This is a genomic window from Vibrio sp. YT-19(2023) (genome assembly GCF_033337395.1).
The window spans coordinates 1-43,613 of the sequence record NZ_JAWOQN010000038.1; the positions used below are offsets into that span (position 1 = coordinate 1).

At 45.1% G+C, this 43,613-nt stretch carries 40 protein-coding genes; 11 read left to right on the top strand and 29 right to left on the bottom strand.

All coding sequences use genetic code 11. The features are described 5' to 3' along the window. Positions 1-543 precede the first annotated feature (543 nt). From R7E78_RS20730 to dusA, 7 genes are all read right to left on the bottom strand, one after another. Positions 544-1,323 carry a phosphoadenylyl-sulfate reductase gene (locus R7E78_RS20730; protein ID WP_005382748.1) on the bottom strand — a complete coding sequence of 260 codons (780 nt, stop codon included), beginning with the start codon at positions 1,321-1,323 and terminating at the stop codon, positions 544-546. After that, complete coding sequence (gene cysI, locus R7E78_RS20735; RefSeq protein WP_017821724.1) at positions 1,316-3,052, bottom strand: assimilatory sulfite reductase (NADPH) hemoprotein subunit; 1,737 nt, start codon at positions 3,050-3,052, stop codon at positions 1,316-1,318. The genes R7E78_RS20730 and cysI overlap by 8 nt, the downstream gene beginning before the upstream one ends. Beyond that, on the bottom strand, positions 3,052-4,923 hold the full coding sequence (locus R7E78_RS20740) for an assimilatory sulfite reductase (NADPH) flavoprotein subunit (RefSeq protein ID WP_005381262.1): 1,872 nt from the start codon (positions 4,921-4,923) through the stop codon (positions 3,052-3,054). The genes cysI and R7E78_RS20740 overlap by 1 nt, the downstream gene beginning before the upstream one ends. Positions 4,924-5,040: 117 nt before the next feature. Next, positions 5,041-5,271: a hypothetical protein gene (locus R7E78_RS20745; RefSeq protein ID WP_005381264.1), complete on the bottom strand. Its 231-nt coding sequence runs from the start codon at positions 5,269-5,271 to the stop codon at positions 5,041-5,043. A gap of 157 nt (positions 5,272-5,428) precedes the next feature. Then, positions 5,429-6,088, bottom strand: coding sequence for a TIGR04219 family outer membrane beta-barrel protein (locus R7E78_RS20750; protein WP_005381265.1), 660 nt, complete (start codon positions 6,086-6,088; stop codon positions 5,429-5,431). 98 nt (positions 6,089-6,186) lie between these two features. Further along, a complete protein-coding gene (gene pspG, locus R7E78_RS20755) occupies positions 6,187-6,402 on the bottom strand; it encodes an envelope stress response protein PspG (protein ID WP_005381266.1) in 216 nt (71 codons plus the stop codon). A 164-nt stretch (positions 6,403-6,566) separates the two neighbouring features. Next, on the bottom strand, positions 6,567-7,547 hold the full coding sequence (dusA, locus tag R7E78_RS20760) for a tRNA dihydrouridine(20/20a) synthase DusA (RefSeq protein ID WP_262607116.1): 981 nt from the start codon (positions 7,545-7,547) through the stop codon (positions 6,567-6,569). Between the two features lie 321 nt (positions 7,548-7,868). Between dusA and zur the strand changes: the two genes are divergently transcribed. After that, positions 7,869-8,333 carry a zinc uptake transcriptional repressor Zur gene (gene zur, locus R7E78_RS20765; protein ID WP_005381268.1) on the top strand — a complete coding sequence of 155 codons (465 nt, stop codon included), beginning with the start codon at positions 7,869-7,871 and terminating at the stop codon, positions 8,331-8,333. A gap of 9 nt (positions 8,334-8,342) precedes the next feature. Further along, the gene (locus R7E78_RS20770; protein ID WP_005381269.1) at positions 8,343-8,804 is read left to right on the top strand and encodes a chemotaxis protein CheX; all 462 of its coding nucleotides are present in this window, start codon (positions 8,343-8,345) and stop codon (positions 8,802-8,804) included. A gap of 99 nt (positions 8,805-8,903) precedes the next feature. On the opposite strand, the gene pgi is transcribed toward R7E78_RS20770, so the two are convergent. Beyond that, positions 8,904-10,556, bottom strand: coding sequence for a glucose-6-phosphate isomerase (gene pgi / locus R7E78_RS20775; RefSeq protein WP_005381270.1), 1,653 nt, complete (start codon positions 10,554-10,556; stop codon positions 8,904-8,906). 306 nt (positions 10,557-10,862) lie between these two features. Here pgi and R7E78_RS20780 point away from each other — a divergent pair, with 306 nt between their 5' ends. Further along, positions 10,863-11,282, top strand: coding sequence for a secondary thiamine-phosphate synthase enzyme YjbQ (locus R7E78_RS20780; protein WP_005381271.1), 420 nt, complete (start codon positions 10,863-10,865; stop codon positions 11,280-11,282). A gap of 38 nt (positions 11,283-11,320) precedes the next feature. Here R7E78_RS20780 and alr read toward each other — a convergent pair whose 3' ends face one another. Both alr and R7E78_RS20790 read right to left on the bottom strand, forming a co-directional pair. Continuing rightward, positions 11,321-12,397, bottom strand: coding sequence for an alanine racemase (gene alr, locus R7E78_RS20785; protein WP_005381272.1), 1,077 nt, complete (start codon positions 12,395-12,397; stop codon positions 11,321-11,323). Positions 12,398-12,410: 13 nt separating this feature from the next. Beyond that, a complete protein-coding gene (locus R7E78_RS20790) occupies positions 12,411-13,811 on the bottom strand; it encodes a replicative DNA helicase (protein WP_005382759.1) in 1,401 nt (466 codons plus the stop codon). 221 nt (positions 13,812-14,032) lie between these two features. Between R7E78_RS20790 and R7E78_RS20795 the strand changes: the two genes are divergently transcribed. Next, positions 14,033-14,797, top strand: coding sequence for a DUF481 domain-containing protein (locus R7E78_RS20795; protein WP_005381276.1), 765 nt, complete (start codon positions 14,033-14,035; stop codon positions 14,795-14,797). Between the two features lie 77 nt (positions 14,798-14,874). Here the strand turns inward: R7E78_RS20795 and rplI are convergent, their stop codons facing one another. The 14 genes from rplI to pilM all read right to left on the bottom strand — a co-directional run bounded on the left by rplI (position 14,875) and on the right by pilM (position 26,053). Next, positions 14,875-15,327: a 50S ribosomal protein L9 gene (rplI, locus tag R7E78_RS20800; protein WP_005382760.1), complete on the bottom strand. Its 453-nt coding sequence runs from the start codon at positions 15,325-15,327 to the stop codon at positions 14,875-14,877. Positions 15,328-15,360: 33 nt separating this feature from the next. Continuing rightward, positions 15,361-15,588: a 30S ribosomal protein S18 gene (rpsR, locus tag R7E78_RS20805; RefSeq protein ID WP_000090472.1), complete on the bottom strand. Its 228-nt coding sequence runs from the start codon at positions 15,586-15,588 to the stop codon at positions 15,361-15,363. Between the two features lie 16 nt (positions 15,589-15,604). After that, entirely contained in the window at positions 15,605-15,907 is a 303-nt protein-coding gene (gene priB, locus R7E78_RS20810; RefSeq protein ID WP_005381298.1) for a primosomal replication protein N, read from the bottom strand. 8 nt (positions 15,908-15,915) lie between these two features. Next, the gene (rpsF, locus tag R7E78_RS20815) at positions 15,916-16,305 is read right to left on the bottom strand and encodes a 30S ribosomal protein S6 (protein ID WP_005381299.1); all 390 of its coding nucleotides are present in this window, start codon (positions 16,303-16,305) and stop codon (positions 15,916-15,918) included. Positions 16,306-16,549: 244 nt separating this feature from the next. Continuing rightward, complete coding sequence (rpe, locus tag R7E78_RS20820) at positions 16,550-17,221, bottom strand: ribulose-phosphate 3-epimerase (RefSeq protein WP_005381300.1); 672 nt, start codon at positions 17,219-17,221, stop codon at positions 16,550-16,552. A gap of 92 nt (positions 17,222-17,313) precedes the next feature. Next, entirely contained in the window at positions 17,314-18,153 is an 840-nt protein-coding gene (locus R7E78_RS20825) for a Dam family site-specific DNA-(adenine-N6)-methyltransferase (RefSeq protein WP_005382762.1), read from the bottom strand. 69 nt (positions 18,154-18,222) lie between these two features. Continuing rightward, on the bottom strand, positions 18,223-19,734 hold the full coding sequence (locus R7E78_RS20830; protein WP_206954853.1) for an SPOR domain-containing protein: 1,512 nt from the start codon (positions 19,732-19,734) through the stop codon (positions 18,223-18,225). A gap of 52 nt (positions 19,735-19,786) precedes the next feature. Beyond that, positions 19,787-20,887: a 3-dehydroquinate synthase gene (gene aroB, locus R7E78_RS20835; protein ID WP_005381318.1), complete on the bottom strand. Its 1,101-nt coding sequence runs from the start codon at positions 20,885-20,887 to the stop codon at positions 19,787-19,789. 31 nt (positions 20,888-20,918) lie between these two features. After that, entirely contained in the window at positions 20,919-21,437 is a 519-nt protein-coding gene (gene aroK / locus R7E78_RS20840; protein WP_005381319.1) for a shikimate kinase AroK, read from the bottom strand. Positions 21,438-21,624: 187 nt separating this feature from the next. Next, the gene (locus tag R7E78_RS20845; protein ID WP_318058202.1) at positions 21,625-23,361 is read right to left on the bottom strand and encodes a type IV pilus secretin PilQ family protein; all 1,737 of its coding nucleotides are present in this window, start codon (positions 23,359-23,361) and stop codon (positions 21,625-21,627) included. Between the two features lie 25 nt (positions 23,362-23,386). Beyond that, complete coding sequence (locus R7E78_RS20850) at positions 23,387-23,902, bottom strand: pilus assembly protein PilP (protein ID WP_206954854.1); 516 nt, start codon at positions 23,900-23,902, stop codon at positions 23,387-23,389. After that, entirely contained in the window at positions 23,892-24,485 is a 594-nt protein-coding gene (locus tag R7E78_RS20855; protein ID WP_033907305.1) for a type 4a pilus biogenesis protein PilO, read from the bottom strand. Before R7E78_RS20855 ends, R7E78_RS20850 begins: the two co-directional genes overlap by 11 nt. Then, positions 24,478-25,053 (bottom strand): PilN domain-containing protein, encoded by a 576-nt coding sequence (locus R7E78_RS20860; protein WP_262640710.1) that lies wholly within the window; start codon positions 25,051-25,053, stop codon positions 24,478-24,480. The genes R7E78_RS20855 and R7E78_RS20860 overlap by 8 nt, the downstream gene beginning before the upstream one ends. Then, positions 25,037-26,053, bottom strand: coding sequence for a type IV pilus biogenesis protein PilM (pilM, locus tag R7E78_RS20865; RefSeq protein ID WP_017633531.1), 1,017 nt, complete (start codon positions 26,051-26,053; stop codon positions 25,037-25,039). The genes R7E78_RS20860 and pilM overlap by 17 nt, the downstream gene beginning before the upstream one ends. Positions 26,054-26,197: 144 nt before the next feature. Between pilM and R7E78_RS20870 the strand changes: the two genes are divergently transcribed. Further along, positions 26,198-28,759 carry a penicillin-binding protein 1A gene (locus R7E78_RS20870; protein ID WP_025768081.1) on the top strand — a complete coding sequence of 854 codons (2,562 nt, stop codon included), beginning with the start codon at positions 26,198-26,200 and terminating at the stop codon, positions 28,757-28,759. 52 nt (positions 28,760-28,811) lie between these two features. Here R7E78_RS20870 and oxyR read toward each other — a convergent pair whose 3' ends face one another. Then, positions 28,812-29,723 (bottom strand): DNA-binding transcriptional regulator OxyR, encoded by a 912-nt coding sequence (gene oxyR / locus R7E78_RS20875; protein ID WP_005381326.1) that lies wholly within the window; start codon positions 29,721-29,723, stop codon positions 28,812-28,814. Between the two features lie 169 nt (positions 29,724-29,892). Between oxyR and R7E78_RS20880 the strand changes: the two genes are divergently transcribed. From R7E78_RS20880 to R7E78_RS20890, 3 genes are all read left to right on the top strand, one after another. Further along, complete coding sequence (locus R7E78_RS20880) at positions 29,893-30,621, top strand: redoxin family protein (RefSeq protein ID WP_005382781.1); 729 nt, start codon at positions 29,893-29,895, stop codon at positions 30,619-30,621. Between the two features lie 190 nt (positions 30,622-30,811). Continuing rightward, positions 30,812-32,284 carry a dihydrolipoyl dehydrogenase gene (locus R7E78_RS20885; RefSeq protein ID WP_262630462.1) on the top strand — a complete coding sequence of 491 codons (1,473 nt, stop codon included), beginning with the start codon at positions 30,812-30,814 and terminating at the stop codon, positions 32,282-32,284. A gap of 373 nt (positions 32,285-32,657) precedes the next feature. After that, positions 32,658-32,990, top strand: a complete 333-nt coding sequence (locus R7E78_RS20890; RefSeq protein ID WP_250154372.1) for a DUF3624 domain-containing protein — start codon at positions 32,658-32,660, stop codon at positions 32,988-32,990. Between the two features lie 142 nt (positions 32,991-33,132). Here the strand turns inward: R7E78_RS20890 and argH are convergent, their stop codons facing one another. The 4 genes from argH to argC form a co-directional block, all read right to left on the bottom strand. Continuing rightward, positions 33,133-35,007, bottom strand: coding sequence for an argininosuccinate lyase (argH, locus tag R7E78_RS20895; protein ID WP_005381331.1), 1,875 nt, complete (start codon positions 35,005-35,007; stop codon positions 33,133-33,135). A gap of 242 nt (positions 35,008-35,249) precedes the next feature. Further along, entirely contained in the window at positions 35,250-36,464 is a 1,215-nt protein-coding gene (locus tag R7E78_RS20900) for an argininosuccinate synthase (protein ID WP_005381332.1), read from the bottom strand. Between the two features lie 84 nt (positions 36,465-36,548). After that, positions 36,549-37,340 carry an acetylglutamate kinase gene (gene argB, locus R7E78_RS20905; RefSeq protein WP_005381333.1) on the bottom strand — a complete coding sequence of 264 codons (792 nt, stop codon included), beginning with the start codon at positions 37,338-37,340 and terminating at the stop codon, positions 36,549-36,551. 21 nt (positions 37,341-37,361) lie between these two features. Beyond that, complete coding sequence (gene argC, locus R7E78_RS20910) at positions 37,362-38,366, bottom strand: N-acetyl-gamma-glutamyl-phosphate reductase (protein WP_262640711.1); 1,005 nt, start codon at positions 38,364-38,366, stop codon at positions 37,362-37,364. 144 nt (positions 38,367-38,510) lie between these two features. Between argC and argE the strand changes: the two genes are divergently transcribed. The 3 genes from argE (at position 38,511) to R7E78_RS20925 (ending at position 43,518) form a co-directional block, all read left to right on the top strand. Further along, a complete protein-coding gene (gene argE, locus R7E78_RS20915; RefSeq protein ID WP_005381335.1) occupies positions 38,511-39,647 on the top strand; it encodes an acetylornithine deacetylase in 1,137 nt (378 codons plus the stop codon). Positions 39,648-39,919: 272 nt separating this feature from the next. Continuing rightward, positions 39,920-42,553: a phosphoenolpyruvate carboxylase gene (ppc, locus tag R7E78_RS20920; RefSeq protein ID WP_005381336.1), complete on the top strand. Its 2,634-nt coding sequence runs from the start codon at positions 39,920-39,922 to the stop codon at positions 42,551-42,553. A gap of 425 nt (positions 42,554-42,978) precedes the next feature. Continuing rightward, positions 42,979-43,518: a PadR family transcriptional regulator gene (locus tag R7E78_RS20925; RefSeq protein ID WP_005382791.1), complete on the top strand. Its 540-nt coding sequence runs from the start codon at positions 42,979-42,981 to the stop codon at positions 43,516-43,518. Positions 43,519-43,613: the final 95 nt, after the last annotated feature.

Here is a 43,613-nt window from a genome sequence, read left to right on the forward strand (position 1 = left end):
AAGTAATGTTTGAATTGACTGTGCTGAATCCGAAGATTCAATGGTCACTTCGTTTCATTGAAACCTAATTTGATACCGAAGTATCGAATTGGATTATCATCAACGAGTGCCCACACAGATTGATAGGTCTATATTGTTAAAGAGCAACTCTTCTTTGTGATTGACATCACTTCGGAAGAGGCGGCCATTCTAGCGAGATAATTTATTGTGTCAAACACTTTCTTCAAATTATTTCGTTTTTCTTTTCAGCCTTATCAACTTCGCTTAAACCCTTGTGAGGCCTTGCCCTGTCGACGAGGAGGCATTATAGAGATCGCGCTCACATTGGCAAGTGTTATTTTTCAAAAATTGCAAAAACAGTGGTTAAACGATGAGTTTTCGATCAAACCTTTATTTATTCAACTTTACCCCAAACTATCACACAACTTATCCACAGAGTTGTTCTTTGAGACGTGTTTTTCAAGTACCATAAATAAAGAAAGCTGCTTTATTGCAGCTATCTTTATTAAACTTAACCTAAACTCTATTTAAAGAGCATTATGGCTATATGCCAGACCCATCTTGTTCAGAGCCATCATCTTCGTGTAGGCCACATTCTCGCTTTAAGCCAAAGAATCGAGTTTCTTCCTCTGACATTCCCGGCTCCCATTTACGAGTAGTATGTGTATCACCAACTGAAAGGTAACCTTCATCCCACAATGGGTGGTATTTAAGGCCGTGTTGTTCTAAGTAGTAATGAACGTCTTTATTAGTCCAATCAATTACTGGTAGAAATTTAAACACACCGTTCTGAATTGATAGAATCGGTAAACCTGCACGAGATTTACTTTGCTCTCGACGCAGTCCAGAGAACCACGTTCCAACATTAAGCTCTTTTAACGCTCGACGCATCGGCTCAACTTTATTGAGCTTGTTGTATTTTTCAATTCCCTCTACGCCTTGCTCCCATAATTTTCCATATCGAGCTTCTTGCCAATTCGCACTTTCCTTGGCTCGATAAACTTTTAAATTTAGGTTGAGAGCATCTGTCAGCTCATCGATAAATCGGTACGTCTCAGCAAACAGGTAACCAGTATCGGTTAGAATGACGGGGATGTCCGCTTTGGCGCGAGTAACTAAATGAAGCATAACCGCGGCTTGAATACCAAAACTAGAAGAAACCGCGAACTCGCCTTCTAGATTATCTAAAGCCCACGCTACTCTCTCTTGTGCTGAAAGCTTTTCGAGCTCGACATTAATTTGAGCAAGACGGAGGATTTGCTCCGTCTTTGTTAATGTCAGTAACTCTGTGAGCTCCAGCTTGGATGCTACAGAATCAAGCATGAAAGTCCCTCTTTGATACGAGCACTTCTTGGATAATGCCAGCACGAATAGTGAAATCGCCAAAGGCTTCGCCTTCTTCACGCTCTTTCGACCATCGGGCCACCAGCAGATCAATCTCTTCTAAGATTTGCTTATCCGTGATGTTCTCTTTATACATTTTTGGTACTCGAGTACCGGCACGGTTACCACCTAGGTGCAAGTTGTAACGACCCGGCGCTTTGCCAACTAGACCAATTTCAGCCAACATTGCGCGACCACAACCATTTGGACACCCAGTTACACGCAAAATGATGTTGTCATTTTCTGGTAGGTTGTGCTTCTCCAGAATCCCCTCAACATCAGTAACAAACTGAGGAAGGAAACGTTCAGCTTCTGCCATCGCTAGCGGACAAGTTGGAAAAGCAACACAAGCCATTGAGTTCTTACGCTGTTCACTTACGCCGTCGTCCATTAAGCCATGTTCACGAGCGATCTTTTCAATCTTCGCTTTTTCGTTTTTAGGTACACCCGCAACAATTAGGTTTTGGTTTGCTGTCATGCGGAAATCGCCTTTGTGGATTTTGGCAATTTCAGCAACACCCGTCTTAAGTGGTTTACCTGGAAAGTCTAATAAGCGACCGTTTTCGATGAAAAGCGCTAAATGATATTTACCATCAATTCCTTCTACCCAGCCAATACGGTCACCACGTTCTGTGAATTCATATGGACGGCTTTGCTCAAACTTAACACCAGCACGTTTCTCGACTTCCGCTTTAAACACATCGCTACCTACACGATCTAACGTGTACTTCGTTTTCGCATTTTTGCGGTTTGAACGGTTACCCCAATCACGCTGAGTTGTTACTACAGCTGCGGCAACATCAAGTGTCTTGTCCAGCGGAATAAAGCCAAAGTCGTCAGCGCGGCGCGGATAAGTTGATGTATCGCCATGCGTCATCGCTAAGCCGCCGCCGACCAGGACGTTAAAACCAACCAGCTTGCCGTTATCTGCAATCGCTACGAAGTTGAGATCGTTAGCGTGTACATCTACGTCATTTTGCGGTGGGATAACCACTGTGGTTTTAAACTTACGTGGTAAGTAGTTCTTGCCTAGAATCGGTTCGTCTTCTTCCGTGCTTTCTACTTTTTCACCGTCTAGCCAAATCTCTGCATAAGCGCGTGTTTTCGGAAGCAGGTGTTCACTGATTCTCTTCGCCCATTCGTAAGCTTCTTGGTGTAACTCTGACTCCACTGGATTAGTGGTACACAACACGTTACGGTTTACATCACCCGCGGTTGCAATCGAATCAATACCAATACTGTTGAGCGTTTGATGCATCAACTTAATATTCGGTTTTAATACCCCATGAAACTGGAACGTTTGGCGAGTCGTCAGACGAATACTTCCATATAAAGAGTGCTCCGTTGCGAACTTGTCGATCGCTAACCATTGCGTTGGCGTGATGATGCCTCCAGGCATACGAGCACGAAGCATCACATTATGTAATGGTTCCAGTTTTTGCTTTGTGCGTTCATTACGGATATCACGATCGTCTTGTTGATACATACCGTGGAAACGAATTAACTGGAAGTTGTCGGCAGTAAAGCCACCAGTAATACGGTCCTGTAAATCTTGCTCAATGGTGCCACGTAATAAGTTGCTTTCTCGCTTCAGGCGCTCGTTATCAGATAGCGGCCCTAACTCTTCACCTAATACAACCTGCTTATTATTGTCCGTAGAAAAAGTCATTAGTACACATCCCTCTGATAACGTTTCGCTTTACGTAGGTCATTAATAAATTGTTCTGCATCGTCACGCGGCATCTTGCCTTCTTGTTCAGCAACGATAACCAATGCGTCGTGCACATCTTTTGCCATACGCGTTGCATCACCGCAGACATAGATATAAGCGCCTTCTTGGATCCACTGCCACACTTGAGCTGCGTTTTCTAAGATGCGATGTTGTACGTAAACCTTTTCTACTTGGTCACGACTAAAGGCAACATCCAATCGGCTTAGTACTCCTGACTTGAGATACTTTTGCCATTCCACTTGGTATAAGAAGTCTTGAGTGAACGTGCGATCACCAAAGAACAACCAGTTTTTGCCTTCAGCATCACGGTTTTCACGTTCCTGAATAAAGCTTCGGAATGGTGCGATCCCTGTGCCAGGACCAACCATGATAATTGGAGTGCTATCATCTTCCGGCAGTTTAAAGTTGTTGTTATGCTCAACAAATACTTTAACTTCATCTCCCTCTTCGAGACGCTGTGCTAAGAAACTAGACGCTCCACCATATCGTTTTTCGTCGTTTTGTTCGTACTCAACCAAAGCAACCGTTAGGTGTACTTCTTCATCGACCTCTTCTTGGCTTGATGCAATAGAGTAAAGGCGTGGAGTAAGACGACGAAGCAAACCAATCAATTCATCTGCGGTTAACTTGGTTTTCTTTTCTGCCAGTACATCAACGATTTGAGTATTTGCAGAGTACTCGCGAAGCTTATCTTTATCTTCAACTAACTTTTGTAGTTTCTTGCTACCGGATAACTCGGCAAACTTTGTGATGAGCTGTGGGTTAGATGTTGTGATTTCATATTTACTCACAAGAGCACTGTGGATTGACAAGCTTTCACCATCAACGTCAACAGTCTCAACCCCAGACAAACCGACCTTACCAAGAATGGCATTTGCAAGTTCCGAGCTATTTTCAAACCACACACCTAGTGCATCACCTGGCTGATACGTTAAACCCGAGCCTTCTAAGTCGATTTCTATATGGCGAACGTCTTTTCCAGAGTCACGGCCCGTGATTTTTTGACTGGTCAGTAACGTCGCAGTGTACGGATTTTGTTTATTGTAAGGAGAGTGCGCAGTCGCAGCTTGACCCACAGGAAGTTGAACCACATCCGCTTCAGAGCCAGAAGACAGTGTATCTTTTACCTTGTCTAACGCATTCTTACGCCATTCAGTTGCAGGGGCTTCATAATCCACATCGCAATCAAGACGCTCGATAAATGGAGTCGCGCCTAGCTTTGATAGGTAAGTGTCGAAGTCTTTACCGGTCTGACAGAAGAACTCGTAGCTAGAATCTCCCAATGCAATAACACCATATTGCAGGTTTGGCAGCTTTGGAGCCTTCTTCGATTGCAAAAACTCATGTAGCTCAATGGCATTGTCTGGCGCTTCGCCTTCGCCGTTAGTCGATGCCACAATAATGACATGCGTTTCTTTGGCTAAGTTTTTACCTTTGTAATCGCTTGCATCAAAAAGTTCAACTGCAATTCCTTCTGCTTTTGCTTCCTGTTCCAGAGCTTCAGCAACACCTTTAGCATTGCCCGTTTGGGAAGCAAAAATAATACTCAACTTACCTGCTGGCTTCGCTGATACGGCTGCCGTTGCTTGTGCAATTGGCGTTACCGCTGTGTTTGGTTGATTTTGAGCTAATCCCCAAAAATACCCACTGACCCAAGCAAGTTGCTGTGAAGACAACTCAGAGACAGTTTGTTGGAGTGAGCTAATTTGTTGGTCATTCAGAGGGCTTGCGATTGGAGGATTTCCTCCTTGCCCATTATTATCTTCAGACACATTCTTGTGAGAATACTCATTCTTTTGAAAAGACATTATCACGACATCCCTATTCATTGCGTGACGATAGAGTACCCACTCTCCTTAATAACAAGAAAGAATAGAAGTGAATGTTTTATAACTTTTTGGAAGTAAGAACGGCTTACTTTTTGCTCATCGATCTTCAATGCGGACTTGTTGAAAGCCTACTGCCATTGCCGATTTTGACGCAGTATCCAAATCTTCATAAAGACATTCTTCGCCGTGACTGTCCGTTAGAAAAACAAAACCACCGCGCGCATGTCTGAACTCTACAACCCAACCACCCTCTTGGATTGCAGGCTCAATAATCGCTTCGATAAGCTGATTTTCACGGAATAGATGTCTTAGTTCATTTATTGTCATCGCTATCCCTGCTTTAACTTTCACATTGCTCCTAGGTAAGCATGGTCTAAGTCAGCCAAATAGGGAGAAATTTCGATTAGATATAATGAAGTGATATAAAAAAACGCCGCTTATAAAGCGACGTTTTAAGTAAATCGAATATCTAACATGGCTGAATTTAGAACGCGTATTCCGCACTCACAAAGAAGCCGTTAGCAAAAATAAACTCTTTCCCTAGATCCGACATGAATTTATCGGACTCTAAATCAATCACACGGTAACCTCCACGAAAAGCCAGTCGAGCTTTTTCGAGCGGTACATTGTATTGAACACCTGCCATGAAATCGGTGCTTTTGATACCTTTGTTGTCACCAAAGTTTATCTCACCAATCACATCAAAGTTTGTATCCGGAACTTGAATTTCTGCGTAACCATACCAAGCCCAAATCAGCTCATCAAATTCTTCTACACGCCTGCTTGAGCCAGCATCAATGTATTTAGTGTCACTTAAATTACTGAACGTGAGACCCGCATCAAAGTGCAATAAATCATGCTCTAGAACGTGGTAATACAAGGTTAAATCGAGCTTATCGAACCCCATGTAATCCGCATCAACACTTGAGTAACGAAGGCGCGCATTAGGGACATATTTAACATCATGTTCAATCGCCGCGTAAAAAGTGCCTGCGGTACTGCTATCTCGTCTCACTTCATTAACTTTAGTGTCGGCAGCCCATACCTCTGCGCCGACTTTTGTCGATACAGAGTACTCTGCAAAAACAGGAAAAGATACTGCCAACGATAATGCCGTTAAAGCGATGTTCGCTTTATTTGTCATGTAGTATTTACTCCGAGATAGCTGATATTCACGTAGAGGACGTGGGAGGAAATATACCATATTCTCACGCCTCTCCATCAACTAAATGATGTTACTCATTATTTATAGCGGGGCTGAGCGACGTAATTCTTGAAGAACCAAATACCCAATGCAATCACGATTAACCATGGTAATAGTTTGAGTACCGCTCCAACCATTCCCAGTAAAAACATCACAACTAACGCAATACCAGTTGCTGCGAATACGGTCATCATTGTGATACCCGTAACCAACAAGGTCGCCGCAAAGACTAAAATAAAGATTAGCTCCAACATAATCACTTCTCCATTTGTTTTCAATAAACAGAGCAGTTTCCATACCAACTTATAGAGAAGAATTTAAGATTATGATTTTTAATAAAAAAACAAAACCAGAGGCATTTCTGCACTCTGGCTTTATCATTCTTTAGTTGGTAATTTTAGCCATTCACTGGCGAATTTTACACATTCAATTCTTTTGGAATCTTAGCTAGCGCGTCTTGCAATACTTCTAGACCAGAACCTGGTTTGTGCGCATTTTCACTGATATGACGACGCCATTGACGAGCACCGGGCATGCTTTGGAACAAACCTAACATGTGACGGGTAATGTGACCAAGGTACGCACCTTTCGCTAATTGCGCTTCAATGTATGGGTACATCTCTTCAACAATTTCGCTGCGTTTCTTCACTGGAGCGTTAGAGCCAAACAACTCTTGGTCTACCGATGCCAGTAGATATGGGCTTTGGTATGCTTCACGACCAATCATCACACCGTCAAGATGCTGAAGATGTGCTTTTGCTTCTTCTAATGACTTCACGCCACCGTTAATCGCAACCGTTAGGTGTGAGAAGTCTTGCTTCAATTGGTAAGCGCGTGGGTAATCCAATGGTGGGATCTCACGGTTTTCTTTTGGGCTTAAACCACTTAACCAAGCTTTACGAGCATGGATAGTGAACTGCTCACAGCCACCCTTTTCTGAAACAATAGAAACGAAATCCGTTAAGAACTCGTAAGAGTCTTGATCATCAATACCAATGCGAGTCTTGACTGTTACAGGGATATCGACCACGTCTTTCATTGCTGCGACACAATCCGCAACTAACTGCGGTTCAGCCATTAGGCAAGCACCAAATCGACCGTTTTGTACGCGGTCAGATGGACACCCCACATTTAGGTTAATCTCATCGTAGCCACGCTCTTGCGCTAGCTTAGCACACGTAGCCAAATCTGCTGGGTTTGAACCACCAAGTTGAAGGGCTAACGGATGCTCTTCTTCGTTATAAGCCAGGAAATCTCCTTTTCCATGAATGATCGCACCTGTCGTCACCATTTCAGTGTACAGCAGGGTTTCTTTGGTCATTAAGCGATGGAAGTAGCGACAATGACGATCAGTCCAATCTAACATTGGTGCTACAGAGAGCCTGCAAGAATGAGTCATGATATAAACACCCGTTTTTATGTTGCCAAGGTCGAGCGCAGCAGTACGCTCAAAAAATAAGTCGGGTATTGTATACCCAAGCACCTCTGGGTGCTAGTTTCAGCGAGAATGATTTGGTTGGCTGGCTAGCCAAGTGCTTAGGAATACGCAGAAGTAATACGAATCTGTCATTCGTTGATTCATTCTGTGATGATTATTCCGCCTTCACACCACCACCGACTTGCTTTAATTCATGATTTTCGTTCTGATAGTGGGTAAAATGAAGCATTTCTAAACGAACTTCGTATAGAAATGATTTATCATAGAGCACGTCCGATAGTTATGGTGAAAGGTTTGAACCCAACAATCATTGAACAAATTGAAAGTATCTGCGCAGAGCGTGGAGTACGACTGACTCCGCAACGCCGACGCGTATTTGAACTCATTTGTTCTAATCGCCGCGCCTCAAGTGCGTATGAGCTATTGGAGCAACTAAAAGAGAGTGAGCCTCAGGCTAAGCCGCCCACTGTTTATCGAGCATTAGATTTTCTCCTAGAGCAAGGCTTCATCCACCGAGTGGAATCGACAAATAGCTTTATTACTTGTTGTTCTTTCAATACTCAGCAGCACTTTTTCCAATTACTAATTTGCGATAAATGTGGTGATGTCGTTGAACTCGAAGATGAGACGCTGATATCCTTGTTAGCCGAAAACGCCGAGAAGCATGGATTCAAACTGACCAACCAAGTTATTGAAACTCATGGTGAATGCCAGGCCTGTTCCTCCGAGACGAAAGAAAAAGTATAGAAGAACGTTATGCGCGCTGAATTTGTAAACCCGTTTTTAGCTTCTTTAATGAACGTGCTAAAAACTATGGCTTCTCTTGAGCTGAAGCCACAAAAACCGCGAATCAAAAAAGATGAGATCGCACGAGGTGACGTTTCTGGTCTGATTGGTATGGTAGGCCCACAAACTCGTGGTTCAATGTCGATCACCTTTGATGAAGCACTCGCCCTAGAAATCATGCAGAACATGCTTGGTGAACGTCCAAATGGGCTCAATGAAGAAGTGACCGATATGGTGGGTGAGATCACCAACATGGTTACTGGTGGTGCGAAACGCATTCTGGCGGAAAGTGGTTTTGACTTTGATATGGCAACACCGGTTGTGGTTTCGGGCCGAGGTCATACAATTCGCCACAAGTGTGAAGGCTCAATTATTATCATGCCTTTCTCTTCCCAATGGGGAAATGCCTTTATCGAAATTTGCTTCGAATAAAAGAGAAAAAATAGGTTGGCACTGGCCAACCTATTTTGTTTTTGCCTCAGGCAATAAAAAGGTCAGCATTTGCTGACCTTTTCTTTATCTATTCAAACATTAAGCTTTGAACGCTTTAAATGCGTTGATTAGACCGTTTGTTGAGCTGTCATGCGAGCTGATTTGAGACTCGTCTGCAAGCTCAGGTAGGATTTGGTTAGCCAGTTGTTTACCTAGCTCCACGCCCCACTGGTCAAAGCTGAAGATATTCCAGATAACACCTTGTACGAAAATTTTGTGTTCGTACATTGCGATCAAGTTACCTAGCGTACGAGGCGTGATTTGCTTCACTAGAATAGAGTTTGTTGGACGGTTACCTTCAAACACTTTGAATGGCGCAATCGCTGCCACTTCTTCAGCATTCTTACCTACTTTCACCAACTCTTCTTTCACGGTTTCTTCATTTTTACCAAACGCTAGAGCTTCAGTTTGCGCGAAGAAGTTAGACATCAGTTTTTGGTGATGATCGCTAGCTGGGTTGTGGCTAATTGCAGGTGCAATGAAGTCACATGGGATAAGCTTAGTACCTTGGTGAATTAGCTGGTAGAACGCGTGCTGACCGTTGGTACCTGGTTCACCCCAAATGATTGGGCCAGTTTGGTAAGTTACAGCATTGCCGTCACGATCAACGTATTTACCGTTTGATTCCATGTTGCCTTGCTGGAAATATGCTGCAAAACGGTGCATGTATTGATCGTAAGGTAGGATAGCTTCTGACTCCGCACCGTGGAAGTTGTTGTACCAAATACCAATCAAAGCAAGAATCACTGGAATATTGCTTTCTAGATCTGTTGATACGAAGTGCTTGTCCATCTCGTGAGCACCATCAAGCAACTCAACAAAGTTGTCGAAACCTACTGCTAGTGCAATTGATAGACCGATCGCAGACCATAGTGAGTAACGGCCACCAACCCAGTCCCAGAATTCAAACATGTTCGCTGTATCGATACCAAATTCAGACACGGCTGTCGCGTTTGTTGAAAGCGCAGCAAAGTGCTTAGCCACATGAGCCTGATCACCCGCCGATTCTAGGAACCAATCACGAGCAGTGTGCGCGTTAGTCATGGTTTCTTGTGTTGTAAACGTCTTAGACGCGATCAAGAATAACGTCGTTTCTGGGTTAACTTTCTTCAACGTTTCAACGATGTGTGTACCATCAACGTTAGATACGAAGTGAAGGTTTAGATGATTTTTGTATGGCGCTAGAGCTTCCGTCACCATGTAAGGGCCAAGGTCAGAACCGCCGATACCGATGTTCACAATATCGGTAATTGCTTTGCCTGTGTAACCTTTCCATTCACCGCCGATAACGCGCTCAGTGAATGATTTCATTTTTTCTAGAACCGCGTTCACTGCTGGCATTACGTCTTCGCCATCTACCATAACTGGAGTATTAGCGCGGTTACGTAGTGCAGTGTGAAGAACAGCGCGACCTTCTGTTTGGTTGATCGCTTCACCACTGAACATCGCTTCAATTGCAGATTTCAGCTCGGTCTCTTTCGCAAGAGCAAACAGGTGCTTCAGAGTTTCCTCATTGATGAGGTTCTTTGAGTAATCGACTAGGATGTCTGAGCCGAAACGTGCAGAGTATTTGTCGAAACGCGCTGCGTCTTGAGCAAACAGCTCTTTAAGATCCATATCTTGTGCAGATTCGAAATGCGCCGTTAGCGCTTTCCAAGCTTGTGTTTGCGTTGGATTGATATTTTTCAACATGGTCTTTATCCCGATGTTACAGTAGGTTCCATTCCTTACAGTCTAGCGAAAACTGTGGAATCCCCGATTTAGCAAATAGAATATAAATTAGATGTTTGGGCAAATTGCCACAAAACAAGTCTTTGTAATTTTTTTTCAGGCGCCAATTATGACCGAGAGCTTTTACACTCACATTGAGTTAGGTCACGTTCCCTGCCCTGAAATTGAACAATTCATTTACGATGACAAGAATCATATCATTTACTAATGACAGGCTCTAATTGGAATAGGATAGACGCCAATTTATAAATTTCCAAAGGAACACGTATGTGGGCACAAAAAACACTGCAATTAAAAGCGAGAAGCCGCGGTTTTCACCTGATAACTGATGAAATTGAACAACAATTACCACAAATAAACGAACTTTCAGTAGGTTTATTACACTTATTTATTCAGCACACCTCCGCCAGTTTGACCTTAAATGAGAATGCTGATCCAACCGTGCGTATGGACATGGAAGCGCACTTCAATAAGTTTGTGCCAGAGCGTGCTCCTTATTATCAGCACACCTATGAAGGTGACGACGACATGCCGGCACATATTAAAGCATCACTGCTTGGCAGTAGTGTGACGGTACCAATCCAAAATGGTCGATTAGCTTTAGGAACATGGCAAGGTATTTACTTGGGTGAGCATCGAGACTTTGGTGGCGGCCGCCGCGTTATTGCTACGATTAACGGTGAGTAGATAAAACAAAGGCTAACCTTGGGTTAGCCTTTCGTTGTTTATTTGGAGTATTCCATCTCGACGCGAGGCGTTAGCTTAGTCACGAGTTCATACGCAATCGTACCAATGTGACCCGCCACTTCTTCTACTGGGAGCTCTTTCCCCCAAAGAATCGCTTCGTCGCTGACTTTATCCGTTGCGTCTGGTCCCAAATCGACCGTCAGCATATCCATGGAAACTCGACCTGCAATAGGTACTTTACGGCCATTAACCCACACCGGCGTACCGTTTGGAGCACTTCTTGGGTAACCGTCGCCATACCCTACAGCAATGACACCAACTTTTGTATCTCGCTCACTGGTCCAAATACCACCATAGCCAACACTTTCGCCCTTCTTCACTTCACGTACCGCAATAAGGTGGGATTTAAGTGTCATGACAGGCTGATACCCAAGATCTTGCGCCGTTTTGTCATCGAATGGCGACACACCATACATGATAATACCCGGACGAACCCAATCTAAATGGCTTTGAGGCCATGCCAATAACCCCGCAGATGCCGCCAGTGAACGTTCCCCTTGGCAACCAGAAGTCAACGATTTAAACAGCTCAATCTGTTGTGGGGTAATATCGCTATCCAGCTCATCTGCACAGCCAAAGTGGCTCATGTAACGCAACGGTTTCGCTACATTTGGACACTCCTTCAGCCGCGTTACAAAGTCGTCATATTGTTCAGGACGAACCCCAAGGCGGTGCATGCCACTGTCAATCTTCAGCCACACGACAACCGGAGTTTCAAGGTCTGCTTGCTCCAAGGCGATAAGCTGCTCTTCACAGTGCACCACGGTTTGGATGTTGTTCGTCACAAGAACAGGTAAATCACCAGGAGAGTAAAAACCTTCTAGCAATAGAATCGGCTTTACTACTCCACAAGCGCGCAGTTGCAATGCTTCTTCAATGCGAGCCACGCCAAACGCATCCGCATGGTTAGCATGTTTTGCGACATGACGTAATCCGTGACCATAACCATTGGCCTTGACGACAGCCATCACTTTACTTTGTGGCGCTTGAGCTTTTACGCGCTGTAAGTTGTGCTGCAACGCAGACAAATCAATGCACGCCTTGGCCGCTTTCATATAGCTCATGGAATTACTCATCATCAATATCGAATGCAGGACCCGCGTAGTTGTCGAAACGCGAATGTTGACCTTGGAAAGTGAGGCGAACAGAGCCGATAGGACCGTTACGCTGTTTACCAATAATGATTTCGGCCGTACCTTTGTACGGACTATCTGGGTGATAAACCTCATCACGGTAGATGAACATGATCAAGTCGGCATCCTGCTCGATGGAACCGGATTCACGCAAGTCCGAGTTTACTGGTCGTTTATCCGCACGTTGCTCTAGGGAACGGTTTAGCTGCGACAGTGCCACAACAGGCACATTTAGCTCTTTTGCCAGCGCCTTAAGAGAGCGAGAGATCTCAGCAATCTCAAGAGTACGGTTATCGGTTAACGAAGGCACGCGCATCAACTGAAGGTAGTCGACCATGATCATAGATAGACCGCCATGTTCACGAGCGATACGGCGAGCGCGCGAACGCACTTCGGTCGGAGTTAGACCAGAGCTATCATCAATGTACATATTCTTCTTCTGCATCAGGATACCCATAGTAGAAGAAATACGCGCCCAATCTTCGTCATCTAGCTGACCCGTACGGATCTTGGTTTGGTCAACACGAGACAAAGAGGCCAACATACGCATCATCAACTGTTCAGCTGGCATCTCTAACGAGAAAATAAGTACGGGCTTTTCTTGTTGCATGGCCGCATTTTCACACAAGTTCATCGCAAAGGTCGTTTTACCCATCGATGGACGCGCTGCGACAATCACCAAATCAGAGCCTTGCAAACCTGCGGTTTTCTTATTGAGGTCTGTGAAACCGGTATCGACCCCGGTAACACCATCTTGTGGCGTTTTATACAACAACTCGATACGTTCTAACGTCTTTTCAAGGATGTTGTCGACGTTTTGTGGTCCTTCGTTTTCACTAGTTCGAGACTCGGCGATAGCAAAAACTTTACTCTCCGCCATGTCTATTAAATCTTCAGAACTGCGACCTTGAGGGTCATAGCCCGCGTCCGCAATTTCATTCGCGACACCAATAAGACCACGAACAATCGCACGCTCAGCGACAATATCAGCATACGCATTGATGTTAGCTGCACTTGGCGTATTCTTCGCCAAGTCAGCGAGGTAAGCAAAACCGCCTACATCTTCTAACAACTCGTGACGCTCTAGATATTCCGATAAAGTAATAAGATCGAGAGGTTTACCCGCTTCAAGAATGGTTTTTACACCTTCAAAAATCAGGCGGTGTGGACGACTATAGAAATCACTACTCACAACACGTTCGGCAACGGTGTCCCAACGTTCATTATCCAGTAAAAGACCACCAATTACTGATTGCTCGGCTTCTAGTGAGTGAGGTGGCACTTTGATTGCGTCGACCTGACTGTCTGAAGGTTTGCGATTTCTGTTTTCCGCCATGACTTTGCTCGATAACTACTATTGACCCACGATTATAACCTTAACCTAGCTGAGATGCTTCCCCGAAGCGACAATTACTTGTTAAGAAATCATCATGTGAACCACCCGGGTAATAGCCTGGTTCTTCCGCCTAGCTCTAATAAAAATTAACCTACCATTGACCCAACCAAATATCTGTATCAGTATCATGCCCCTCCTTTTTGATTACGTTCGAGGTTGATGTGTCCCGATACTGGTTACTTAGCTTTAGCCTACTGTGCGCTAGTGCATCGTATGCTGACGAATCAGTACAGCCAGAGCAAAATATTGATGTACCCGACCCACTAAAAACCGAGGTGGAGTTCGGCTATCAAGCTCACACAGGTAACACGGACTCTCGTTCCCTGAATGCTCGTTTGAGTGCTGAATATACGTCAGGTCGACACCGTTCTAATGGTGAATGGAAGTACTACAACTTGTACAAAGACGGTGAAGAAGACAAACGCTCATCCACCTATTCCCTACAGAGTGACTACAAGTTAGGCCCTAAGACGTATTTGTATGGCAGCTTTAAAGGAGTGGATTCTCGCTACAGTGCTTATTTTAAAGACTATACGTTGTCAGGTGGTTTGGGTTACCAGTTCTCCTACACTGAGAACTTCATTTTAGAGGTAGAAGTAGGCCCTGGTTTTCGCTATCAAGAGCCAAACTTAGACGAAATAGATGATGACGATATTGTCTTTCCCGATATCGTTAGAGAAGGCATTTTTCGAGGAAATATCAACACAACTTGGCATGCGTTGGATAATTTAAGTTTCGCAGCTGATATTACGTTGGTAACAGGTAGAAGTAACACACGTACTGATAGTGAACTCAGTGTAACCAATGATATTACTGAAGATATCGCACTGAAACTGGCGCACTCTCGTCAGTATCACGATAAAGTGCCTGAAGGCTTAAGCAAAGCGGACAGCGTATTTTCCGTTAATTTACTTTTCGCTTTTTAACCCTTTTTCTCTCAGTTTTAGAAATAAAAAAAGCACCTCCGAGGAGGTGCTTTTTAGTATTTCGTCTTGATACTGAATTACTCAGCAGCAACAACTTGTAGGTTAACTGTCGCGAAAACTTCAGAGTGAAGTTGAACGCTGATCTCGAACTCACCAGTGTTACGTAGAGCACCTTCAGGAAGGCGAACTTCGCTCTTAGCAACTTCAACGCCTGCAGCTGTGATAGCGTCAGCGATGTCACGAGTACCGATAGAACCGAATAGTTTGCCTTCGTCACCAGCTTTAGAAGCGATAACTACCGCTTCTAGAGCGTTAACTTTCTCTGCGCGAGCTTCTGCAGCAGCTAGTTGCTCAGCAACTTTAGCTTCTAGTTCAGCACGACGAGCTTCAAACATTTCAACGTTAGCTTTAGTTGCCATAACTGCTTTACCTTGTGGGATAAGGAAGTTACGAGCGTAGCCAGATTTAACGTTTGCAGTATCGCCAAGACCACCTAGGTTACCAATTTTATCAAGTAGAATAACTTGCATTGCTTAATCCTCTTTCTTAATAAAATGAACCGATTACTGATGCTTGTCAGTGTACGGTAGTAGAGCTAGGTAGCGTGAACGCTTGATAGCACGTGCTAGTTGACGCTGGTACTTAGCGCTTGTACCAGTGATACGGCTAGGTACGATTTTACCAGCTTCAGTGATGTAGTTTTTAAGAGTTGCTACGTCTTTGTAATCAATCTCTTGTACGCCTTCTGCAGTGAAACGGCAGAATTTACGACGACGGAAGAAACGAGCCATGGGCTATCTCCTGATCTTAAATTTGAGTAATGTTGTCGGCGTGTAACACTAATTTTCCCACGCCATTTCGGCCGGTTTGATAAGTGACAAAACCACTTACCTTAATGTTACTGCCTTGAACTAAATTCTGAGTTAGTGCTTGTGACCCAAGCCCGCTGACGACTACCGGCATACGACAATAAACTTGTCGAGGTAAGTCAGCTTCGATAATAGTAGAGCGATGCTCCAGCCAAAACCGACAGTGTTCAATGCCACCAGGGCTTTTACTACGAATGGGCGGTTTGGCAATGGTGCCGCTCAGCTCCATTCGATTGGCCATAAGAAAACTTACTCAGCAGCTTCTGACTTAGCTTCAGGCTTAGCTTCAGAACGCTCTTCACGACGTGGAGCACGCTCTTCTTTTTGCTTAAGCATGATAGATTGCTCAGTGATCGCTGCTTTAGTACGCATGATCATGTTACGTAGAACTGCATCGTTGAAACGGAAAGCAGTTTCTAGCTCATCAATTACAGCTTGGTCAGCTTCAACGTTCATAAGAACGTAGTGAGCTTTGTGAAGCTTGTTGATTGGGTAAGCCAGTTGACGACGGCCCCAGTCTTCTAGACGGTGGATTTTACCGCCAGCTTCAGTGATTGAACCAGTGTAACGCTCGATCATGCCAGCAACTTGCTCGCTTTGATCTGGGTGCACCATGAATACGATTTCGTAATGACGCATTGGTTGCTCCTTACGGATTATTCAGCTTCCACAAATGGCTCAGTCGTCCAGAGGAAGCAAGGAACTAAAGATAATTGACTGAGTTTAAGGAGCACGAATAGTACAGAAAGGGCGTAAAATAGGCAAGTGATTATTTGCTCATCGCAGCGGATATTTAATTTCTTCTAATACTAGAAAACACAAAGGCTGCCAACAACATGGCAGCCTTTAAAATCAGTGTGTTATTGCGCTGGCTTATCGGTGCTTATTTAACTTCAGCCAGTTCAGCGCGCATTTGATCGATCACTTGTTTGTAATCTGGCTCACCGAAAATCGCCGAGCCTGCGACAAACATGTCTGCGCCCGCTTCTGCAATTTCACGAATGTTGTCAACCTTCACACCGCCATCGATTTCTAAGCGGATATCACGACCAGACTCGTCAATCATCTTACGAACGGCACGCAGTTTATCTAGTGTATGAGGAATGAATGATTGGCCACCAAAACCAGGGTTTACCGACATCAGTAGAATCATGTCGACTTTATCCATAATAAATTCAAGACTTGCAAGTGGCGTTGCTGGGTTTAGTACCACACCAGCCTGACAGCCGTGCTCTTTAATTAACTGCAGTGTACGGTCTACATGATCAGAAGCTTCTACATGGAACGTAATCATCGACGCACCCGCTTTTGCGAAATCAGGAATAATACGGTCAACGGGTTTCACCATTAGGTGAACATCGATTGGCGCTGTGATGCCATAATCGCGTAGTGCTTTACACACAGGCGCACCAAAAGTCAGGTTTGGTACATAGTGGTTATCCATAACGTCGAAATGCACCACATCCGCACCCGCTGCGAGTACTTTTTCTACATCTTCACCGAGACGAGCAAAATCTGCCGATAAAATGGATGGAGCAATAAGAAAATCTTTCATACCTGACCTCAGTAGTAATGAGCAAACAATCTGCGCGCAATTCTACCGAAGCCAGTGGGGAGATCCACTATTTAGATATAATAGTGTGAGAATTAAGAGCTTGATTTATCCATGTCTGGGGCATGAAAAAGCGCAAGTAGCTCATCAACTTTATTACGACCGTTACCATTACGGCTAATGGTACGCTTTACTTTTACCACATTAAGATCCGCACCGTGATACAACCGACGTGTCAAGGTAGTGTCGTGGTTAGAAATCAACACAGGAATGCCACGTTCAGTCGCTGTTCTTTCAGCAATGTCGGCTAATGCAGCTTGGTCGTCCAACGTGAAACCATTACCTGCGTATGAGGTGAAATTTGCCGTATTTGAAAGCGGCGCATAAGGTGGATCGCAATACACGACGCTACCTTTGCGCGCACGACGAAATGTTTCAGGATAACCTTCACAAACGAACGTAGCTTTTTTGGCTTTTTCTGCAAAAAACTCCAATTCCGCCTCAGGGAAATACGGCTTTTTGTAAGAGCCAAACGGTACATTGAAGCCACCTTTTTTGTTGTAACGGCATAGGCCATTAAAACCAAAGCGGTTCATGTACAAAAACGCTAAAGAGCGGTACATCACGTCATCGGTTTTATTAAATTCAGCGCGAATGTGTAGGTAGGCTTCTTTGCGGTTGTTCTCAGCGACAAACCAACGCTTCGCTTCAGAGATATACTCTTCAGGGCGTTCTTTCAGCAGGTTGTACAGATTGATCAAATCTGGATTGATATCTGCAAGTAGATAATGGTCATAATCGGTATTCAGAAACACTGAGCCCGCACCAACAAAAGGTTCAACTAGCTTTCGAGCCGGCGGCAAATGACGTTGGATGTCTTCAACCAGTCCGTATTTTCCTCCTGCCCATTTAAGAAAGGCTCGTTGCTTTTTCATCTACTGCTCTATCTATCGACCAAAAATTAAGGCTGCGGAATGTAACATATTTTTCAGGGAAGCTCAGGTTTATTTCACTCGTTCAATTTCACGGTGAACCTGACGGAGTGATTTTGCCCAAGGACTCACCGACTTAACCGAATCTGGCAAGCTTGCGACGGCATCACGAGCCATTTGAATTGTCGGATAATCTTGATATGTGATGATATACCACTCGGTGTCATTACGAACGGTAGGATAAATTCGCACTTGATTATTCAGTTTATGCTCATTGAGAAAGGATTGTACATCTTCCATTGAGGTCATAGCTGCGAGTTGTAAAGTATAAGCTCTTGGCGATAGCGCTTTTAGTTCTTCACGAGCAAATGAAAACTTCACAACAGGTTGGTTTGCCTCACCCTCTTCTGACTGAGCAGGTGCTTGCGCCATATCTTGATTCGGTTTTACGACTTTAATCAAAGGAGAGCTAGTTTCATCGGCGGTTTCTGTTTTCTCAGTACCTACGACGTCATCAATCGCTTTTGTGTCTGCTGAATCAGTTTTACCTTCAAGCAATGCATCGACCACATTCGACTCAATCACCACTCTTTGTTGATTGTCATCACTGCCTACGCTCGCTACTTCTTCTGTCACTGCTGGCGGTAATGAATCAGAATCATCAACCGCACCAGAGTTATCAAGACTGCTAGAGCCATCGGTTACAGGTTGCAGTGAAGATTGCGCTGCACTGATTACTGACTCTTCAAAAGTTGGAATAGCCGTTTGCTCTAAACCGCCAGCAATTTGCTGCGCTTTATCATCAGGACTTGGTTGACTAAGCATCCACCAATAGCCACCCGCAGCAAGCAACAGTAATACTAATACCACCAACGCAATATTCAGGGGTGAACCGACAATCGAGCGGATAATGATCCTTTTTTCCACTTTCATCTCTCCTAACGCCATGATGTCACCCGGTACTGGGTCGACTTTTTTAAATGCATCTCTAACCCGTTTCTCAGACTCATCATCGACGTAGCGCGCAACAAGTGACTCAAAGAAACGACGAGCTTCCACTTCGGACAACATATCAATATCAAGCTCAACAGGCTTTATCTCTTGTCCATAACTGAGACGTGCTAGCAAACCTTCTAAACGTCCAGACTGTGTAAACAGTAGGATATTGATGGTCCAATTTGGCTTATGGTGCGCCTCTAAGACCAGCATCCAAAGCTCAGAGATAAGTGTCTCACTCAATAAATGCGCATCATCTACAACAATTGCAATGTCACACGGCTCATCACCTAAAAGCCTTTCAAGGCTATCAAGTAAAGGCTCTTGCTGATTAAACAATGCGTCTGAAACCAGTTGACTCAAAATAAGGACGCGATGCTGCACATCGTCTTGATTAGAATGACAAAGTAACAAACATTGGTTCTTGTTACTGGCACCCACTTCAAGGTATCGCTGCGCTAGCCAAGATTTCCCGTACCCATCATGACCATTAATCGCAATGAGATTGGAACCAAAGTTAGTCAGTAGACCTAATCTATCAAGCAACTCGATTTGAGAATCTAATTCCAGTACGTGAGCAACACTCATCTAATAACCTTAATACACTACAAGAATGACGCCCAAAGGCGCCATTACAAGGTTAAATATCGCGACCGAAGTCTATCGCCTGTTTGAGTACGTCTTGCGTCGTATCAGCAATTACCTCGGCAGTGCCAATGCCTGTAGGCAAAACCAATCGTAATTGACCAGAGAGGACTTTCTTATCTCGCATCATGTGCTTGATGAAGTCATCGAAATTCATACTGTCTGGAGTATGCACAGGCAGTTTTGCACGACGCAAAATCGCAACAATACGCTCAAATTGCTCTTCCGAGATCAGACCGCGTAGATGCGACGTTTTAGCCGCCATAACAGTGCCGGAAGATACCGCTTCACCATGCAGCCAATTGCCATAGCCAAGTTCCGCTTCAATCGCATGACCAAAGGTGTGACCTAAGTTAAGCAAAGCACGGATGCCCGACTCTTTCTCATCCTGAGCCACCACTTCCGCTTTTATTTCACAGCAACGTGCGATCGCATAAGTTAGTGCTTCTTCATCCAACGCATACAAGCGCTCAAGATTGTCTTCTAACCATACAAAAAAATCCGCATCGTAAATAATGCCGTACTTAATGACTTCGGCGATACCCGCAGCGAACTCACGTTCAGGCAACGTCGACAGGCAGTTGGTGTCAATGATCACGGCTTTAGGTTGGTAAAACGCACCTATCATGTTCTTACCCAACGGATGGTTCACCGCGGTTTTTCCACCAACCGAAGAGTCCACTTGGGATAGTAATGTGGTCGGTATTTGAATAAAGTCGACCCCACGCTGGTAACAGGCAGACGCAAAACCCACAAGGTCGCCAATAACACCACCACCTAACGCGATGATCACAACATCACGAGCATAACTCCCTTCCAGTAAGAAGTTCATTACTTGATTAAATACATCCAAGTTTTTGTACTGTTCACCGTCAGGCAATTCTAACAAGGATGCACTACAACCGAGCTGCTCGAGTTGCTTTAAAATTTTGTCTGCATACAAAGGTGCCACTGTGACATTACTGATCACAACAACTTTTTGTTTTGCATTTTTGTTTGAGAGAACTTGAGAGAGGTACGCCGGGTCCTCAAATAACCCGGCGCCAATAGAGATTGGGTAGCTACGCTCAGCTAGGTTGACCGTAATCCGTTCCATCGGTTTGCTCCAATTAAAAAAAGATAAAGACTTATCTCTCTTCTAGCATTTTTACGATCTGGTTGGCTACCACTTTTGCACTTTGATCGTCAGTGCGAACAGTGTAATCCGCTACTTCTTCATATAAAGGATTACGTTCTTCAGCTAATTGCTCCAATACTTCGCGAGGGTTATCCGTTTGAAGTAAAGGACGCTTCTTGTCGCGGTTTGTACGCGCAAGTTGCTTTTCAATCGTCGTTTCTAAGTAAACAACAACACCACGTGCCGAAAGACGATTGCGGTTTTCTTTGCTCTTAACAGAGCCACCGCCAGTCGCAAGCACGATGCCTTGCTCTTGTGTTAGGTCTTCAAGTACCGCTTCTTCACGCTTGCGGAAGCCTTCTTCACCTTCTACATCAAAAACCCAAGAGATGTCTGCACCAGTGCGTTCTTCGATCACTGTATCGGAGTCAACAAACTCCATATGCAGTTGCTGTGCTAGATGTCTACCAATTGTACTTTTGCCGGCGCCCATTGGGCCAACAAGGAAAATATTACGTTTCTCAGCCATGTTTAGCAGTAATTTACAACATTGATTCAATAAGATCGCCACAAGAAAACACAGCTAAACTGCTGTTCTACAAGGCTTGTGGCACCAGTTCCTCACAGATAATTCGTGATAAGACCCGAAATTATCCAAGCATGGTGCCACTATTGCAACTTTATTTTTGATTTAATCAGTTTTTCCCGAGACAGAACTACTGAATCACCACCTTAGGCGTGACGAAAATTAACAGCTCACTTTTGCCAACATTCTCATAACTTCGACGAAAAAGAGCACCTAATAGCGGCAGGTCGCCCAACAAAGGTACTTTGTCCACCGAGTTAGTAATGCTGTGCTGAAAAATACCACCAAGAACGACCGTTTCACCGTTATTCACTAACACTTGCGTCCCGATACGTTGAGTATCAATCGCAACAGCTTCACCAGTGCCTGTCTTCACGACTTGTCCAGGTCTATCTTGCGTGACACTTAAATCCAACACTAAGCGGTTATCCGGTGTGATTTGCGGGGTCACTTTCAAACTTAATACCGCCTTTTTGAACGTCACCGTCGTTGCACCACTTGATGATGACTCAAGATAAGGAATCTCTGTACCTTGTTCAATATAGGCAGGCTTCTTATTGGTAGTGATCAAACGTGGGCTCGAGATAATCTCAGCTTTAGACTCTTGTTGCAGAGCAGAAAGCTCAAGATCCAACAAGGTGTCTGAACCTAACTTTGCGACCTGAAAAGCAATGCTGGTCGCATTCGGGCTGGTTGCAGCTAAGTTTACATTTAGGAAGTCATCGATCCCTACTCCATCACCGTCATCACCCCCTTCTCCATTATAGAGACCGATCGTGGCGAGGTTGTTCTCAATAGAACCGCCCACTGTATTACTGCCATTAATAGACGTAAAACCCCAACGAATCCCTAACTCGTCCATGTTACCTTCATTGATGGTCACAATACGCGCCTCAATTTGAACCTGTTTAACTGGAATATCCAAAGACTCAATAATTTCTCGAATCACCTCGATGTTTTCAGGTAACTCTCTAATCAATAACGAGTTAGTTCGCTCATCAATGGTCATACTGCCGCGCTCTGACAGCATGCTGATATTTCCTTCACCATTGATCATCTCCGCAATGTCTGATGCTTTAGCAAAATTAACTTTGATGATTTCAGATGAAAGCTCTCCCATTTCTTCCGTCAGTTTTTGTTTTTCTAACTGCTGCTTCTCACGCAAGTCCAGCTCATCAGTCGGAGCAACTAAAATCACGTTGCCATCAACACGCTTATCTAACCCCTTAACTTGCAAAATAATATCCAGCACTTGCTGCCAAGGGACACCATCAAGACGAAGCGTGAGGTTGCCTTCTACAGAGTCGGAGACAACCAAATTGAATTGGTTGTAATCAGCAATAAGCTGCAAGACGTTTCGCACAGGAATATCTTGGAAGTTAATCGAAATAAGCTTACCTTCTCTTTCTAAAATGCTTTTATCTGGGGCTTTCTCATTGGGTTTGATCTTCGCTACTTTGATTTCCAAAAAACGCCCCGTTAAACGGTAATCATGCATGTATTCTTCATTGATGTGCGCAACCAAGCGCGTCGTCGAGGTGTCGCGAAACACTTCTACGCTCTCAACCACAGTCGAAAAGTCTTTCACGTCTAGGAGATACAATTGCTCGTCTTTTACTGAAGTGTTAAGCAAATCGATACTTAACCCTTCCTGTACACGCTTGATATCTACAATCGCAGCCGGTGACGCTAATTCGACAACAATCACGGCGTCTTTATCTTTATTAGTTCGAAAGTCGATACTTTTTAGGGCATTGGACGAAACTTCTTCAGCTGCCGCTAAAGGGGCTAAAAATACAAACAACCATAAGGAGAAGAGCCCAGTAAGTATCCTTGGTGTACGTGTTAATCCTTGTCTCATTTTCATTACTCAATATCAAAAATAAATGGGGCTATCTCAAAGCCAACTTAACTTTACGTTTTTGCCAACATCCTAAGCCGTCGGGCAACGTTTCATTAATCAACAAATAGGAGTGGCTGACATGGGTCACTTTGCCATTATTGCGTCCGAGGTATTGACCCGGCTTAACTTTATAGACGGTGCCATTGGGAGCCTGAACGAGGCCAGAAACCGTGTTATCCATGCCCATGACCCCTTTCAAACGTAATTGGCTTAATGGGAATTTTTCTAATTTTCCAGTTCGCCTTCTTGAGGGCGGTTGCCAACAATCTTTTCTTGCAACTGGCTGAGTCGCGATGATGGCTTCTTTGGGTAATTCAAAGGGTGCACGCTGTACTTCCGGTGCGTACGTGACTGCAACATACTTGTCTGCGGGCTTAAGCTTCTCGACCTCTCGACGCGCCTGTGTTTCCACTCCTCGAATAAAATCCGTCAATGATTCATCATTCGCCTGGCAGCCCATCAATAGAGAACCCATCAATACCAACAACAAAGACTTACTTGTCATTTTTCGTCTCCTCCGGCTTAAACTGATAGGTGTTAGCGCGCACCCGAAAGTGCAGGGTTTCGCTCTCTTGGCTGACACGTTGCCAAGTCACATCTTTAAACGTGATGATTCGAGGTAGCGTCGCTATTGCCTGAGAAAAATGGCCGATGTCATGAAAGTCGCCCGTTAACTCTATGTTTAAAGGAAGACGATAAAGGAAGTGCTCTGATTGTTTTTCGCCCCAGTCGATTCGGGTGAAAGTCAGCTTATTGTCGATGCCAAGCTCATTCACTGAAGCGAGCATTGTAGCCAGCTCTTTTTGCGCAGGCAGTTGTTGCAGTAATAACTCGTAACGAGTGGTAAGTTCATCCAATTGAGATTGAAGCTGAGGCAACGCTGCCACTTTGTTCGCTTTGATCTTCAATGCCACCTTGAGTGTCTGCTCCTGCTGGATCAAGTGATTCAACTGTTCTTCTTTCGGTTTAAGGTAAAACCAATAACCTAAGCCTTGAATCGCCATGATCAGAAGCGCGATTACTACAATCTGGGGCAACAATGGCCACTCGGCCATTTCATCTATTTCGAGATCCTGCCAATCAACCACGTTGAGCCTCCAATTTCTTCTCCGTTACTTTGAACATGAAAGACACTTTGAATGTTTGAAACTCTTTCCCAAAACGGGCTTTGCCGTGAACGATGGAATGCATTTCTACGTCGTTCAACTTGGCCGAGCGCTCCATGTTGTCCAGCATCGTGGCAAGTTTTGGAGTGCTATCTGAGATCCCAGAGATCTCAATTTCCAGATCATTCATTTTGATCTTGTCGACATATACACCTTCAGGGATAACGGCAGGCATTAAGTTCATGAACTCGGTCGTTTTGTTTCGTCCGTTTTGTAAACCTTCAACGACCTTTAGACGTTCGAGGATTTTGCTGTACTCTTGCTCTGCAATTTTCATTGCTTCAATACGCTGGTCGAGTTCGGCAATGTAGTGAGTGAGGTAATCGAGCCGCTCCTGTTGTTGATCTTGTTGGTACTCAAAAAACTTTCCAATACCCCACTGGATGCCAACAGCGACCAACATGCCTAATGCGACCAAACTGATGAAGCGACGTCGGTGCTCTTCTCTTTGATTCTCTCGCCAAGGAAGTAAATTAATGCGATAAAGCACGGGCGCCTCCTAGCCAATGAATGCCACGAACGGCCAGTCCGGCTGCTGTTGAGAAATGCTGCCAATCCACAGCACGACGCTTACGCTTAGACACCTTCATCTCAAATAGCCCTAGCGGATTTAGCAATTCACACTCTAACGACAATTGTTGAGACAACTCTTCTACGAGCATGGGAGTGGAGGCCCCCTCCCCTGATAACCAGATACCCTTGATGTTTTGTGAGCCATTGATTGAGGTATAGAGCTGCATCTGGCGCTTTACTCGCTCTACGATTTGACGGTTAAACAGCTCTGTTTTCTCCTGAGCATCATCGGACAGAAAATCGACTGGAGAAGCGCTGTTTGCTCCGCGTGTGCCGTAAGCAAACTCTTTGTGAAACAGTTCACCTTGTTCGGTAAACATGGTGAAGGAGCTCGATAAGGTGCCAATATCGAGTAAGCAGTATTTGTTTTTGTCAGGAAAGCGATCGGCGGTGAGCTTCCAGATATGACCAAGGCTTTGCGAATGCACGTCCACTAAAACAGGTTTTAGTCCGGACTTTTGTAATGCATCGACTCGGCCTTCTACCACATCTTTTCTTGTCGCAAACACTTGATAGCTATCACTGCCACTCTGCCCGCCCTCAGCGCGAAGACGAACGAAGTCTAAACTCAGCTCTTCGACAGGGAATGGCGATTGATGAGAAAAGGCTTGTATCACTGCAAACTCAACTTCACTCTCTTCAAGATTTTGTTCTATTTGCAGTTTCTTGCTAATTACCGAGTTATCAGGAACTGAGATCGCAACTTTTTTAGCACCAAAAGGCAGTTCTTTTTTTATCTGCTTGAGGGTCTTTACAATTTCTTGATGATTTATGGTGTTATTTTCAGCGACAATACCTTCCTTTAGTAATATTTCTTTGTAACCCAACAGAGCGTAATTGTTGCCTGTGGGTTTAAGTACTACGGCTTTGAGGCTGTTATGGCCTATATCGATGCCGGTAACGATTAGCTTATCCATCTCTTACTCTCGCTCCGAAATTTCTTCGTGCAAAGGTTGTTATTAGCATCCAAATAAGAGTTAATATCTCTTATGTGCTAAATTTTTGACCTAAGAGTACAAGGGTTTGCCGTTACACAGCCTCAACCAATCAGGGATTCTCCGGTGAAGTTCATAAAGCGTTTATTATTTTTAACATTGATTTGCATAATTCTTGGAGTCACCACAATATTTGGCTTCTATCAGTACGTGAAGCCTGAATTGCCAGATGTTGCAACTCTAAAAGACGTTGAATTACAAACACCTATGAAGGTGTTTAGTCAAGACGGGAAGCTGATCGCACAGTTCGGTGAAAAGCGTCGTATTCCTGTTACTTATGACGAAATTCCTCAAGACTTAATTCACGCGCTCATCGCAACCGAAGATAGTCGTTTCTATGAGCATCCTGGTATCGACCCTATCGGCATCACTCGTGCAGCGGTTGTTGTTGCGGTTTCAGGCTCGGCTAAACAGGGTGCAAGTACGATTACGCAACAGCTAGCTCGTAACTTCTTCTTATCTAATGAGAAGAAGATCATGCGTAAGATTAAAGAGATTTTTATTGCTATCCATATTGAGCAGCTTTTAAGTAAGCAAGAAATCATGGAGCTTTATGTCAATAAAATCTTCCTTGGTTACCGCTCATATGGCTTTGGTGCTGCCGCTCAAGTGTATTTTGGCAAGAGCCTTGATGAATTGACGTTAAGTGAGATTGCAACACTCGCTGGTATGCCAAAAGCGCCATCAACCATGAACCCAATTTACTCTCTTGAGCGCGCAACAAAACGCCGTAACGTTGTATTAATGCGAATGCTTGATGAGAAATACATTACACAAGAGCAGTATGACGAAGCACGCAATGAGCCTATTGTGGCGCGTTATCATAGCGCTGAGATTGAGCTTTCAGCGCCTTACGTAGCAGAGTTGGCTCGTGCATGGGCAGTAAAAGAGTACGGTGAAGAAGAAGCTTACACCTCTGGCTTGAATATCTACATGACTGTGGATTCTAAACTGCAAGATGCTGCAAATACGTCTGCGGTAAATAACCTCTTGTCATACGATGAACGTCATGGCTACCGTGGTGCAGAAAGTGTGCTTTGGAAAGAAGGGGAAGCAGCCTGGGGCAATGAGCAAATAGAAAAGCACCTGAAGAAACAGCCAACTTATGGTGACCTTTACCCTGCGGTTGTGACGAAAGTCGATGATAAGACGGCGCAAGTATGGGTTAAGAACCATGAAGAGCAAACCATCCCTTGGACTGGAATGCACTGGGCACGTAAGTACATTACTGATAACCGCCAAGGCTCAACACCAAAGTCAGCGCATGATGTGCTAGCGACAGGTCAACAAGTTTGGGTTCGCGAAGTAAGTGAAACCGATGAAGATGACAACACAACACTGAGCTGGAAACTGAGCCAAGTGCCGACAGCAAACACCGCGTTTGTTGCGATGAACCCAGAAAATGGCGCGATATTGTCGCTGGTTGGTGGTTTCAACTTTGTTCACAGCAAGTTTAACCGTGCAACCATGTCAGTACGTCAGGTTGGTTCAAGTATCAAGCCTTTCATCTACTCGGCAGCAATTGACAAAGGGCTGACTCTAGCCACTTTGATTAACGATGCGCCGATTAACAAGTGGGATGCAGGTTCGGGTTCAGCTTGGCGACCAAAAAACTCACCACCAACTTATGGTGGTCCAACGCGTCTTCGCCTCGGCTTAGCTCAATCAAAAAACGTCATGGCAGTGCGTACACTCCGTGAAGTTGGCCTCGAGGAGACACGTCAGTACCTTACTCGTTTCGGTTTTGATATTAACCAAGTACCGCGCTCAGAGACCATCGCACTCGGAGCTGGCAGCTTAACACCAATGAAAGTGGCACAAGGTTACTCTGTGTTTGCGAACGGTGGTTATTACGTTGAACCATTCTATGTAGAACGCGTGGAAGATGCATTCGGTGAAGTACTGTTTAAAGCCAATCCAAAGAGTGTTTGTCATAAGGATTGTCCACAAATGAGCGAGCAGCCAGAAAATCGCTACGCTGATGAATTTGGCGAACAAGACGTCGCAATTGACGGCCTTGCAACAGACAATGCCCTTGAAAATGATGAACCTCAATATGCACCGCAAGTTATCTCTGAACAGAATGCATTCTTAATGCGTGAGATGATGTACAGCAACATTTGGGGTGGCGGTAACTGGCGTGAAGGCACAGGTTGGAATGGTACAGGCTGGCGCGCGCAAAAACTTGGTCGTCGTGATATCGGAGGTAAAACGGGTACAACGAATGATTCCAAGGATGCTTGGTACAATGGCTATGGACCTGGTGTCGTTGCGATAGCTTGGGTTGGCTTTGATGATCACTCACGTGCACTTGGCCGCACCACTGTTAACAGCAACCTAGGGCAAGGCCAAATTTCTGGTGCCGAGTCGGGTGCGAAAACCGCAGAGCCTGCTTGGATTGACTTCATGCGTGTTGCGCTAGAAGGGACGCCGGAGCAAGGTAAAAATATTCCAGAGGATATTATTCGAGTTCGTATTGATCGCAACAGCGGTATGCTAACGCACAAGGTAGATAGCACATCAATGTTCGAATACTTTGAAAAAGGCACGGAGCCTACCGAATACGCTGGCGACCGTTTAGAAGATAGTATTTATTCTTCAGGTTCTGGCGCAGAAGAACTGTTCTAAATCACAAAAGCACAAGGGAGAGCATCAAGCTCTCCCTTTTTATTTCTGCTTTTTATGCTGCAGCATTCAATGATGGATAAGAAGCCAACACCTCTTTAATCTTCGCTGCTAAAGCTTCAAACCTAGCTCGTAATGGTGAGCCCGGACGGTATACGAGCACGATATTACGCGAGGGGGTTGGGTTAACAGCTGGTACGTAGCATACGCCATCTTTTTGCTTCTCATTAGGGATAGAAAGCTGAGGCAATAACGTAATCCCCGCACCGGCAGCAACCATGTTGCGTAACGTCTCCAAGCTGGTGGCTTTAAAACGCTCATCGTCTTTTGCACCAGCGGCAAAACAAAAACCTAACGCTTGATCTCGCAGACAGTGGCCGTCTCCCAACGCTAAAACGGTTTTACCATTCAGCTCCAACATATCAACATGGTCGAGAGAGGCCCACTCGTGGTCACATGGCACTGCGACACTTAATGGCTCTTGATACACTTCGATCTCTTTAAATGGCGCAGTTTCATCAACCGAAGCTAAAACTAAGCAATCTAGTTTGCCTTCTTCCAATTGACGCACTAATTGATGTGTTTGAGCTTCGTGCAGAAATAGTTCCAACTCAGGAAATGCTTCTTTTATCTGCGGCAGAATTTTGGGTAGTAGATAAGGCCCAACCGTCGGGATGAAACCAATATGCATCGGTCCAGTCATGGCTCCGCTTTGACCGCTTGCCATATCTCTGAAGGTTTTCACTTCACTTAAGATGCGTTTAGCCTGCTCCACCAGCTGTAACCCTGAATCGGTAAACAAAACACGTCGGCTGCTTCGCTCTAAAAGCGTGGTCCCGAGTTCATCCTCTAGTTTACGAATTTGCCCACTCAATGTTGGCTGGCTAACAAAACATGCCTCTGCCGCTTTGCGAAAGTGCTTATGTTCCGCAAGTGCAACTAAGTACTCAAAATCTCGAATATTCATAATTCACGCTTCGCTTCTTTAACAATAGCTAATACCTATCAAAACCATAACACCAAACGATTAGAGCTATCAAAGAATTTTTACAATAATGGGCTCAACAAAACGAAACAGAGCGACGAAAAACGCTAAGCTCTATACGCATAATTTAAAATAGTTAAAGGAAATCATTATGTTTGTATCTAAAGAAGGTCAACAAGTCCCTCAAGTTACTTTTCCAGTCCGTCAAGGTGACTCTTGGGTGAATGTAACGACCGATGAGCTATTTAAAGGTAAGACCGTTATCGTATTTAGCTTACCAGGTGCATTTACTCCAACCTGTTCATCAAGCCATCTACCTCGTTACAACGAATTGTTCCCTGTATTTAAAGAGCACGGAGTGGATGAGATTATTTGTGTCTCGGTCAATGATACGTTCGTGATGAATGCATGGAAACAAGACCAAGAAGCAGAAAACATTACCTTCATCCCGGATGGTAATGGTGAATTCACCGATGGCATGGGTATGTTAGTGGATAAAAACGACATCGGCTTTGGCAAACGTTCATGGCGTTACAGCATGCTAGTAAAAGATGGCGTAGTGGAAAAAATGTTCATTGAGCCAAACGAACCAGGCGACCCATTCAAGGTGTCAGACGCAGATACGATGCTGAACTACATAGCGCCTGACTACAAAACGCAAGAATCCATCACGGTGTTCACTAAACCAGGCTGCCCTTTCTGTATGAAAGCGAAACAAAATCTGATTGACCACGGTCTTCAATATGAAGAAGTGATTCTGGGTAAAGACGCAACAACAGTTAGTCTACGAGCTATATCTGGTCGCACGACTGTTCCACAAGTCTTTATCGGTGGCAAGCACATCGGCGGTAGCGAAGAGCTAGAAGCGTATCTAGGCTAAGCTGTCCAAAGCCTACACCCTCGGTCTCCGGTGCCTTTGGCTCGGAGGCCAACCCTAAACCACTTCTTCTACTAGTCTAGATAAGTAGTCATCTGCCAATAAGGTGACTACTTATCCAGATTCAACTATCCAATTCACTCTCCAAGCTCAATGTAGCTAGCTTGGCTTAAAACAAAAGCGAGAGTTCACGATGAAACAAGTAAATGTCGACGTAGCGATTATTGGTGGCGGTACGGCTGGTCTTGGTGCTTATCGAGCAGCAAAAGCTCATACCAACAGCGTAGTAATGATTGAGGGCGGTCCCTACGGAACAACCTGTGCTCGTGTCGGATGCATGCCGTCTAAGCTGTTAATTGCGGCAGCAGAAAGTGTTCATCAAATCGAAAAAGCACCTGGATTTGGGATACACCCGCAAGGTGAAGTACGAATTAACGGACGAGAAGTTATGGATCGTGTAAAGCGCGAACGCGATCGTTTTGTTGGCTTTGTGCTTGAAAGTGTCGATGATATTCCCGCTGAAGACAAACTATCGGGCTACGCGAAGTTTGCCGATGACCGCACTCTCATCATAGATGATCATACTCAGGTCACCGCACAGCGCATTGTTATTGCGACAGGATCTCGTCCAGCATATCCGGCAGCTTGGAATGAACTGAGTGATCGCCTAGTGATTAACGATGATGTGTTTGACTGGGATGACTTACCAGAGTCCGTGGCAGTATTTGGCCCAGGAGTCATCGGTCTTGAATTGGGTCAGGCTTTACACCGCCTAGGGGTGAACGTGAAGCTCTTTGGCCTTGGAGGACAAGTGGGCCCACTGACAGACCCAGAGGTGATGGCATATGCAGATAAAGCCTTTAAGGAAGAGTTCTACCTTGATGCAAATGTAAAAGTCGAAAGCATGAAACGCATTGCTTCGTCAGACAATGACGGCGAAGACAAGGTCGAAATCCAATTCATCAACCATGATGGCGAATTAGAAACTTTCGTTGTCGATTACGTATTGGCCGCAACGGGTCGTCGTCCAAACGTCGATAAGCTGGCGATCGAGAACACCAATGTGGCTCTCGATGAACGTGGCGTACCAACGGCGGATCACTATACATTGCAAACTTCGGTAGAGAGCATCTTCATCGCAGGTGATGCAAGTAACCAAATTCCACTGCTGCACGAAGCCGCTGACCAAGGCCGTATTGCTGGAGACAACGCAGGCCGTTTCCCAGATATTCGTGCGGGTCTGCGTCGCTCACCAATTTCAGCCGTGTTCTCCGACCCTCAAATTGCTATGGTTGGCGAAACATATAAACAACTAGAAACACGTCTAGGCACATGTGGATGTTTCGCAACCGGTGAAGTCTCGTTTGAAAATCAAGGACGTTCGCGCGTCATGCTTCGTAATAAAGGCATTCTGCATGTCTACGGAGAGCAAGGCACTGGACGTTTTTTAGGTGCAGAAATGATGGGCCCGAATGCAGAGCATCTTGCTCACCTTTTAGCATGGGCGCACCAAAATAGGATGACGATTTCTGAGATGTTAGATATGCCCTTCTATCACCCAGTGATTGAAGAAGGCGTCCGCACCGCTCTACGTGATTTGAATGCAAAACTACACTTAGGGCCAGAAATGGTGAAACATTGTCTTGACTGCGGCCCTGGCTGCTAACGCTTTCAGGCTTCTATCTAAATATAAAGCAAAGCCTCGTCATCAACGAGGCTTTGCTTTGCTACTTCGGCGCAATAAAATCTCTCTTACGCTGCCATCATTGCATAGCGACTGACCATACAAATCGCGACAACACCGATCATAAAGAACCCACCAGCGATACTTAGCGCAAGTTTCAACTCTGTCGACATCATTATATTTCCTGTTAAAGACTGACAGAGCACCATACATCAATTACGTGCCACAAAGCTTTTACAAAGCTAACTTTCCATTTTTGGTTGTGTCATAGCGCTCTAAGTCCGGTACAAGAAACGCTTTCCACCATATAGTTAGATATATAATCTGAAGCAACACTAATGGTTTGGAAAACACTATGACTTGTCGCCGCTGCGAAGAACATTGGTTTTGGAAAAAACTTGGACGTTGCCAACGATGCTTGGATCAATTGACGGTACTTTCTGTACTGTGTTGGATTGTATGGTGGTTTACGCTCAAAGATGATCCACAAAGCATCGAGTCGATCGCTTTGATCTTTGCCGGCTTCGCTTTCAACGTTTTGTTGTTTTTACACTTATGGATGCGTTTTGTCATCTTGCCTTGGCAGCGTCGACGGGGACAAAAAAGACGAATAAAAAAGAGAAAAGTGACAGATAGAAAAAAGCCCCAAAACCAATGTCAGTTCTGGGGCTCTCTTAGATTCTTCTAAGAAAAAGCAGTGGTACTTTAATAGACCGGGCTTCCTCTCAAAGGTTCCAAATTTTTTCGATTTTTTTAGCGAATACTGATGTAAGTAAGCAGGAAAATGACTATGTCATTGAATGCTAATAAAATCACTCCACAACTTCAGTTCATGCCACATGCGTTTTTTGGATCACTTGCTCCATTAAATTGATCTCAAGCGCTACCTCATCACATGCATGTTGACGTGGGCACTGATCGCAATCTTTCAGAACTTTCTCCGGCAGTAATGACTTCGATGTCGGTAAAAAGCTTTGCTTCATAAAGAACTCAGGCGTTCGCGTTAGAACAAAGACTTTCTTGATCGCCATCTGGCGCGCTTTCTCAACCAAATAGTTCACAATCGCACTGCCCTGCCCTTGGCCTTGCCAGCCCGCTTCGATACCAAGAGAGCGTATTTCAGCCAACCCTGAGTCATACACATATAGAGAAGCGCAACCCGTCACTTCACCATGATGCTCAGCCACCGCGAAAGAGCCAATATCTCTCACGAGCTCATTACGAGAGCGCGGAAGATTCTCACCAAGGTTCGCCCAGTAAGCAACCATACCTTCCAACGTTTCAATGTCCGTCAAACGTGCAGGACGCACTTTCACCGCCGAGCTGTCACGCTGGCTCAGGCGCTTATCCGCTTGTTCTACCGCGTAAGCGACCTGGTGAGGCGAAACACCACCCAAAGCACAACGCTTTTCCAAACACGAATCGATAGTCAGAATGTCATACACATCCGCTTCAATGACCTCTGAGAAGGCTTTTAACTCTTCGATAGACAGCTCTTCTAGCGCACAACCTTTAGCAATAGCACCAACGACCGCGACACCGACGATGTGGTGAGCTTCACGGAATGGGATGCCTTTCGCCACTAGGTAATCAGCTAACTCTGTCGAGTTTGCGTAACCTTGTTTCGCCGCTTCTAGTGTGCGCTCGCCATTCACTTTAATACCGTCAAAACACAGAGCTGCCATTTCCATGCAGTCGTTCCATGTATCTAAAGCGTCAAACAACCCTTCTTTATCTTCCTGCATGTCTTTGTTGTACGCCAATGGCAAGGCTTTAACTGTCATCATCATGCTCGATAATGCGCCATAGACACGCCCTGTCTTACCACGGATCAACTCAAGTGCATCTGGGTTTTTCTTCTGTGGCATTAATGACGAACCAGATGTCACCGTGTCCGCTAACTCAATGAAGTTTGACTCGCCTGAATTGTAGAAGATCATATCTTCTGCAAGACGAGAAAGGTGAAGCATAGAAATCGACGCCACCGACATCAGTTCCATCACATGATCACGATCTGAAACCGAATCGAGTGAATTACGCGTAGCACGGTGGAAACCGAGATTATGTGCTAACTGTTCGCGATCAATCGGATAAGCCGTTCCCGCTAAAGCACCCGAGCCAAGTGGACAAGTGTCGAGACGCTGTAAGGCATCATTCAGACGAGAGTAGTCACGCTCGAACATTTCAACATAAGCCAAGCACCAGTGAGCAAAGGTTACAGGTTGAGCACGCTGAAGATGAGTATAGCCTGGCAATACGGTGCCTTGGTGCTGTTTAGCAACATGGACCATTTGTGCTTGTAGGCGATCTAAAGCAATCAATAATTGCTGACCTTGCTGACGACACCAAAGTTTCAAGTCTGTGGCGACTTGGTCATTCCGAGAACGCCCAGTGTGGAGTTTTTTACCTAAATCTCCCACTTTACTGATTAGCTGCTGTTCAACCCAAGAGTGGATATCTTCTGCATCAGAGCGAAGAATTTGGTGAGGGTCTTCCATCACTTCTAACTTCAGCTCATTTAAAGCAAGTTCCAGTTTTTGCTGTTCTTCTGCCGATAGCACATCAACAGAAAGCAGAGCTTTAGACCATGCGATTGAACCTACGATGTCTTGCTCAGCCAATCGGTAGTCAAAACGCAACGAATCATTGAACTCTTTAAATCTGGTGTCTGCCGCTTGGGTAAATCTTCCGCCCCATAATGCCATTGCGTCTCTCCTGATGACTATTGCTTACTCTAACGTTCTCGAATGAGTAGTAACCAATTTGATGGTCATTTGCTCACTTTTTCTTATGGGTCAACGTTACGGCAATTTCGATAAAAAATAAAGTATAAATTCAATATTTTTACATATATATTCAAACAAAATTTAGATACCCGCTTTTAGAAACCAAAAGACCCGCCTATAAATGGCGGGTCTTTATTCAATCCAAGATGGATGTTAAGGGATTATTTCTTCTGGCTGTTCAATGCACGAATACGGCTTGATAGCGAGTAAAGACGGATAAACCCACCTGCATGGCTTTGGTCGTAAACTTCATCTTCACCAAAAGTCGCGAACTCTTCTGAATACAAGCTGTTGTCAGAACGTTTTTGCGTCACTGTCGCTTGACCTTTGTAGAGCTTAACAACCACTTCACCGTTAACGTCTTGCGCTAGCTCTTCTGAAGCGGCAAGGATCGATTTACATAGTGGCGTAAACCAACGGCCATCGTATACAAGGTGAGACGCTTTTAGACCTAGCTCCTCACGGAATTCGAATGATGATTTGTCTAGCACAAGCTGCTCTACAGCACGCAGCGCTTCCATCATGATGGTGCCTCCCGGTGTTTCATAACAACCACGAGACTTCATCCCAACAAGACGGTTTTCCACGATATCGATACGGCCAACACCGTGCTTAGCGCCCTTCTCGTTTAGGTAAACCAGTGCGTTGTATGGTGTCATTACTTCACCATCAACTTCGACCACTTCACCTTTTTCTACTTTCAGCGTGACGTATTCCGCTTCATTTGGCGCTTGCTCTGGGTCGACAGTCCACACCCAGCAGTCTTCGTTTGGTGCGTTCCACGTATCTTCTAAAACGCCGCCTTCCGTCGAAATGTGCCATGCGTTTGCATCACGTGAATAGATCTTAGTAAGAGACGCAGAGCAAGGAATATTACGCTCAGCGAGGTAATCCAAACACTCTTCACGGCTCACTAGGTCCCACTCACGCCAAGGTGCAATCACTTGTAAGTCCGGTGCTAGTGCTGCGAATGCGCCTTCAAAACGTACTTGGTCGTTACCTTTACCTGTACAGCCATGACACAGAGCGTCCGCGCCCACTTTACGTGCCACTTCAACCTGCGCTTTGGCAATGATTGGACGCGCCATCGATGTACCTAGCAGGTACTTACCTTCGTAGTACGCGCCGGTTTTTAGCGTTGGGTAAATGTAGTCTGCGACCATTTCTTCTTTCAAGTCAGCGATGTAGCACTCAGAAGCACCAGAAGCTTTTGCTTTCGCTTCAATGCCTTCTAGCTCTTCGGCACCTTGACCAACATCGGCAACGAAAGCCACTACTTCACAGTCGTAGTTCTCTTTTAGCCACGGGATAATTACTGAAGTATCTAGACCGCCTGAGTATGCGACTACCACTTTATTTACGTTCACTTTGCTCATGTTTTTTCTCCAAACTTAACTGGCGCTGCGCTCGGCGGTCAGTGCCAACTACGACTTCCTAATATTGAATTCTTTTGCTGATGCTTATTGAGGCAAGAATTGAGTACCAATACTTTCACCAGCGAATAACTGTGCTAATTTTTCTGGGTAACGCCAGGTCGCGACTTCAATTGGACGGCCAAGATCATTGGCGGCCTCCAAAGCGGCTTTAACTTTGACGATCATGCCATCGGTGATCACATGTCCATCGATCAACGAGTTAGCTTGCTGCTCTGACAGGGTTTTGATCAAATGGCCTTTTCCATCTAGTACACCACTCACGTCTGATAACAGGACTAACTCCGCATCTAATGCGCCCGCAACCGCGACTGCTGCTTGATCAGCATTCACATTCATCATCTGGCCATCTTTGGTTAAACCAATTGAACTGATGATCGGCAGTGCACCTGTGTTTAGCACCGCTTGTAATAGTGCTGAGTCACCCGGTGATGCTTTGCCTACCGCGCCGAGTTCTGGGTCAAGTTCTTCAACAAGACACAAACCACCATCCGCAAGGCTAAGGCCCACAGCGTTAAGACCGTCCGCAATCGCTTGACCTTGAAGTAACTTATTCGCAGTGCCTGCAAGCGCGCCTGCAATCACAGGAATTTGATCGTAAGGCGTTACGCGTAAACCGTTTTTCTTAACGGTTTCAAGCTGAAGCTTTGCCATCAACTCATCAACTAGGTAGCCACCGCCATGAACGATGGCGATTTGTCGCTGTGCCGATTTTTGGTAAGCCGCAATGGCACCAAAAAGTTGGCTTAAGGTTTGAGTGCATGATAGAGCTGCACCACCTAGCTTAATGACTAAAGGAGCTTGATTGGTTTGCGTCATCGCATTTCCCTCTTTCAACGACTACAGCAACGCTGTCAGTTCTGGGTAACCGTAATGAATATTGAGACATTGCATCGCTTGACTCGATGCACCTTTAAGTAGGTTGTCGATAGCTGAAATCACAATGATGTGTTCGCCTTGTACCTTCCAGCCGATATCGCAGAAAGGGGTATTTTCGACATCCTGAATACGTGGAATACCGTCGCCTTTAAGACGCACCGCAGGCTTGCCTTGATAAGCTTGTTCAAACGCCTGTGCCACTTGTGATTCTGTCACTCCTTGCGCAAGCTTCATGGTGATAGTGGCAAGAATGCCGCGTTTAAAGTTGCCGAGGTGCGGAGTAAAAATCACATCGCAACCCAAGTGCTGAGCAATCTCTGGCTGGTGACGATGGTTAAATACACCATAGGGTTGCAAGCTGACTTCACAGAAGCTGTTAACCATGGAGGCTTTACGCCCTGCACCTGATACACCACTGGTTGCGTTGATCACTGGCCATTGGTTGGTATCAAGCAACGCATGTTCTAATAAAGGTTTGATTGCAAGCTGTGAAGCGGTTGGGTAGCAACCTGCTACTGCAATCAAAGGAGTGGTTTTTATTGATTCTTGGTTCCACTCTGCTAAGCCGTATGCTGCTTTATCTAGCCAGTTGTTATGTTGATGTGCGAAGCCATAAAAAGTGTCGTAAAAGCCTTCACTTTTCACACGGAATGCACCCGATAAATCGAATACCTGACAGCCTACCTCCAAGAAAGTCGGGGCTAAGTCATGGCTGACTTCGTGAGCCGTTGCCAAAAACACCACGTCCGATTCTTGAGCGATTTGCAGTGGATCCGTTAGTGGTAAAACTGGCATATCAATGATGCCCGCTAGCTTACCGTGCAGCTGCGCGATGCTCTTTCCCGCATCAACACTGTTGGCGGAAACGTATAAACCTGATAGCGTGAGTTGTGGGTGTTTATTAACCATTAACGCTAACTCTGCGCCGGTGTAACCGCTGGCTCCAATAATCGTGGTTTTTAGCATTGTGTGACATCCATATACTTAAAGGCTCAAATGACTATTCATATTTAATTTTTGCTTTATTTTGATTTTTTATTCATTAAATATGATTTAATATGTGTTTTACATTTTTGTGGTCTGTCTGTCAACAGGAGATTTGAAGAATCCATGCAATTACCAACTTTTCTAGAGGTCTATGAAGGACTCATCAGCACCTCTTCTATCAGCTCCACGGATCCGAGCTGGGATCAGGGCAATGCAAAAGTCATCGAAAAACTCGCATCTTGGTTTAAAGATCTGGGTTTTAGCGTTGAAGTGATCGAAGTCGAGCCAGGCAAGCACAATATGATCGCACGTATGGGAGAGGGAGAAGGTGGCCTTTTACTTGCTGGCCATAGTGATACCGTACCATTCGATCAAGGACGATGGAATTTTGATCCGCATAAACTGACGGAAAAAGACAACCGCTTCTACGGTTTAGGCACAGCAGACATGAAAGGCTTTTTCGCCTTTATTTATGAAGCAGTGAAGAAAGTCGATTGGAGCAAGCAGAGCAAACCACTTTACGTATTAGCCACTTGTGACGAAGAGACCACCATGTTGGGCGCGCGACATTTCACAGCAAACGCCCCATTTAAGCCGGATTACTGCATCATTGGTGAACCCACCAGCCTTGTGCCAATTCGAGGTCATAAAGGGCATGTGGCAAATGCCATTCGCGTAACAGGCAAGTCCGGTCATTCATCGGACCCAGCGCTTGGCGTTAACGCTATTGAGATCATGCATGAAGTCATGTTCGCCATGATGCAACTGCGTGACAAATTGATTAAAGAATATCACCATCCGGGTTTTGCCATTCCAAGCCCTACCCTAAACCTTGGACACATTCACGGTGGTGACAGCGCTAACCGTATTTGTGGTTGCTGTGAGCTGCATTACGACGTGCGTCCTCTTCCCGGCATTAGCCTTGATGGTTTAGAGAACATGTTGCGCGGAGCATTAAAAGAAGTCGAAGCGAAATGGCCTGGGAGACTGGAGATTATTCCATTGCATGAGCCTATTCCGGGTTACGAATGCCAACATGACCACCCATTTATCGGTGGTGTTGAAGAGATCTGCCAAACCAGTTCAGAAACCGTGAACTACTGTACTGAAGCACCATTTCTACAACAGTTGTGTCCAACCTTGGTGCTCGGCCCTGGGTCAATCGACCAAGCCCATCAACCGGATGAGTTTCTATCCTTCGACTTTATCGACCCCACAATTGATGTGCTTTCAAAGGCGATGGTCAAGTACTGCTGTTAATACGCGTTTAAGCTCGAAAGTCTGTGCAGCTCGATTGAGCTGCATCTTTTTATCTTCACAATTTAGCGCTAGTCTTAACACTTATTTAACTTGTTATTTTGTAATTAATTTTCACTTCTTACTCTATGGCTGCCGTAAATTTGCTCTAAATCAGGAGACAGCGGAATAATTGCAAACTTAGTCTGCTTTATTTGACTATAACTGGTGCTTTTCGCTAGATTGGAGTCTTAACAAGGACAATGGATGTAGTTTTTTTACGAGGCAGGACGACAATGAACGAGAAATACGCCGCACTCAAAAGTAATGTGCGCATGTTAGGCCACTTATTGGGTAACACCATTCGCGATGCCCATGGCGAAGAAATCTTCGAGAAAGTGGAAACCATTCGTAAATTATCCAAATCAGCTCAAGCAGGGAATCAAGCAGACAGGGACAGCTTGATCGAAGAAATCAAACATCTACCTGATGAGCAGCTAACGCCCGTTACTCGCGCGTTTAACCAATTTCTAAACCTCACCAATATCGCTGAGCAATACCACACGATTTCACGCCATTGTGAAGAGCACATTTGCGAACCAGACGCGATTAACTCGCTGTTTTCTAAACTGGTACAAAACGATGTGAGCAAACTGGACACTGCCCAAGCGGTTCGTGATCTAAATATTGAATTGGTATTGACGGCTCACCCAACAGAAATTACGCGCCGTACGATGATCAACAAACTGGTCAAGATAAACGAGTGCTTATCAAAGTTGGAGCTAAGCGATCTTTCTTCTAAAGAGCGCAGAAAAACCGAACGCCGCCTAGAGCAACTGATTGCCCAAGGCTGGCATTCAGACGTGATTCGACAACAACGCCCTACTCCGTTGGATGAAGCAAAGTGGGGCTTTGCGGTCGTTGAAAACTCGCTATGGGAAGCGGTACCGGACTTCCTACGTGAGATGAATGACCGTCTAAAATCTTACCTTGGAGAAGGTTTACCCATTGATGCTCGCCCAGTGCACTTCTCCTCTTGGATGGGCGGTGACCGTGACGGTAACCCGTTTGTTACTCACAACGTTACGCGTGAAGTCTTACTATTGTCTCGTTGGAAAGCCGCCGATCTTTATCTCAATGACATCAACGAGTTGATCAGCGAGCTGTCAATGACAGTTTCAAACGATCAAGTCCGTGAACTTGCTGGCGAAGATCAGCACGAACCATACCGTGCGATCCTGAAGCAATTACGCACTCTGCTCAATGAAACCAAAGATATTCTCGATGCTAAGATCCACGGTCAAAAGCTGGCTGTTAAAGCACCACTGCAAAAAGTCGAGCAACTTTGGGAACCGCTGTATGCCTGCTACCAGTCACTAAACGAATGTGGCATGGGGGTAATAGCCAACGGCTCATTACTGGATACACTACGCCGCGTAAAAGCATTTGGTATCCATCTTGTACGTCTTGATATCCGCCAAGAGAGCACGCGTCACTCAGACGTCTTGTCTGAACTAACTCGCTACTTAGGTATTGGTGATTACGAACAATGGAGCGAGCAAGATAAGATTGCTTTTCTAACTAACGAGCTGGCATCTAAACGTCCGCTTCTCCCTCGTGATTGGGAACCGTCTGAACCCGTCAAAGAGGTTTTGGATACCTGTAAGATTGTTGCAGCACAACCGCGTGAAGCGTTTGGCGCTTACGTTATTTCAATGGCACGTACCGCCTCTGACGTACTAGCCGTTCATCTACTGCTACAAGAAGCTGGTTGCCCTTACCGCATGGATGTGTGTCCTCTGTTCGAAACGCTAGACGATTTGAACAACGCAGAATCGGTCATCAAGCAGCTTATGGGGATTGACCTTTACCGTGGTTTTATCCAAAACCACCAGATGGTCATGATTGGTTACTCTGACTCAGCGAAAGATGCAGGTGTTATGTCTGCAGGTTGGGCTCAGTATCATGCGATGGAATCGTTAGTTAAAGTGGCTGAAGAAGAAGGCGTTGAGCTAACTTTATTCCATGGTCGTGGGGGCACAGTCGGTCGCGGTGGCGCACCTGCGCATGCTGCGCTTTTGTCGCAACCACCAAAAAGCTTGAAAGGCGGTTTACGTGTAACAGAGCAAGGCGAGATGATCCGCTTTAAACTGGGACTCCCAGATGTCGCAGTAAACAGCTTTAACCTATATGCAAGTGCGATTCTGGAAGCCAACTTGTTACCGCCACCAGAGCCAAAACAAGAATGGCGCGACTTGATGGAAGTGCTATCAGAAGTAAGCTGTGAGTCTTACCGAAATGTGGTTCGTGGCGAGCCAGATTTCGTGCCTTACTTCCGCCAAGCAACACCAGAACTCGAACTCGGTAAGTTGCCACTTGGTTCTCGTCCTGCAAAACGCAACCCTAAGGGCGGAGTAGAAAGCTTACGTGCAATCCCGTGGATCTTCTCATGGAGTCAAAACCGTTTGGTACTTCCTGCATGGCTAGGCGCAGGTGAAGCGATTCAATACTCGATCGATAAAGGCCACCAAGCATTGCTCGAAGAGATGTGCCGCGAATGGCCGTTTTTCTCTACTCGTCTCGGCATGCTAGAGATGGTGTACTCGAAGTGTAATATTGATATCTCTCGCTACTACGATGAGCGATTGGTGGATGAGTCGCTCCGTCCACTCGGTGAAAAACTTCGTGCTCAGCTTCAAGAAGACATCAAAGCGGTACTGAATGTAGAGAACAATGAAAACTTGATGCAGCATGACCCTTGGGGACTCGAGTCGATTCGCTTACGCAATATCTACGTTGAGCCATTGAATATGCTACAGGCAGAGCTACTATACCGCACGCGTCAAACCGAAGAAGCTTCTGCAAACTTGGAAGAAGCGTTGATGGTGACGATTGCTGGCATTGCTGCTGGTATGCGCAACACAGGCTAATCGTTTCATTTTTAATAAAAAGCTGGGCAAATGCTCAGCTTTTTTTTATCACAGGATAATCGCAACAAAACAAAAGCAGTTAAATACACCACTAGAGACCCAAAAAATACCAAAATAAAAGAATAAAAAACCACAAGCTAACACTATTGATTATTATGTTAGTTTTTTAGGGTAATTTTGTCCTACTATTCCACTTCATGCTTATTATTTATATACTACTTGCCTGCTGAGAGCTCATAAATCCAATCATACCTGCTCCAGCCTTGATGGGACTCCCCATCTCTCTAGGTGATAAACGGCTTTAAGGTGACAGGACCAACATTGTTGGTGCTACTTATACATTAAAAAACTCAAGTGCCAGTAAGAGCGCAGCTGAAAGTATAAGTAGCTTGTTTACAAGTTTATTGACCATTTGGATTGAAGACATGTCATTACCACACGTAATCTTAACTGTTCTTAGCACTCGCGACGCAACCGGTTACGATATCACTAAAGAATTCTCTGCTAGCATCGGTTACTTCTGGAAAGCAAGCCACCAACAGGTGTACCGTGAACTCAACAAAATGGCTGAGAAAGAACTGGTTACTTGCGTATTAGAACCCCAAGAAGGCAAACCAGACCGCAAGGTTTACTCCATTACAGACGCTGGTCGCAGCGCTTTAGGAGAGTGGTTTGATCAACCAACTGCACACCCAACAGTTCGTGATGAGTTTTCAGCGAAATTGATGGCATGTGCCGTTCAACCTGCAGCTCCATTCCGTGACCAACTCGCCGAGCTAGTTGAAGAGTCTCGCAAACTGGTTTCTCACTACAAAGAAATTGAAGCGGCTTACTACGCAACGCCGTCAACTTTAGATAAACAAGCTCGCCTAGAACGTCTAACGCTTCGCCGTAACCTTCTGTTACGTGAAACTTGGATCACTTGGGCAGAAGAAGTTCTAACTGAACTTGAAGTGATTGGTTAAACTCCTTTTGCTTTGATAAAGTAAATTACCACCTTCTAAAGAAGGTGGCTTTGTGTGAGCCCCCTAAAAGGGGGCCTTTGTTTAGTCCAGCGCCA

Bases quoted from the DNA above. Each gene is read 5' to 3' on its own strand.
- R7E78_RS20730 (WP_005382748.1), bottom strand. From the start codon at position 1,323: ATGCTTGATTCTGTAGCATCCAAGCTGGAGCTCACAGAGTTACTGACA.
- cysI (WP_017821724.1), bottom strand. From the start codon at position 3,052: ATGACTTTTTCTACGGACAATAATAAGCAGGTTGTATTAGGTGAAGAG.
- R7E78_RS20740 (WP_005381262.1), bottom strand. From the start codon at position 4,923: ATGTCTTTTCAAAAGAATGAGTATTCTCACAAGAATGTGTCTGAAGAT.
- R7E78_RS20745 (WP_005381264.1), bottom strand. From the start codon at position 5,271: ATGACAATAAATGAACTAAGACATCTATTCCGTGAAAATCAGCTTATC.
- R7E78_RS20750 (WP_005381265.1), bottom strand. From the start codon at position 6,088: ATGACAAATAAAGCGAACATCGCTTTAACGGCATTATCGTTGGCAGTA.
- pspG (WP_005381266.1), bottom strand. From the start codon at position 6,402: ATGTTGGAGCTAATCTTTATTTTAGTCTTTGCGGCGACCTTGTTGGTT.
- dusA (WP_262607116.1), bottom strand. From the start codon at position 7,547: ATGACTCATTCTTGCAGGCTCTCTGTAGCACCAATGTTAGATTGGACT.
- zur (WP_005381268.1), top strand. From the start codon at position 7,869: ATGGTGAAAGGTTTGAACCCAACAATCATTGAACAAATTGAAAGTATC.
- R7E78_RS20770 (WP_005381269.1), top strand. From the start codon at position 8,343: ATGCGCGCTGAATTTGTAAACCCGTTTTTAGCTTCTTTAATGAACGTG.
- pgi (WP_005381270.1), bottom strand. From the start codon at position 10,556: ATGTTGAAAAATATCAATCCAACGCAAACACAAGCTTGGAAAGCGCTA.
- R7E78_RS20780 (WP_005381271.1), top strand. From the start codon at position 10,863: ATGTGGGCACAAAAAACACTGCAATTAAAAGCGAGAAGCCGCGGTTTT.
- alr (WP_005381272.1), bottom strand. From the start codon at position 12,397: ATGAAAGCGGCCAAGGCGTGCATTGATTTGTCTGCGTTGCAGCACAAC.
- R7E78_RS20790 (WP_005382759.1), bottom strand. From the start codon at position 13,811: ATGGCGGAAAACAGAAATCGCAAACCTTCAGACAGTCAGGTCGACGCA.
- rplI (WP_005382760.1), bottom strand. From the start codon at position 15,327: ATGCAAGTTATTCTACTTGATAAAATTGGTAACCTAGGTGGTCTTGGC.
- rpsR (WP_000090472.1), bottom strand. From the start codon at position 15,588: ATGGCTCGTTTCTTCCGTCGTCGTAAATTCTGCCGTTTCACTGCAGAA.
- priB (WP_005381298.1), bottom strand. From the start codon at position 15,907: ATGGCCAATCGAATGGAGCTGAGCGGCACCATTGCCAAACCGCCCATT.
- rpsF (WP_005381299.1), bottom strand. From the start codon at position 16,305: ATGCGTCATTACGAAATCGTATTCATGGTGCACCCAGATCAAAGCGAG.
- rpe (WP_005381300.1), bottom strand. From the start codon at position 17,221: ATGAAAGATTTTCTTATTGCTCCATCCATTTTATCGGCAGATTTTGCT.
- R7E78_RS20825 (WP_005382762.1), bottom strand. From the start codon at position 18,153: ATGAAAAAGCAACGAGCCTTTCTTAAATGGGCAGGAGGAAAATACGGA.
- R7E78_RS20830 (WP_206954853.1), bottom strand. From the start codon at position 19,734: ATGAGTGTTGCTCACGTACTGGAATTAGATTCTCAAATCGAGTTGCTT.
- aroB (WP_005381318.1), bottom strand. From the start codon at position 20,887: ATGGAACGGATTACGGTCAACCTAGCTGAGCGTAGCTACCCAATCTCT.
- aroK (WP_005381319.1), bottom strand. From the start codon at position 21,437: ATGGCTGAGAAACGTAATATTTTCCTTGTTGGCCCAATGGGCGCCGGC.
- R7E78_RS20845 (WP_318058202.1), bottom strand. From the start codon at position 23,361: ATGAAAATGAGACAAGGATTAACACGTACACCAAGGATACTTACTGGG.
- R7E78_RS20850 (WP_206954854.1), bottom strand. From the start codon at position 23,902: ATGACAAGTAAGTCTTTGTTGTTGGTATTGATGGGTTCTCTATTGATG.
- pilM (WP_017633531.1), bottom strand. From the start codon at position 26,053: ATGGATAAGCTAATCGTTACCGGCATCGATATAGGCCATAACAGCCTC.
- oxyR (WP_005381326.1), bottom strand. From the start codon at position 29,723: ATGAATATTCGAGATTTTGAGTACTTAGTTGCACTTGCGGAACATAAG.
- R7E78_RS20880 (WP_005382781.1), top strand. From the start codon at position 29,893: ATGTTTGTATCTAAAGAAGGTCAACAAGTCCCTCAAGTTACTTTTCCA.
- R7E78_RS20885 (WP_262630462.1), top strand. From the start codon at position 30,812: ATGAAACAAGTAAATGTCGACGTAGCGATTATTGGTGGCGGTACGGCT.
- R7E78_RS20890 (WP_250154372.1), top strand. From the start codon at position 32,658: ATGACTTGTCGCCGCTGCGAAGAACATTGGTTTTGGAAAAAACTTGGA.
- argH (WP_005381331.1), bottom strand. From the start codon at position 35,007: ATGGCATTATGGGGCGGAAGATTTACCCAAGCGGCAGACACCAGATTT.
- R7E78_RS20900 (WP_005381332.1), bottom strand. From the start codon at position 36,464: ATGAGCAAAGTGAACGTAAATAAAGTGGTAGTCGCATACTCAGGCGGT.
- argB (WP_005381333.1), bottom strand. From the start codon at position 37,340: ATGACGCAAACCAATCAAGCTCCTTTAGTCATTAAGCTAGGTGGTGCA.
- argC (WP_262640711.1), bottom strand. From the start codon at position 38,366: ATGCTAAAAACCACGATTATTGGAGCCAGCGGTTACACCGGCGCAGAG.
- argE (WP_005381335.1), top strand. From the start codon at position 38,511: ATGCAATTACCAACTTTTCTAGAGGTCTATGAAGGACTCATCAGCACC.
- ppc (WP_005381336.1), top strand. From the start codon at position 39,920: ATGAACGAGAAATACGCCGCACTCAAAAGTAATGTGCGCATGTTAGGC.
- R7E78_RS20925 (WP_005382791.1), top strand. From the start codon at position 42,979: ATGTCATTACCACACGTAATCTTAACTGTTCTTAGCACTCGCGACGCA.